Below are 56953 nucleotides of genomic sequence, written 5' to 3'. Positions count from 1 at the left end.
ACGGATCGACCGGCTCGCCGGGCCGGGCCTGCACATGCGCCGGAATCAGGACGAAGAGCAGAACCACACCGAAGCCGGCGACGAGCGCGCCGAGAAGCCGGTCGACTGTCATCACTGCTCGCCGGACAGCGATTCTTTGTAGAAGGCCGAGGCCTCCTCGAGCCAGTCGCGCGTTCCGTCCGGCCCCATGTTCATCGCCTCGGTCTCAAGCTTGGCCATGAACTCGCCGTAGGCCTCGGACGAGGTCGCCTCGGCGAGCGTCTCCGACAGGCAGGCATGGATGTCGTCCGGCGTGTCCTTCGGCAGCATGAAGAAGATGTGGCCCTCGATCGACACGTCGAGCCCCTCCTCCTTCAGCGTCGGGACGTCGGGCGCATAGACCGCGCGGGTATCGGTCAGCGTGGCGAGCTGGACCATCTTGCCGGCCTTGATCTGCGGGACGTGCTGCGTGCTCTGCACCGTGGCGTCGACATGGCCGCCCAGGGCCTCCTGCAGCGCCGCGGCAGAGCCCTTGCCGGGGATCGGGACCAGGTTGACGCCGAAATGGTCGGCAATCGCGCGCACCGCGATCTCGTGGCTCGCGGCGCCGACCGAGACCGTGCCGCGCCCCATTTCCTCGACCGCCGCGATGAACTCTTCCAGCGTGTCGTAGGGCTTGTCCTTCAGCGCCACCAGACCGTAATTCAAGAGCATCCCGGTGCCCATGTAGCGGAAGTCCTCGTAGGTATAGACCGTGTCGGGATTGTCCCACGGATTGATGGCGAGCGTCGTGTTGCTGGCCACGCCGACGATGCTGCCGTCCGCGTCCTCGCGCATCAGCTCGGTCGCCATGACCCCGCCGCTGGCGCCGGGCCGGTTTTCCACCACGACGGTCCAGCCCGCCTGTTCCTCGATCAGCGAGGCGACCTTGCGGGCCACCGCATCGGTGCCGCCGCCGGCGCCATAGCCCACCCGGAAGGTGATCGGGCCGTCGGGATAGCCTTCGGGACACTCCGCCGCGACAGCGACGGTCGGCGTCAGCGCAACCATGCAGAGGCTGAACACGCACGTTTTCAGATTGGCCATTTGTCTCCTCCGTTGATTCAATAAATCAATAATACAGTCTTTTCGCTTTAATGCAACATCGCCGGCATCCCCGCGCCGTTGCACGGGGCCATGTCCGCGTGCAGACTGCGCATAAAACGCGGCTGTGCCGAAGAGATTTTTCGCCACCGCAATCGTCGCGCTCGCCCGCGACAGCCAGGGATCGACGCGTCGGGGAACCGCCGTGGCACACCCGGCGCAGCGCGGCATGGCCAGGGCGCGGGGCGTGATTCCCGGCGTTCGTGCGCGTCGCGGTGTCCGAATCGGCCCCAAAAGCTCTCAGCGGTCGCGCGCGGGCCGGGCGCGTGCACGCTGCCGGCTTACCGGTGCCGCCGCGCCCATTCTTCAATCGGATACGCTGCACCAGGCAAAGTAAAGCTATAAAATTGACTTTATATGCTTTGCGCCATAGCATATTCACGAGCGACTGGTCGGGACCGGCGGCGGCAGATCGCCGCCCGGCCGCTTGAAAACTGCAATCCCAGCCGACCGCAGATCGGATCCTGCAAATGACGCCCGCCCCCTCGCGGATACCAGCCGGAAAGGCCCTGAATGACCCGACAAGAAATGATCGCGCTGCCCGGCGGCCCGCGTCTGACCGTCCGGATCGACGGCCCGGAGGACGCGCCCTGGGTCGTGCTGTCGAACTCGGTGATGACCGACTTCACGCTCTGGGACGGGCAGATCCCGGCCCTCGCGGACCGCTACCGCGTCCTGCGCTACGACCAGCGCGGGCACGGTGGCTCGGACGTGCCGGACGGCCCGATGCGCTTCGACGACTACGGCGCCGACGTGATCGCGCTGCTTGACGCCCTCGACGTGTCGCGCTGCACCTTCGTCGGCCTCTCGATGGGCACGCCGACCGGCCTTGCCGCCTATGCGGCCGCGCCGGACCGCTTCGCGGGCTTCGTCGCCGTCGACGGCGTCGCCCGCAGCGCGCCGGGCCGCGAAGCCTTCTGGACCGAGCGGCGGGAGCTTGCACGCTCGCACGGCATGGCCGCACTCGCCGACGGCACCGCCGCGCGCTGGATGCCCGGCGCGTCGGAGAACGACCCCGCCGTCGCCGCGCTGGTCGAGATGATCGCCCGCACGCCGTCCGAGGGCTTCGCCGCCGCGACCCATGCGCTGCAGAGCTACGACTACACGGATGTCGTCCCCCGCCTCGACGTCCCGGTGCTCAGCATCGCCGGCGCGCAGGACGGCGCGCTGCCCGACACCATCCGCAGCCAGTTCGGCGCGGTCCCGGGCGCAGGCTTCGCCACGATCCCGGGGGCGGGACACCTGCCCAACTACCAGTGCCCCGACGCCTTCAATACCGCGCTGACGGCCTTCCTCGACGCGCACACGCCCCAGACGACCAAGGAGACCGACTGATGCCGGGTCCGCTATCCCATATCCGCGTTCTTGACCTCAGCCGCATCATGGCCGGTCCGTGGAGCGGCCAGGTCTTTGCCGATCTCGGCGCCGACGTGATCAAGGTCGAGCGCGCCGGCGAAGGCGACGACACCCGCCGCTGGGGGCCGCCGTTCCTGCAGGACAGCGACGGCGAGCCGACCGCGCAGGCGGGCTATTACCTCTGCGCCAACCGCGGCAAGCGGTCGGTCGAGCTCGACCTGAAGACCGAGCGGGGCCGCGACGCGATCCGCGCGCTGGCCATGGAATCCGATATCCTTCTGGAGAACTTCAAGACCGGAACGCTCGACCGGATGGATCTCGGCTACGCGGCGCTGAGCAAGCTGAACCCGCGGCTGATCTTCTGCTCGCTCACCGGGTTCGGGCTCACCGGACCGCTGGCCCAGGATGCCGCCTACGATTTCATGATCCAGGGCATGGGCGGGCTGATGAGCGTGACCGGCGCCCCCGACGACGCCCCGGGCGGCGGGCCGCAGAAGGTCGGCGTGCCGATCGTCGACATCATGACCGGCATGTACGCCACGATCGGGGCGCTCGCGGCGCTCGCCAACCGCGACCAGACCGGCAAGGGCGACCATATCGACCTTGCCATGCTCGACGTCTCCGTCGCGATGCTCGCCAACCAGGCGATGAACTACCTGATCTCCGGCACGCCGCCGGTGCGGCGCGGCAACCGGCACCCGAACATCCAGCCGCAGAACGTCTTTCCGGTGAAGGACGGCTATATCGTGCTCGCCGTCGGCAATGACGGGCAGTTCCGGCGGTTCGCCGAGGTGATCGGCAGGCCGGAGCTGGCCGACGACCCGACCTTCGCCACCAACGCCGCACGGGTCGAGAACCTGCCCCGGCTGGAGGAGATCCTCGACGACGTGCTGGCGCACCGCACGATCACCGAATGGGTCGCAGCCTTCTCAGAGGCCGGCGTGCCGGCCGGGCCGATCAACACCGTGGACCGCGTGTTCGAGGAACCGCAGGTGATCCACCGCAGGATGGTCCGCGACATCCCGCACCCGCTCAGCGGTTCGGTCCGGCAGGTCGTCAGCCCGCTCAATTTCCGCAACGCGCCGCTGAGCTTCGACGCCGCGCCGCCGCTGCTGGGCCAGCATACGAAAGACGTGCTCGAAACACTCGGATTGTGGGAGACGAACTGATGGGCCGTGGGACCGATTCTCGAAGCGAAAACGGCCGCATCAGCTTTCCGGAGCCCGGCTCGATGACCGAGGAGCAGACGGCGGTCTACAACCAGATCGTCGCCGGCCCGCGCCAGACGCTTGTCGGCCCGCTGCGCGCGGCGCTGCACAACCCGGTTCTCGCCGACCGCTGGCAGCGCCTGGGCCAGGTGCTGCGGTTCGAGACATGCCTGCCCACCCGCCTCAACGAACTGGCGATCCTGGTCACCGCGAAACGCTGGAACAGCCCGCTGGAATGGGCCATCCACAAGGCCGATGCGCTGCGCGTCGGGCTCGACCCCGCCATCGCCGAGGCGATCCGGGTCGGCGAGCTGCCGGAGTTCGGCGACGACGATGCCGCGCGCGAGATCTACGAGTTCGCACGGCAGCTGGTGAAGACGGCGGATGTCGACTCCGCGACCTACGCCGCGATCGTCGAGCGGTGGGGCGAGGTCGGCGCCGTCGAGCTGACCGCGGTGGTCGGCTACTACTCGATGGTCGCGATGACGCTGAACGTCCACCGCGTCCCGCTGCCCGACGGGGTCGAGGACAATCTGCCCGGCGCGAACAGCGCATTGCCCGAGATCCCGGCCACCAAGCCGGTGTCCGGCTGATTTCGCGGCCGCACGGCCCGTCCCGCATGGTCCAGGATCCCCGAAGCCTTGATCAGACCCCCCGCCGCAGATTTCGCAGATCCCTGAGAGCCCGCAGACAGGAGACCGCGCCATGAGCGCCCATGACAGCCTCTCGCTCGACGTGACCGATTTCGTCGCGACGATCACCATCGACCGCCCGCCGGTGAACGCCCAGAACAACCGGTTCCGCGAAGAGCTGGCAGGCATCGTGGACGAGCTCGGCGACCGCGCGGACGTCCGCGCCATCGTGCTGACCGGCGCGGGCAAGGCGTTCTCGGCCGGGGCCGACCTCGCCGAGCGGCCCGGCCACGAGCCGGGCCACTACACCGCGCATAACCGCCGGGTGCGCGCCAGCTTCGACTGTCTGCTGGAATGCCCCAAGCCGATCGTCGCCGCGGTCAACGGCGCGGCCATCGGCGCCGGATGCGTCACGGCGCTCTGCTGCGACATCATCGTGGTCTCCGAGGCCGGCTTTTTCCAGATGTCGGAGGTGACGGTGGGGCTGGCCGGCGGCGTAGCGCATGTGCGGCGCCATTTCGGCGAATCCGACGCGCGCCTGCTGATCTACACGGCCCGTCGCGTCTACGGGCCGGAGCTCTGCCGCATGAACGTCGCCTCGGCCTGCACCGCCCCGGACGATCTGCTGCCCACCGCGCAGGGGATCGCGGCGGAGATCGCAAAGGCGAGCCCCTCGGCCGTCCGCGCGGCGAAGACGTCGTTCCAGGTGACCGAGGGCATGTCGATCTACGACGCCTACCGTTTCGAGCAGAGGCAGACCAAGGCACTGTCGACCTCGGAGGACACGGCCGAGGCGATGGCGGCCTTCCGCGAAAAGCGCGCGCCCGACTTCAAGGGCTGAACCCGCCCGCGCCGGGACCGGTGCCGCCTATCGCAGCTTGACCTCGATCTTCATCATGTCGCCGCGATAGATCCCGCGGGCGAGCATCATGATGTCGCCATGCTGGTCCACCGCGATCCGCTGCACCTTCGCCACGGGATCGCCGATCGACACGTTCAGCTCGGTCGCCGTGTCCAGATCCGCGGAACTGATGGTGACGATCTGGTTCGCCTCGGTCACGGTATGGCCCGGGATCTCCGAGACCAGCCGCATCGCCGTCACGGTGGTATAGTCGCTCTCGGCGATCTCCGAGCAGAGCCGCTCGTCCACATAGACATCCGCGAGCAGGAACGCCACGCCGTCGCGGCTGTGGCGGCGGCGCAGATGGCGATAGGCCGGGGCGGGAGTGCCGATCATGTCCTCGCAGCGCGGCAGCGCGACCTCCCGCTCGTCGCCGAGGATCTCGATCCTGGCGTTCTCGCGGGCGATCAGAAGGCCCGACCAATCGGTCTGTACCTCGCACCAGAGGTCGCGGTTGGGCCGCTCGATCACGAAGGTGCCCTTCGCGCGATACCGCTCGATCAGGCCCTCGTTTTCGAGAATATCCAGCGATTGCCGGATCGTCATGGTCGCCACGCCGCATTGATCGGCGAGCTCTTTCACCGTCGGGATCTTGGCACCGACCTCCCACTCGCCCGACTCGATCCGCTTGCGGAACAGGCTCGCGAGCTGGATATAGCGCGAGACGTTGCTCTTCTTCAGGGCCTTGGCCGTGGTGTTCTCGGTATTACCGACAGGCATCCGTGTCCTCTTGTTGCTGCTCAATCAAAGATAGACACGGGCGACGGCCCTATCAATCACAAAACCTATATCTTTGGCTCTTCGGCCATCGGCGCGGTCACGGTCCGAATGTCAGCTGCCCGGCCGTCACCGCGTCCGGACCCGCGCCATCGCCCGCGACGGCGGTGGCCTTGACCGACTCCCAGGCCGCCCAGACCGCCTCGGCCCGGGCCAGCTGCGGGAAGTGCGCGCGCCAGGCGCAGTCGGGCCAGCGGAAGTCGAGCTGCCCGAGGGCGCAGATCACCGCCACCTGGCCGATGCCGGACGGCCCCGCGGCCAGCGCATCCGCCTCCGCTTCGAGCCGCGCCATCGCGGCGCGCACCTTGGCGCGCCAGCCATCGGTCACCGCCGTCCACGGCCCGGCCTCGCGCGTGAGTTCGGTGCGCCACAACAGCAGGATATCGGTCAGCCCGTCGCCCAGCGCCTGCCAGCGAAGCTGGTCGATCCGCGCCTCGGTCTGCGCCGGGAACAGGCCGGTCCCCGACCGCAGGTCGAGATATTCGCAGATCACGCGGCTGTCGAACAGGACCGTGCCGCCCTCCGTCACCAGCGCCGGGATCTTGCCGAGCGGGTTGGCCGCCAGAACCTCCGGGTCCGGCGGAAGATGGAGCGCGACGGTGTTGGGCACCAGCTCCACCTCGGGCAGCTGGCCGGTTTCGTGCAGCACGATCATCACCTTGCGCACGAAGGGCGACCGCGGGGACCAGTGCAGCTTCATCGCGCCATCCTCTCCTGCGTCACACTGCCTCCAGGCCGATGGCGATCCCCTGACCGACACCGATGCACATCGTGGCAAGCGCCCGGCGGCCCGCCCCCCGCGCCAGCGCCCGCGCCGCGGTGCCGGTGATCCGGGCGCCGGACATCCCCAGCGGATGCCCCAGCGCGATGGCCCCGCCGTTCGGGTTCACATGGTCGGCATCGTCGGGAAGCCCCAGCCACCGCAGCACCGCGAGCGCCTGGCTCGCGAAGGCCTCGTTGAGCTCGACCACGTCGAAATCCGCGACCGACAGCCCCTGCTGCGCGCAGAGCTTCAGCGTGGCGGGCGCGGGGCCGATGCCCATGGTCCTGGGCGGCACCCCGGCCGTCGCACCGCCGACAATCCGCGCCAGCGGCGTCAGACCGTGCCGCGCGGCGCCCTCGGCGGTGGCCAGGATCAGGCCCGCCGCGCCGTCGTTCACGCCCGACGCATTGCCCGCCGTGACCGAGCCGCCGTCGCGGAACGGCGCAGGAAGCGCGCCGAGCTTGTCGAGCGAGGTCTGCCGCGGGTGTTCGTCGGTGTCGACCGTCACCGGATCGCCCTTGCGCTGCGGGACGCGCACGGGGACAATCTCCTCGCCCAGGACGCCGGACGCGATCGCCGCGGCCGCCCGCACCTGCGAGCGCAGCGCGAAGGCGTCCTGGTCCTCGCGCGCGATGCCGAAATCCTCGGCCACGTTCTCCGCGGTCTCCGGCATCGACTCCGTGCCGTACATCTTGTGCATCAGCGGATTGACAAACCGCCAACCGATGGTCGTGTCCTCGACGCTGGACTGGCGCGAGAAGGCGGCGGTCGCCTTGGGCATCACGAAGGGCGCGCGGCTCATGCTTTCCACGCCCCCCGCGATGGCAAGCTCTCCCTCGCCCAGCGCCAGCCGGCGCCACGCCGTCAGCACCGCGTCCATCCCCGAGCCGCAGAGCCGGTTGATCGTGGTGCCGGACAGCGTCTCGGGCAGCCCGGCCAGCAACAGCGCCATCCGCGCGACGCAGCGGTTGTCCTCGCCCGCCTGGTTGACGCAGCCGAAGGTCACGTCGACCACGGCGTCCCAGTCCAGACCGGGATGCCGCTCCTGCAGCGCGCGCAAGGGCAGCGCGGCCAGGTCGTCGGCGCGGATCGCCGACAGGCTGCCGCCGTAGCGGCCGATCGGCGTGCGGATATAGTCGCAGATGAACACGTCCTGCATGGCCTCAGCCCTCCTGTTCGGCCCCGAGTACGACCCCGAGTTCGGCCCCGAGCCGGTCGAGGACAGGCCCGACCGGTCCGGCACGGTGCCCGTGCCCCACCGCCTCCGCCAGCGCCACGAGATCGGCCTCGATTGCCGCGCGGTCCTGGCGCGACGCCCAATAGAGCGGCCCGCCGCGCCAGCGCGGGAAGCCGTAGCCGTGGACCAGCGCGACATCGACGTCCGACGGCCGCTCGGCGATCCCGTCCTCCAGAAGACACGCCGCCTCGTTGACGATCGCGGCGAGGAGCTGGCGGCGGATCGTCTCGGCATCGTAATCGGCCGGCGTCACACCGGCCGCGGCGCGGGCGGCGTCGATGATCGTGTCCACCTCCGGATCGGGCCGCGGCGTGCCGCCGGAATGGTCGTACCAGCCCTTGCCCGCCTTGCGGCCGAGCCGCCCCGCCTCGCAGAGCCTGTCAGGGATCGTGACATAGCGCGCCTTCGGATCGCGGTCGGGCGCCTGCCGCTTGCGCATCGCCCAGGCGATGTCCAGGCCGGACATGTCGGCCACGGCGAAGGGCCCCATGGCAAAGCCGAACCCGACGATGGCCTCGTCCACCTGCTGCGGTGACGCCCCGTCCAGCACCAGAAGCTCCGCCCGCCGCCGGTAGGCGGCGAAGACGCGATTGCCGATGAACCCCTCGGCCACGCGCGCGACGACCGGCTGCTTGCCGAGCGTCCGGGCGAATCCGAGCGCGGTGGCCAGCACCGCGTCGGAGGTCGCTTCGGCGCGGACGATTTCCAGCAGCGTCATCACGTCGGCCGGGCTGAAGAAATGAAGCCCGACGACCCGGTCGCGATGCGCCAGGCCGGCCGACATCGCGTCGATGTCGAGATAGGAGGTATTGGTGGCCAGGGCGGCGCCGGGCGCCAGCACGCGGTCGAGCCGGGCCAGCACGTCCGTCTTGACCGCCATGTCCTCGAACACCGCCTCGATGACCAGATCGCAGCCCGACAGCGTCTCGTAATCCACCGCCCCCGTCAGGGCGGCCCGGCGCATGTCGGCCGCGTCCCGCGTCAGCCGGCCCTTCGAGACCGATGCGTCCAGCCGGCCGGCCACGGCCGACAGCGCCCGGTCGAGCGCATCGTCGTCGCGCTCGATCAGCGTCACCGACAGCCCGGCCGCAAGGCAGGCCAGCGCGATCCCCTGCCCCATCGTCCCGCCGCCGACGACGCCGACCGTGGCCACGTCGCGGGCCAGCGCCTTGTCGAGCCCCGCGACGGTGGCGGCCCGCCGCTCGGCGAAGAACAGGTAGCGCAGCGCGACGGCGTCGTCGCTCGTCCGAAGCTCCTGGAACACCGCCCGCTCGTCTTTCAGCGCGGCCTCGGCATCCGCCCCCGCCGTCGCCTTCACCAGCCGGATCGCCTCGGCCACGTTCGGCCGCCCCTTGCCGCGCCGGAGCGCTTTCTCCGCCGCGGCGTCGATGTCGTCGTCGGCCTCGGCGGGCGGCTGCAGGCGGATCGCGCGCCGCTTGGGCCGCTCCTGGCCCGCCAGGAACGCCCGCGCGTCGTCCAGCAGATCGCCCTCGGCCACCGCGTCGATCAGGCCGATCTCGAACGCGCGCGCGGCCGGTATGCGCCGGGCCGCGCAGATCAACTCGATGGCGCGGCTCCAGCCGACCAGGCGCGGCACCCGCTGCGTGCCCCCGGCCCCCGGCACCAGACCCAGCGACACTTCCGGCAGACCCAGCATCGTCCCCGGCGCCGCGATCCGGTAGTCGCAGCCAAGCGCCAGCTCCAGCCCGCCGCCGAGCGCGACCCCGTGTGTCGCCGCGACGACCGGGAACGGCGCCGCCTCGATGGACCGGATCACGTCGGGCAGCTCGGGCGCGGCAATCGGCTTGCCGAATTCGCTCAGGTCCGACCCGGCAACGAAGCAGCGCCCGGCGCCCGTCAGCACCGCCCCGCGCGCGCCGTCCGCCGTCGCCCGGTCGATCGCGTCGACGATGCCGCTGCGCACCGCATGCGAGATCACGTTGACCGGAGGATTGTCGATCCTCAGCACCGCGATTCCGTCGCGCATCTCGTAGGTGACGCTGCTGTCGGCCGCCGCTGCGGATTGGGTATTCACGTGCGCTCCTCCTTGTGCCCCCGGGCGCAATCATACCCCGTCCGCAAGGCGGGCGCCCGTATCGCGCGCCCGTCATAAGATACGAAAAGCTATATGTATAGCTTGAATTGGCCGGCAGAGCCGCCGCCCCTACGCGGCCGCCCGGCTGCGGCAGTAGCAGGACGCGCGGATCGGGACGTCGGCCCGCGCCACGGCGCGCTCCAGCAGGCGCCCCACATGCAGCGCCTCGACCGTCTCGCCCCGCCGCGTCAGGCATTCGTGCAGCCCGTGCAGGCTCCAGACATTGGCGGGATGCTGGCAGGCCCGGGCGAGCGTGTCGTCGAGCCCCAGATCGGCGCGATAGACCGCCTCGGCCTCGTCGTACCGCCCGGCATCCAGCAGGAGCGCGCCCAGCGCATGGCGCGTCGGCTGCATCCAGCCCCAGGGCTCGTCGTAGGGAAGCGAGTCGTCCAGCTCGACCGACCGCCGCAAATGCGCGAAGGCGGCGTCTGCGTCGCCCTTTTTATACGCCAGTTCGCCGCGCATCATCGCCTCGGCCACCTTGAGGATGTCCTGGCAGGTGTTGTTGAACAGCATCCGGCTGTCCGGCACCGCCGCATGGGCGGCGTCGAAGTCCCGGGCCTCGGCCTCGGCGCTTTCGATCTCGCCCTTGTTGGCCAGGGCCACCGTGCGCGCATAGCGCATGAGCGCCGTCGTCATGGCGTAAAGCGCGGTGTCCTTTGGCAGGTCCGCGGCGAGGATCTCGTCCCACATGCCGAAGCGGACCAGGACATGCATCTTCATCGGCACGAAGGATTCGAACCAGTCGGCCATCTGGCGCAGCGTGTCCTCGCCCGGGAGCGTGGCGACCAGCTCTTCGGCGGCCTCCAGCGCCGGGGCGGGCTGTCCCAGGAACATCGCGCCGTAGATCGCGAAGTGATAGTCGTGGCAGCGGTAGACGGTGTAGAAATTGTCCGCCCCCTCCCGCTCCAGCCACTTGCGGTCGGCCTCGATCGCCTTGGCGTTGCGGGCCACGACATTCTGGTAGTCGCCGCAGAGCACGTCGATATGCGTCGCCATATGGATCAGGTGCCCCCCATCGGGCACCAGCGCGGTCAGCCGGTCGCCATGGCGCAGGGCCGCTTCCGGGGTCGGCGACATCTCCATGAGGTGGATGTAGAAATGCAGCAGGCCGGGATGGTCCCAGGCGCCGGGCACGCGATCGAACGCGCGCTCCAGCACGTCGCGGGCCTCGGCCGTGTCGGCGCCCTCGGCCGGCCGGCCGGTCGACAGGTCCCAGAGCTGCCATGGCGTGCGGTTCATCATCGCCTCGGCAAAGAGCGCCGTGACGTCCGGATCCCCGGGATGCGCCGCATACACCTCGCGCATCGCGTCGGCATAGGCGTCGAGCCAGGGGCCGATATCCTCGACGGGCGCATCCGGAAACCGCCGGGCGACCGCGTCGATCAGCGCCCGTTCGACCGGGGGCAGACCGCCGGTCAACGCCTGCGCCGCCACGACCGCCGCGCGCGCCGTGGCGACCGCCTCCTCCCGCTCCTCCGGCTCCATCTCGCCCCAGGGCTGGTTGTAGTTGGGCCCGGAGGCGGCCGCGATGCCCCAATGCGCCATCGCGCATCCGGGATCGGCCGCCAGGGCCTCACGAAAGCACGCAATCGCCGCCTCGTGATTGTAGCCGTAAAGCCAGATCAGTCCGCGGTCGAACCAGCGCTGCGCATCCTCCGAAGCCGTGGTGATCCTGCGGCTGTAGCGTCCAAGGTCGTAATAGGTCACGATGATGCTCCTTTCCCGTCGCCTTGCACCGGCTGCCAGGCCGCCCGCACATGGGCCTCGGCAAAGCCGCATTTCCGGATATTGGCGTAGGAATGCTGTGGATCGCCTTCCACCGCGACACCGGTGCAGGTGTAGATCCGCCTGCAGCCCATCTCCAGCGCCGCGCGCACCCGATGGGCGAGGTTGGCGGTCTGCGCGCCGCGGCCCCGGTAATCCGGCGCGGTGGCGCCGAAATCGGTGAAGGCCGCCCCGTCCGAGACGAACACCGCCCCGGCGCCGGCCGGCCGGTCGCCCGCCCAGGCGAGATAGGCGTGCCAGCCTTCGGCCGCCGGCAGCCGGGCGATCCAGGGGAGCGCCGCGTCGCCCAGGTCGAAGGCGTCGCAGACGATCCGGGCAAAGGCGTCGCCGTCGTCCGGCGCCGCCTTGCGGATGGTGAACTCGCATTCGACATCCGGCACCGGCGCGTCGCGGCCGCGCTCGAACTTCTGCCAGGCGCGGGCGCGCTCCAGGCCGGCGGCCCGGCAGAGCGGCGCGACGCGATCGTCCGACGTGGCGGGATCGGGCTGCAGGAAGAAACGCCGGACGCCGGCGCCGCGATACAAGTCCACGGCCGCCCGCACGTCGCCCACCTGCGGCGGGCGCGCGCGGCCCAGCCCCATCATCCGGTTGATCGTGATGGCAGAGGCGGGCAAGGCCCCGGCGACGGAGGCCACCCCGTCGGCCACCTCGACAAGCCGCAGCCCGAGCCGGTCGCGGAGCGGCCCGTCGGCCGCCCCGTGCAGCGCGGAAAGCGCTGCAAGCTCGATTGTCTCGGCGTCGCGCATATGGTCCTGGTGTGTCATGGCATGGCTCACATCGACGGGATGTCGAACCGGACCTTAACACCGCCATGCGCGTGGAAGCCCAGAAAAGTCTGCTCGATCACCGCGTCATCGCCATAGGCGCCGGTCGCGCCGGTGATCGGGCGGGGCTTCGCCTCGCCCACGACATTGTATTCCGGCCCCTGGCTGACGATCACCGCGTCGCTGTCCTCGAAATGATAGACCTGCCGGCTGACGAGCCAGGCCCCGGCCTCGGTATGCGCGCCCTCGCCCACGAACCAGCCGCTGCAGGTCCAGGTGCCGAGGACCTTGTCGGGATGGGTCGGTGCGCCGTCCTCGGTGACGCCCGGCCCGTCGTCCAGCGTGCCGGCGGGGTAGATATAGCCCTGGGTGACGAAGGCCGTGCCATGCGCCGGCATGCCGTCATCATGCACCGGCGCCTCGTCGAAGACGAAGCGGGTGTGATCCTCGGCCACGTCGAATTCGGTGATCCTGTCGGCGGGGCCGGCCGCGGCCGCGGTCAGCCCGGGGCCGAGGATCAGGGCGGCCGGTCCAAACCCCTTTCGGATGGATGTGGTCAGTCCGCAGGTCATGGTCTCCTCCTTTCGTTTGCGGGCTTTCGGTGCGGGCTTTCGGTGCGGGTGCGCCGTTGGGCCTGCACCCTTTCCGGTTGTGCCAATAATGCCGGACCCGCTATCCTGAACCAGATGCGGAAAGGCCGGAAACAGGTCGATCGTGCCATGCCGGAGCCAGATCAGCTGACCATCGCGGTCGTGGTGACGCCCGAGGTCACCGCCTCGACCGTATTCGGGATCTACGACATGTTCGCCTCGGCCGGGCGCGACTGGGCCTTTCTGACCCGGGGCGAGGCGGGACCGCGGCGGGCCCGGACGATCCTGGTGGCGCGCCGTGCCCGGCCCGTGCAGGTCGCCAACGGCGTCTGGCTGCGGCCCGAGGCGAGCTTTCGCAACTGCCCGCTGCCCGACATCGTCTATGTGCCGGAGCTCTTCGTGCCCGCCGAGGCGCCGCCCGGCGGCCGGTTCGGGCCCGAGCGGCGCTGGCTCCGGCACTGCCACGCGCGGGGCGCGACGCTGACTTCGGCCTGTTCCGGCACGCTGATGCTGGCCGAGGCCGGGCTCCTCGACGGGCAGGCCGCCACGACGCATTGGGCCTATTGCGACGGCCTGGCCGCGCGGCATCCGGAGATCGACGTACAGCCCAACCGCTTTCTCGTGGCCTCCGGCGAAGGCCAGCGGATCATCACCGCGGGCGGCGTGACGTCGTATCTCGACCTGGGCCTGTTCCTGATCGCCCGGTTCTTCGGTGCCGAAGAGGCGATGCGGGTGGCGCGCAGCTGGCTGATCGACTGGCACAGCGAGGGGCAGCTGCCCTTCGCCTCGCTGGCCCGCGCCGCGCAGACGCGCGACGGGCAGATCGCCGAGATGCAGGACTGGATCGCCGAGCACTACGCGGACCCCGCACCCGTGGCGCAGATGGTCGGGCGGAGCGGGTTGTCCGAGCGCACCTTCAAGCGCCGGTTCAAGCAGGCGACGGGCCTGCCGCCGCTGGACTACGTCCACTCGATCCGGCTGGAGGAAGCCAAGCAGATGCTCGAAACCACGGGCCAGTCGGTGGAGGAGATCGCCGTCGCGGTCGGATACGAGGATGACAGCTTCTTCCGCCGGCTGTTTCGCCGCAAGGTCGGCCTGACCCCGCGCGCCTATCGCCAGCGGTTCCAGTCGGTCCGCGTGGCGCTGCTCGCGGCGGAGAACGGGGGGCGCTGAGCGGTCCCCGGCCGCGAGGGACGGCCGGACTCGGGCGCCGCGTCGCGCGCCGCCGGCGCCCTGTCAGAACCGGCCGATCCGTCGGCCCACCCGCATCGCCTTTTTCGCGCGGCGCGCGGTGTCGCGGCCGGCCTTGCTCTGCTCTCTGGCGGCGTCGGGATCCTCCGGCGCGCCCTTTCGGCTTCGCGACATCCGGTCCATCCCGGCGTCGATGCCGCGGCTCAGCACCTTCCGGAAGAACAGCCGCATCACCATGTTGACGATCTGGTTGGCGTTCATCGCTGCGCCTCCCCTTTCCTATTCGAACATCTCGCCCTGATCCGTCTCGGGCACGCCCTCGTCGTCGTCCGCGTCGCCGCCCTGCCCGCCGGCCAGCGGCCCCATCGGCGGGCGGCTTTCCAGAAGCCCCGCCTCGCGCAGTTCCTTCAGCCCCGGCAGATCGCGCGCGCTTTCCAGCCCGAAGTGGTCGAGGAACGTGTCGGTGACAACATAGGTGACGGGCCGGCCCGGCGTCATCCGGCGGCGGCCGAACCGTATCCATTCCAGCTCCAATAGCTGGTCGACGGTGCCTCTGGACACGGAGACGCCACGGATCTCCTCGATTTCGGCCCGCGTGACGGGCTGGTGATAAGCGACGATGGCCAGCGTCTCGATCGCGGCGCGCGAGAGCTTGCGGGTCTCGACGGTCTCCTTCTGCATCAGGAATCCGAGATCGGGCGCGGTGCGCAGCGCCCAGGCGTCGCCCACCCGCACGAGCTGGACGCCCCGGCCCTCGTAGCGTTTCTTCAGGTAGACCAGCGCCTCGGCCGCGTCGGCGCCGTGGGGCATGCGGGAATTCAGCTCGGCCACGGTCACCGGGTCGGCGGAGGCGAACAGGATCGCCTCGACCATGCGCTCCTGCTCGGCCATGGGCGGCGCCTCGAACAGGCTCTGTTCCTCGTCGTGCTCGGTCTCGTCAGTCATCTCGGCGCTCCCGGCGGCGCAGCTGCAGGGGGGCGTAGGTGTCGGACTGCCGGATCTCGGCATGCCCTTCCTTCACCAATTGCAGCGAGGCGGCGAAGGTCGCGGCGGTGGCCGAGCGGCGCAGGCCCGGGTCGCTCTCCCAGCCCTCGGGGAGGTAGCTGGACAGGTCCGTCCACTCGCCCGCGAAGCCGATCAGCGGGCGCATCCGGTCGAGCGCCTGTTCCAGCGTCAGGATGCGGTCGCGGTCCATCGTGTAGGGGCGGAACTCGTCCTTGGTGCGGATGCGGGCATAGGCCTGCATCAGGTCGAGAAGCGTCGCGGTGTAGTGGACGCGGCGCACCCGCTCCATCGTCTCGGGCACGCCGCGGGGGAAGAAATCGCGGCCCTTCTGGTCGCGGCCCATCAGGCGCGCGGCGGCGTCGCGCATCGCCTCCAGCCGTTCGAGCTGAAACGCGAGATGGGCGGCGAGGTCCTCGCCCGTCGGCCCCTCCTCCTCGGGGTCGGGGGGCAGCAGCAGGCGGGATTTCAGGAAGGCGAGCCAGGCGGCCATCACGAGGTAGTCGGCGGCCAGTTCGATGCGCAGCTCGCGCGCCTTCTGGATGAAGCCCAGGTATTGTTCGGCCAGTTGCAGGATCGAGACCTTACGCAGGTCGACCTTCTGGGTGCGCGACAGCGTCAGCAGCAGGTCGAGCGGGCCCTCGAACCCGTCCACGTCGACGATCAGCGCCTCGGCCGCGCGGCGGGCCTCGACGCTGGTCACGTTCTCGAAATCGTGGTCCTCACCCATGCACCCGGCCGTTCAGAAGCGCCTCAAGCTCCGCCTCCGCCGCCGCGATGTCAATGGGGGCGGGCGCCGAGCGGACCGCCAGCGCCGCCTCTGCGCGGAGCATCGCCGTGCCGGAGAGCCGGCCGGCGGCGCCCACGACCCGTTCCATCTCGTCGAGATGCCCGGTGCAGTGCAGCACCAGGTCGCAGCCGGCCTTCAGCGCCGCGGCGCTGCGCGTGGCGAGGTCGCCCGACAGCGCCTCCATCGAGATGTCGTCGGTCATCAAAAGGCCGGAGAAGCCCAGCTCCTCGCGGATCAGGCGCAGGACCGTCGGAGAGGCGGTGGCGGGGCGGTCGGGGTCGAGCGCGGTGTAGACGATATGCGCCGTCATCGCCATCGGCAGGTCGGCAAGCGCGGCGAAGGGGGCGAAGTCGTGGGCGCGCAGGGTCTCGGCGGCGGCGGTGACGACCGGTAGCGACAGGTGGCTGTCCACGAGCGCGCGGCCATGGCCCGGCATGTGCTTGAGAACCGGCAGCACGCCGCCGGCGCGCAGCCCCTTCGCCACGGCGCGGGCGGCGGCGGTCACCGTGTCGGGGTCGGTGCCATAGCAGCGGTTGCGCAGGACCGGGTGGGTGTCCGGCTCCGCCAGGTCGCAGCAGGGGGCGCAGTTCACGTCGATGCCGACGGCGCGCAACTCCTCGGCGATCAGGCGATAGCGCAGCTCCATCGCGCGCGGCGCGTCGTCGCCGGCGCGCGCCATCTGGTCGAGGGGCGGCAGCCACTGGCGCCAGTGCGGCGGACCCATCCGCTGGACCCGGCCGCCTTCCTGGTCGATCAGCACCGGCGCGTCGCGGCCCACCGCGTCGCGCAGGGCCGAGGTCAGCCGCCGCACCTGGTCGGGGGTCTGCAGGTTGCGCGCGAAGAGGATGAAGCCCCAGGGCTGCGCCTCGGCGAAGAAGGCGCGCTCGCGCGGGGTCAGCCGCGGGCCGTCGCAGCCCAGGATGGCTGCGGACAGCCCGGCCATCAGCGTGCCACGACCGGGATGCAGGGCTGGCTTTGCGCCACGAAGGCCGAACAGAAGCGCCGCGCGTCGGAGATGTCGGCAAAGCCCATCGCCCGCAGGCGGTAGAAGGTCTTGCCGCCGGAGACCGCCTTTTCGATGACGCGCTTCTTGTCGGTCAGGAAATCGGTGAAGCGCTCGTCCATCCGGCCCCAGGCCGCGCGCGCCTCGTCGGCGCTGGCATAGGCGCCGAACTGCACCAGCCGGGTGCCGGAGGTGACTTCGGCGGGGTCGACCTCGACCGGCGTCGCGTTGACCGATCCCGCGACGCTCTCGGCCACGGCCTCGGCCGTCGCGTCCAGCCGCGCGGGGCGCGGGCGCGGGATGACCGAGCGGGCCACGCCGGGCACGCTCTCGGGGATGGTCTGGATCGGCTCGTGCTCTTCGGCCATCTCCGGAGACTCGATCGGCGCCGACAGCGGCGTCACGCCCTCGGTCATCTCGTCGGCGAGCGCCAGCATGTCCGGCCCCTCGCCGGCGTCGTCCCCGGCGTCGTCCCCGGTGTCGTCCCCGGCGGCCGTGGCCGGCGACTGGTCTTCCTCTTCCAGGTCCAGCGGCGGCGGCGCCAGCACCAGCCGGTCGGCCGGCCCCTCGGCCACGCCCTCGGCGGCGACGTTGTTCACCGCGAGCCCCTGGTGGTCGGCCTGTTCGCCGCCCGGGTCGTCCGGCGTCACCCGCATCGGCCCCTCCAGCGCACGTACAACCGGCACGCCGGTCATGTCCCGCACCGCCAGTTGATAGCCCCAAAGGCCCAGCCCGCCGATCAATGCCACCGACATCAATGCGCCGCTCCAGGTCAGAACCGCCCCGATCAGCCCGCCACGGGATACGGGGTCCGGTTCTGCGCCTGCGCCCAGATACAAATCCGCCATGTCTGCCTCACTGCCCAGAGGCGCCGCGCCGGCGCCCTTGGTTCATTCTTGCCTGCGTTCGACCCTTGGCCGGCCGGGGCGCCTGTTTGTCAGCGCATTTCCTCGACCGGGGTCACGCCCAGAATACCAAGACCGGCCGAAATAACAACGCCGACGGCCCGTGGCAGGGCGATTTTTTCCGCAGAGGCAACCGGATCGCCCTCCTGCAGGAAGCGCAGGGCGGTGTTCTCGTTGCCCTTGTTCCAGAGCGTATGGAACTCGGAGGCGAGATCGTAGAGGTAGAAGGCGATGCGGTGGGGCTCGTGGCCGCGCGCGGCGATCTCGACGAGGCGCGGCCATTCGGCGAGCTTCTTGGCAACGGCCAGCTCCGCCTCGTCCTCCAGCTTCGGCCTGTCGGTCAGCGCGACCCCCTGCTCCGCCGCCTTGCGCAGCACCGAATGTACCCGGGCATGCGCGTATTGCACGTAGAAGACGGGGTTGTCCTTGGACTGCTCCAGCACCTTGTCGAAGTCGAAGTCCAGCGGCGCGTCGTTCTTGCGGGTCAGCATGACGAAGCGGGTGACGTCGGGGCCGACCTGATCGACCACGTCGCGCAGGGTCACGAAGTTGCCGGCGCGCTTGGACATCTTGAACGGCTCGCCGTTCTTGTAGAGCCGCACGAGCTGCGTCAGCTTGATGTCGAGCGGCACCTTCTGGTCCGACAGCGCGGCGACGGCGGCCTTCATCCGCTTGACATAGCCGCCATGGTCCGCACCGAACACGTCGATCAGCTGGTCGAAGCCGCGGCTGACCTTGTCGTAGTGATAGGCGATGTCGGGGGCGAAATAGGTCCAGGACTCGTCCGACTTGCGGATCGGCCGGTCGACATCGTCGCCGTAGTCGGTGGAGCGGAACAGCGTCTGCTCGCGCGGCTCCCAGTCCTCGGGCAGCTTGCCCTTGGGCGGCTCCAGCGTGCCGCGATAGATCAGGCCCTTGGCGTCGAGATCGTCGATCGCCGCCTCGATCCGGCCGGTGCCGTAGAGCGATTTTTCGGAGAAATAGACATCCATCGACACGCCCAGCGCGGCAAGGTCGGCGCGGATCATCTCCATCATCTTGTCGGTGGCGAAGTCGCGGACGTCGGCGAGCCACTCCGCCTCGCCCTTGTCCAGCAGGCTCTCGCCGTATGTCTCCTTCAGCGCCTCGCCCACGGGGATCAGGTATTCGCCGGGATAGAGCCCCTCGGCGATCTCGGGCGCCTGGCCGCAGGCCTCGCGATAGCGCTCGTAGGCCGAGCGCGCCAGCACGTCGACCTGCGCGCCGCCGTCGTTGATGTAGTATTCGCGGGTCACGGCATAGCCGGCATGGTCCAGCAGGCTCGCCAGCGCGTCGCCGAACACGGCGCCCCGGGTGTGGCCAACATGGAGCGGCCCGGTGGGGTTGGCCGAGACGTATTCCACGTTGACGGTTTCTCCCTGCCCCATGGTCGAGCGGCCATAGGCCTCGCCGTCGGCCAGCACGCCCTCGACGAGCCCGGCCCAGACGCCCTGCGCCAGCCGCAGGTTCAGAAAGCCGGGGCCGGCGACCTCGGCCGTGGCGATCCGGTCGTCGTCGCCCAGCGCCGCGGCCAGGGCCTCGGCGATGTCGCGCGGTTTCATCCCCGCCGGCTTGGCCAGCACCATCGCGGCGTTGGTCGCCATGTCGCCATGCGCGGGATCGCGCGGCGGCTCGACGGCCACGTTCGCCAGATCCAGCCCGCCGGGCAGAGCGCCCGACTCGGCCAGCCCCGCCAGCCGGTCCAGGACAAGGTCGCGAATGTCGGAAAACAAGTTCATATGCGCCCCCGGGATTAAAGCCCGGCTGCTGTAGCAGAGGCAGAGGGCAGGTCAAGCGCGCGAATGTGGCAAAAATGCTCCGCAAGGCCGGCGAAGACATTCAGACGGGCGTTGTGATTTGTGTCTCAAAAGCCACGGGCGCAAACTGCATTTACGAAAGGTCAACCTTTCTAAGAATGGAGAACAAAATGCTACGGAACTTCTGTGCGGCGCTGGCGGTCGTTTCAGGAACCGCCGCTTGGGGCGGCAATCTTATCGTGGTCCCCGACGATCCGCATCCCCCGGCGCCGCCCGCGGTCACTATAACGGACTGGTCCGGGGTGTATGCGGGGGTCGGACTAAGCTACGACATGATGACCGTCGAAGACCTCTCCTTCGGAACCGGCGAGTTCGACGCCAACGGGGCCGGCCTATTCGGGTTCGTCGGCTATAACTTCCAGGCCGGCCGTTGGGTGTTCGGCCCGGAGTTGCGCGCGACTGCGTCCTGGATCGAAGGGACCGATATCTTCATGGATCCCTTCAAGAACGAATGGTCTGCCGAGGCGCGCGGTCGGCTCGGGTACACCGTGGGCAAAACGCTGCCTTTCTTCTCTGCCGGCTATATAGCGTCAGGTTTCAGCGCCGATCATGACGGAGGCGGCGTCAACCTGGCAAATGACACGTTCTCGGGCTTTACTCTCGGTGTTGGGATCGACGTGATGCTCGGCAACAACACGTTCCTGCGCGCTGAGTACCAGCACATCGAATACGACGATGACCAGTTGGTGTTCTTCGGCGGCACCGACCCACACGACACCACTGCTTCAAGCGACCGCATCTCCGTGGGCTTCGCGAAGAAATTCTGAACGAATTCAGGTGCCACAGCAGTAAGAAATCCTGCTGTGGCACTTGGCTCGGCATATCTCTTAGCTCCGGTCGAACGAGAGGCTCTCGAGCCGCTCCCATTCCTGCAGCGCGAAGCGGTCGGTCATCCCCGAGATATAGTCGGACACGATCCGCGCCAGCGCCGTCTCGTCGCGCGCCTCGGCCACTTCCTTGCGCCACTGCTTCGGCAGTTCCTCGGGATGCGCCATGAAGAACGGGAACAGCCCCTCGACCGTCTTCGTCACCCTGCTGCGCATCTTCACCACGTCCGGGGCGCGGTACATCCGGTGATAGAGGAATTTCCGCGTGACCTGGAGCTGCTCCCAGATCTCGTCGGAGAACCGCACCATCGGCCGGCCGGCCCGGCGGATGTCGTCGGGCGTGACCGGTTGCAGCTCCTTGAGCCGCCCCTTGGCCTGGGTCACGACATCGTCCACCAGCGTGCCGAAGAACCGCCGCAGCGCCACATGCCGGCGCCGGTAGAGGTTCAGCCCGGGATACTTCGCGTCCACCGCGGCGAAACAGCCGTCCAGGAGCGGCAGTTCGGCCAGCTCGTCGGTCGAGAACAGCTCGGCCCTGAGCCCGTCATGCAGGTCGTGGCTGTTATAGGCCACGTCGTCGGCCAGCGCGGCGACCTGCGCCTCGGCGCTGGCATGGGTGTGAAGCTCCAGGTCGTGGCGGGCGTTGTACTCGGCCAGCGCATAGGGCACCGGCCCCGCCACCGGACCGTTGTGTTTGGCAATGCCTTCAAGGGTTTCCCAGGTGAGGTTCAACCCGTCGAAATCGGCATAGTGCCGCTCCAGCGACGTGACGATCCGAATCGCCTGCGCGTTGTGGTCGAAGCCGCCATAGGGCGCCATCAGCTTTTGCAGCGCATCCTCGCCGGTATGGCCGAAGGGCGGGTGGCCCAGGTCATGTGCCAGCGCAACGGCTTCCGTCAGGTCGATGTTCAGCCCCAGCGCGGCGGCGATGGTGCGGGCGACCTGCCCGACCTCGATGGAATGGGTCAGGCGGGTGCGGAAATAGTCGCCCTCGTGCTCGATGAAGACCTGGGTCTTGTGCTTCAGCCGGCGGAACGCCGACGAATGGATGATCCGGTCGCGGTCGCGCTGGTAGCAGTCGCGAAACCGGCTGGGTTCCTCGTCGAAAAGCCGCCCGCGCGAGGTTTCCTCCCGCGCCGCGTATGGCTGAAGCATCTGCCCGTCCTTGTCGCACTGTCCCGGCGCTCATATATTCGGTTCAGCGTCAGAATGATACCGCCGGAGTGTGACATGCTGGTACCGCCCAAGGTGACCGACCGCGCCTATGCCCGCCTCGCCGAGATCGGCGCCGCGTCGCAGGGGAAAGCCCTGCGCGTCGCCGTCGAGGGCGGCGGCTGTTCCGGCTTCCAGTACGATATCTCGCTGGACGAGCCGGACGAGGAGGATCTGGTGCTGGAGAACGCCGGCCAGAAGGTCATCGTCGACAGCGTGTCCCTGCCGTTTCTTGCGGATGCGGTGATCGACTTCACCGAGGAACTGATCGGCGCGCGCTTCGTGATCGAGAACCCGAACGCCACGTCCTCCTGCGGCTGCGGGACGTCGTTCTCGATCTGAGCGGGGGCGAGACGCGCGCTTGACAGAGCCACCGGCTGCGCCATCCGGGGGTCGATGACGCGAAACGCGCGTACGGCCCCTCCCGCCATTCGCCTTCGATCCGTTCCCCGGCCGCGGAATAGAGATGCCTGTGCCTGGCGCACAGCACCAGGTCGGTCCGGTCGGACATGTCCCCCAGGATCGCGCCCCTCCCCCGGCCGACAAGCCCTTGCACCGCGCGCCGACCTTCGGCACAGGACGCGCGATGCACCACCCCACGATCATCCTCGGCGCCGGCGCGGCCGGTCTGATGGCGGCGGCCCATGCCGGACCGGGCACGCTGGTGATCGACCACGCGAAGGCGCCGGGCGAGAAGATCCGGATTTCCGGCGGCGGGCGGTGCAATTTCACCAACCTCTATGCGGGGCCGGAAAATTTCCTCTCCGAAAACCCGCATTTCTGCAAGTCGGCGCTGGCGCGCTACACCCAGTGGGATTTCATCGACCTCGTCGGCCGGCACGGCATCCCGTGGCACGAGAAGGTGCTTGGGCAGCTGTTCTGCGATACCTCCGCCAAGGACGTCATCGCGATGCTGCTGGCGGAGATGCGCCGCGCCGGGGCGGAGATGCGCCTGCAGGCCGAGGTACAGGAGGTCGCGCACGGGCCGGAGGGGTTCACGCTGACCACCGGGGCCGGCGTTCTGACCTGCGACAGCCTCGTGATCGCCACCGGCGGCAAGTCGATCCCGAAGATGGGGGCCAGCGGCTTCGCCTACCGCGTGGCCGAGCAGTTCGGGCATAGGGTGACCGAGACGCGGCCGGCGCTGGTGCCGCTCACCTTCGGGCCGGACGTGCTTTCGCTGACGAAACCGCTGGCGGGCGTGTCGCTGCCGGCGCGGGTGGCGTGCGGGGCCACTTCCTTCGAGGAGGCGCTGCTGTTTACGCATCGCGGGCTGTCGGGGCCGGCGATCCTGCAGATCTCGTCCTACTGGCGGGAGACGAAGCCGATCTCGGTCGATCTTCTGCCCGGCACCGATGCCCTCGCCGCCCTGAAAGAGGCGCGCAGGGCGAACGGCCGCCGCGCCGTGGGCACCGCGCTGGCGGAGCTGCTTCCGACGCGGCTGGCGGCGGGCTGGGCCGAGGCGCAGGGCCTGACCGGGCAACTGGCGAACACGCCCGACGCGCGGCTGGCGGAGGTCGCCAGGGGTCTGCAGGACTGGCAGCTGACGCCCGCGGGCACCGAGGGCTATCGCACGGCCGAGGTCACGCTGGGCGGCGTGGCGACGGACGGACTCGACTCGCGGACGATGGAGTCGAAGCGCGTGCCGGGCCTCTATTTCATCGGCGAAGGCGTGGACGTGACCGGCTGGCTGGGCGGCTACAACTTCCAGTGGGCCTGGTCGTCGGGCTGGGCCGCGGGCACCGCCATCGCGGCGAAGCGGGCGTGACAAGCCGCGCGGGCTGTGGTCAATCTGACGCGAACAGCGGAGGCCCCCATGAAGATCGCCACCTTCAACATCAACGGCATCAAGGCGCGCGCGCAGGCGCTTCTGGATTGGCTGGACGAGGCCGAAGCGGATGTCGTGCTCTTGCAGGAGATCAAGTCGGTCGACGAGAATTTCCCGCGCGAGATGATCGAGGACAAGGGCTACAACGTCGAAACCCACGGGCAGAAGGGGTTCAACGGCGTGGCGATCCTGTCGAAGCTGCCGCTGGAGGACGTGTCGCGCGGGCTGCCGGGCGACGACGATGACGAACAGGCCAGGTGGATCGAGGCGACGGTGGTCGGGGACCGGGCGGTCAGGGTCTGCGGGCTGTACCTGCCCAACGGCAACCCGGCGCCGGGGCCGAAATACGACTACAAGCTCGCATGGATGGAGCGGCTGAAGGCCCGGGCCGCGGACCTTCTGGCGGCGGAGGAACCGGCGCTGATGGCGGGCGACTACAACGTCATCCCGCAGCCCGAGGACGCGAAACACCCCGACCGCTGGACCGAGGACGCGCTGTTCCTGCCGGAGACGCGCGCGGCGTTCCGCCGGATCCTGAACCTCGGATATACCGAAGCCTTCCGGGCACGGGTGCAGTCGCCCGGCCACTACTCGTTCTGGGACTACCAGGCCGGGGCGTGGCAGAACGACGACGGGATTCGCATCGACCACCTGCTGCTGACGCCGCAGGCGGCGGACCTGATGACCGGCTGCGGCATCGACAAGCATGTGCGCGACCGCGAGAAGCCCTCGGATCACGTGCCGGTCTGGATCACGCTGGAGGCGTGAAGTAGCAGGATTTTCTAGAAAATCCTGCGGTATCAAAATCTTCTAGAAGATTTTGCGCGACGCGATCTTCTAGAAGATCGTGACGCCTCAGGTCACCACGTCCGGCGTCGTCCGGTCCAGATGCGCCGCGATCCCCGCGATCTCGTCCGCCGCGCGGATCACCGGGCCCAGCGCGTCCTGCGGATCGCGGTCGAGTCCGTCCGGCCCGGGCATGTAGCGCTCCAGGTAGAGGCGCAGCGTGGCGCCGGAGGTGCCCGTCCCCGAAAGCCGCATCACGATGCGCGAGCCGTCGAGGAAGATGATCCGAAATCCCTGACCCTCGGCCACCGAGCCGTCCACGGGATCGGTATAGGCGAAGATGTCGGCCGTGGTGACCTCCAGCCCCTCGAACTCCTTGCCCGGCAGATCCTCCAGCTTGGCCGCCAGCTTGCCCAGCATCGCCTCGGCCTTCTCGACCTCCAGCCCCTCGAAATCGTGGCGGGAGTAGTAGTTGCGGCCGTACTGCGCGAAGTGGCTGGCCAGCACCTCGGCCACGCCCTGCCCCCGCGCGGCGAGGATGTTCAGCCACATCAGCACGGCCCAGAGCCCGTCCTTCTCGCGCACATGGTCGGAGCCGGTGCCGAAGCTCTCCTCGCCGCAGAGCGACACGCGGCCGGCATCCATCAGGTTGCCGAAAAACTTCCAGCCGGTCGGCGTCTCGAAGCATTCCAGCCCCTTCGCCTGTGCCACCCGGTCCACGGCGCCGGAGGTGGGCATCGAGCGCGCGACGCCCTTCAGCCCCGCGGCATAGCCCGGGGCGAGATGCGCGTTGGCGGCGATGACGGCGAGCGAGTCCGAGGGCGAGACATAGGTCTCGCGGCCCAGGATCATGTTGCGGTCGCCGTCGCCGTCGCTGGCGGCACCGAAATCGGGGGCGTTGGCGCCCCACATCTCGTCCATCAGCATCTTTGCCCAGACCGGGTTCGGATCGGGATGCATCCCGCCGAAATCCGGCAGCGGCTGGCGGTTGACCACCGTGCCGCCGGGCGCGCCGAGACGGTTTTCCAGGATTTCCACGGCATAGGGGCCGGTGACCGCGCACATCGCGTCGAAGCGGATGCGGAAGCCGCCCGAGATCATCGCGCGGATCGCGTCGAAGTCGAACAGCGTCTCCATCAGGTCGGCATAGTCGGCGACCGGGTCCACGACCTCGACCGCCATGTCGCCCACCTGCGCCGGGCCGGCCCTGGACAGGTCGACATCGTGGTCCTCCAGGATGCGGTATTCGCGCATCTCGTTCGCGGCCGCGTGCATCTTCGAGGTCACGGACTCGGGCGCGGGCCCGCCATTGGGCGTGTTGAACTTGATGCCGAAATCCTCGTCCGGCCCGCCGGGGTTGTGGCTGGCCGACAGGATGATGCCGCCATCGGTGCCGTTCCGCCGGATCAGGTGGCTGGCCGCCGGCGTCGACAGGATCCCCCCCTGCCCCACGAAGCATTTCGCCGCGCCGTTCGCCGCCGCCATCCGCAGGATCACCTGGCAGGCGCGGTCGTTGAAATAGCGCCCGTCGCCGCCCACCACGAAGGTCTTGCCGCCCGCGCCGCCGATCGCGTCGAAGATCGCCTGCACGAAGTTCTCCAGGTAATGCCGCTGCATGAAGACATGGGTCTTCTTGCGCAGCCCGGACGTGCCGGGTTTCTGGCCGGGGATCGGCTCGGTCGTCACCGTGGTCATGTCGCCTCCTCCTTCGTGGGCACCCGCTCCAGCGCCAGGACGCTGTGCGCCGGGGCCATGATCTTCGACCCGATGGGATTGTGTGGACCGGCGTCGGGCTCCGTCGTGTCGAGGATGACTTCCCACACGCTCCCCTCGGGGCATGGCGGCAGCGCCACCTCGGTCTCGCCGCCGGCGTTGAACACCGCGAAGACCACGTCGTCCGAGGCCGCGTAATCCGGCGTGAAGGACGAGGTGCGGAGTTCCACGCACAGCGTCGCCCAGTCGGGATCGTGCCAGTCCTCGCGCGTGGGCCGCTTGCCGTCGGGCATGCGCCAGAACAGGTCGGCCAGCCCGTCCAGCCGCCGGGGCCGCGAGTGCAGAAACAGCCGCTGCCGCAGCACCGGATGCGCGCGGCGCAGCGCCGTCAGCTTGGCGACGAACCCCGCGAGGTTCTCGTCGGCATTCGCCCAGTCGAGCCAACCGGTCTCGTTGTCCTGGGCATAGGCGTTGTTGTTGCCGCCCTGGGTATTGCCGATCTCGTCGCCGGCCAGCAGCATCGGCGTGCCCTGCGCCAGGAACATCGTCGCCAGGAAGTTGCGCTTGCGCTGTGCGCGCGCCGCGCGGATCGCCGGGTTGCTGGTCGGCCCCTCCAGCCCGAGATTGTCGGAGTAGTTCTCGTCCTTGCCGTCGCGGTCGCCCTCGCCGTTGGCCAGGTTGCGCTTGACGGTGTAGCTGACCAGGTCCTGCAGGGTGAAGCCGTCATGCGCGGTGACGAAGTTGACCGACGACGTCGCGGCGCGGCCGGAATGGTCGAACTTGTCGGCCGAGCCCACCAGGCGGCTGGCGAAATCCGCGGTCTGCAGCCCGTCGCCCCGCCAGAACCGCCGCGTGGTGTCGCGAAAGGTGTCGTTCCACTCCAGGAAGGGATGCGGGAAGGCCCCCAGCTGATAGCCGCCGGGGCCGACATCCCACGGCTCGGCGATCAGCTTGACCTTGTTCAGCACCGGATCCTGCCGGATCGCGTCGAGAAAGCCGCCATGCGGGTCGAAGCCGTTGTCGCCCTCGCGCCCCAGCGTGGAGGCCAGGTCGAAGCGGAAGCCGTCGACATGCATGACCTCGACCCAGTAGCGCAGGCTGTCCATCACCATGCGCAGCACCGCCGGGTGCGAGACGTTCAGCGTGTTCCCGGTGCCGGTGTCGTTGATATAGTAGCGCCCGCCATCGGCCAGCCGGTAATAGCTGGCATTGTCCAGCCCGCGGAAGGACAGCGTCGGCCCCAGCTCGTTCGCCTCGGCCGTGTGGTTGTAGACCACGTCGAGGATCACCTCGAACCCGGCATGGTGCAGCCGGCGCACCATGGTCTGGAATTCCCACAGCTCGCCATGCGCCATGTAACGCGGCTCGGGCGCGAAGAAGCCGATCGACTGATAGCCCCAGTAGTTGCGCAGCCGCTTCTGCACCAGGAACCGGTCATCGAGGAAGGCATGGACCGGCAGCAGTTCCACCGTCGTCACGCCCAGCTTCGCCATGTGCTCCAGCATCGGCTCGCTGGCGACGCCGCGATAGGTGCCGGCGATATGCGGCTCGACCTCCGGGTGGGTCTGGGTCAGGCCCTTGACGTGGGCCTCGTAGATCACGGTCTCCGACCGGCGCACGCGCGGCGGCTTGTCGTCGCCCCACTGAAAGCTGGGATCGGCCACCACCGATTTCGGCACGAAGGGCGCGCTGTCGCGGGCGTCGAAGGACAAATCCGCCTTGGGCGCGTTCAGGATATAGCCGTAGACCGCGTCGTTCCACTGCAGCTTGCCCGTGTGCTTCTTGGCATAGGGGTCCAGGAGCAGCTTGTTCGGGTTGAAGCGGTGGCCGTCTTCGGGCTTGTAGGGTCCGTGGACGCGGTAGCCATAGGGCGTGCCGGGCCCCAGCCCCGCGACATGCACGTGCCACACGTCGCCGTCCCGCTCGCGCAAGGGGATGCGGGCCAGCTCGGTGCTGCCGTCGGCCGCGAACAGGCACAGCTCCACCAGCTCGGCATGGGCCGAGAACAGGGCGAAGTTGACGCCCTCGCCGTCGAAGGTGGCGCCCAGCGGGTCGGGCTGGCCGGCCGACAGGGAATGCCCCGCGAGCTTGGCGGGCAGCCGCTCTTTCATGACGTTCATTCGAAGAGACCTTCGTAAAGGCCCGCATATGCCGCCGATGCGCGCGACCAGTCAAGCTGTGCCTTCATTCCGTTGCGTTGCATCTGCCGCCAGGTGCGGCTGTCGGAATGAAGCGTCACCAGCCGGCGCAGCGCCTGTTCCAGCGCCAGCCGGTCGGTGGGATGGAACACGACGCCCGTGGCCACGCCGGCATCCAGCGCGGCCGGGTTCGCGTCGATCACCGTGTCGTTCAGCCCGCCGGTCGCGGCCACCAGCGGCACGGTGCCGTAGCGCAGCCCGTACATCTGGGTCAGCCCGCAGGGCTCGAACCGCGAGGGCACCAGCACCGCGTCGCCGCCCGCGAACATCCGGTGCGACAGCGCCTCGTCATAGCCGATGCGGACGGCCACGCGGGGGGGGTTGAGGGTCGCCTCGTGCCGGAAGGCCATCTCGATCTGCGGGTCGCCCGAGCCCAGCACGATCAGCCCGCCGCCGCGCCAGGTGAACTCGCTCAGGCAGGACGGGATCAGGTCCAGCCCCTTCTGCGTGGTCAGGCGGCTGACGACGATGGCCAGCGGACCGGGCACCTCGCCCAGCCCGAACTCCTTCAGGAGCGCGGCGCGGTTCTTCGCCTTCTCCCCCAGCGCACGGCTGGTATAGGGGTGGATCGCCGGGTCGGCCTCGGGCGACCAGACCTGAACGTCGACGCCGTCCAGGATGCCGTGCAGGTCGCTGGCGCGGGCGGCGATCACGCCTTCCAGCCCCAGCCCGTAGGCGCCGCGCATCAACTCGTTGGCGTAGGTCGGGCTGACGGTGGTGATCGCGTCGGCGGTGACCAGCCCGGCCTTGAGGCTGGACAGGTTGCCCCAGTATTCCAGCCCGTCCTGGGTGAACTCCTCCTCCGGCAGGCGCAGCGCCGCCATCCGGTCGCGCGGGGCGTGGCCCTGGAAGGCGATGTTGTGGATCGTCAGGACGGAGCGGACATCGGCAATGCCGGCGTAGCGGATATAGGCCGGGGCGAAGCCCGCCTGCCAGTCGTGGCAATGCACGACCTCGGGGCGCCAGCCGTCCGACAGCCCGTCCTTCGCGATCTCGGCCGCCACCCAGCTGAGCGCGGCGAAGCGTTCGGGATTGTCGGGGAAGTCGCCGCTGTCGTCCGAATACGGCCCGCCCTTGCGGTCGTAGAGATGCGGCGCGTCCAGCAGCAGCACCTCGATCCCCGACACGGCTCCGGCCAGCACGCGCGCCGGGCCGCCGAACAGATCCTCGGCCGACCAGAGCGTCTTGGCCTTGCCCAGCGTCTTCGTCAGCCCCGGATAGGCCGGCATCAGCACCCGCATGTGCCAGCCCTGTTCGGCCATCGCCCGGGGCAGCGCGCCGACCACATCGGCCAGCCCGCCGGTCTTCAACAGCGGCACGCATTCGGACGCGACGGACAGGACGGGCCGCACCATGCCGTCAGCCCAGCTTCGCCGCCCGGGCGTCCAGCATGTCCTGGGTGATCAGGACGATGCCGCCGTCGGTGCGGCGGAACCACTTCGCGTCCTCCTCCGGGTCCTCGCCCACGATCAGCCCCTCGGGAATCCGCACGCCCCGGTCCAGCACGCATTTCTTCAGCTCGGCCTTCTCGCCGACGTCGCAATGCGGCAGCGCCACGACCTCGTGCATCAGCGAGTAACTGTGGGCGTGGACGCCGGTGAACAGCAACGAGTTGCGGATCTCGGCGCCCGAGACGATGCAGCCGCCCGCCACCATCGAGGAGACGGCGCTGCCGCGGCGGTCGGTCTCGTCGTGGATGAACTTCGCGGGCGGGGTCAGCTCGGAATAGGTCCAGATCGGCCAGTCGGTGTCGTAGATGTCGAGCTCGGGGGTGAAATCGGTCAGGTCGATATTGGCGGCGTGGAAGGCGTCGATCGTGCCCACGTCGCGCCAGTACGGCGCCTTTTCAAGCCCGCTCATCACGCAGCTGTCGGCGAAGCGATGCGCCATCGCCTTGCCGTTCTTGACGATATGCGGGATCAGGTCGTGGCCGAAATCGTGGCTCGACTCGCGGTTCTCGGCGTCCTCCAGCAGGAGTTGGCGCAGGAAGGCCCAGTCGAACACGTAGATGCCCATCGAGGCCAGCGCATGTTTCGGGTCGCCGGGAATCGCGGGGGGATCGGACGGTTTCTCAAGGAAATCCGTGACCTGCATCTCGTCGTTCACGTGCATCACGCCGAAGGCACGGGCCTCCGTCCGGGGCACCGTGAGGCAGCCGATGGTGACGTCGGCGCCCGCCTCCACGTGCTGCGCGATCATCTTCTCGTAGTCCATCTTGTAAATGTGGTCGCCCGCGAGAACGACGATGTAGTCGATGTCATAGCTGTCGACGATGTCGATGTTCTGACGCACCGCGTCGGCCGTGCCGAGATACCACATGCTCTCGTCCACCCGCTGGCTGGCCGGCAGGATGTCGAGGTATTCGTTGCGCTCGGCGCGGAAGAAGTTCCAGCCGCGCTGGCAGTGGCGGATCAGGCTGTGGGCCTTGTACTGCGTCGCGACGGCCATCTTGCGGATGCCGGAATTCAGCGCGTTCGACAGGGCGAAGTCGATGATCCGGGTCTTGCCGCCGAAATAGACCGCCGGTTTCGCCCGCCTGTCCGTCAGTTCCTTGAGCCGCGACCCGCGGCCGCCGGCCAGGACGAAGGCCATGGCCCGGTTGGACAGTCTCACGTTGCGTTGCGGTCCCATGGATTGCTCTCCCCCTGGCTTTCGACGAATACGATGGCCGACAAGGGCGGCAGCGTCACCATCGCCGACTGTGCCTGCCCGTGCCACGGCACCGCCTCGGTCACGATGCCTCCGAAATTGCCGACATTGCCGCCGCCATAGACCTCCGCATCGGTGTTCAGCGCTTCGCGCCAGTACCCGCCCGCCGGAAAGCCCACGCGGAAGCCCGACCGCTCCACCGGCGCCATGTTCAGCGCCACGACGACGCGCGCGTCGCCCTCGCGTCCGCGGCGCATATAGGTGAAGACGGAATGTTCCGTATCGCCGCCGTCGAGCCAGCCGAACCCCTCGGGCCGCGTGTCGTTGACATGCAGCGCCGGCGTCTCGCGCATCAGCATGTTCAGATCGCGCACCAGGATCTGCAGGCCCCGGTGCGGGTACTCGGTGGCCAGGTGCCAGTCGAGCGAGCGGTCGTGGTCCCACTCGGCCCATTGCCCGAACTCGCAGCCCATGAACAGAAGCTTCTTGCCCGGATGGGTCCACATGAACCCGTAATAGGCCCGCAAATTTGCGAACTTTTCCGATTCGTTGCCGGGCATCTTACCGATCATCGAGCCCTTGCCGTGGACCACCTCGTCATGGCTGATCGGCAGGACGTAATTCTCGGAAAAGGCGTAGTCGATCCCGAAGGTCATCAGGTGATGATGATACGCCCGGTGCGCCGGCTCTTCGGCCATGTAGCGCAGCGTGTCGTTCATCCAGCCCATGTTCCACTTGAAGCCGAAGCCCAGCCCGTCGGTGTCGACGGGGCGCGACACGCCCGGATAGGCGGTGGATTCCTCGGCCACCGTGACGATCCCCGGCACCTCGCCGTAGCTCGTGATGTTCGTCTTCTGCAAAAGCGTGATGGCTTCCAGGTTCTCGCGCCCGCCGTACTTGTTGGGCACCCATTCGCCCTCTTTCCGGCTGTAGTCGCGGTACAGCATCGAGGCCACGGCATCGACGCGCAGCCCGTCGACATGGTATTCTTCCAGCCAGTAAAGCGCGTTGGAAATCAGGTAGTTGGCGACCTCTTTTCGACCGTAGTTGTAGATCAGGGTGTTCCAGTCCTGGTGGAACCCCTCCTTCGGGTCGGAATGCTCGTAAAGCGCGGTGCCGTCGAACCGGCCCAGCCCGTGCGGGTCGGTCGGGAAATGGCCGGGCACCCAGTCGAGGATCACGCCCAGCCCCTTCCGATGCGCCGCGTCGACCAGCGCGCGGAACTCGTCGGGCGTGCCGTGGCGGACCGTCGGCGCATAGAGCCCGATGGGCTGGTAGCCCCAGGAGCCGTCGAACGGAAACTCGCTGACCGGCATGCACTCGATATGGGTGAAGCCCATCCAATGCACGTAATCCACCAGGTCCTCGGCCAGTTCCAGGTAGCTCAGCCGCCGCGCGCCGTCCTCGGCGCGGCGCCAGCTGCCCAGATGCACCTCGTAGACCGAGATCGGCGCGTCGATGGTCTGCGCCGCGTGCCGCTCGGCCATCCACGCCGCATCGGACCAGTGCCGCCGGTCGATCCGGCGCACGACCGAGGCATTGGCCGGCGGATGCTCCGACCCGAACCCCACCGGGTCCGCCTTCAGCGGCAGCCGCTGGCCGTCGCGGCCCAGGATGTCGTATTTGTAGGCCGTCCCCTCGCCCAGCCCGGGGATGAAGATCTCCCACACGCCGGTGCCGCCGCGGATCCGCATCGGGTTGCGGCGGGCATCCCAGAGGTTGAACTCCCCCACGACCGACACGCGCAGCGCATTCGGCGCCCAGACCGCGAAATGCACGCCCTCGACCCCGTCATGGGTGACGACATGGGCGCCCAGCACCTGCCACAGGCGCTGATGCGTGCCCTCGCCCAAGAGGTATTCGTCGATCTCGCCCAGCACCGGGGCAAAGCGGTACGGGTCGTCCTGCATCCATTCGGCATCGGCGTTCGAGCAGCGCAAGCGATAGCTCTTGGCCCGCCCGAAGCGGCCCGCGAACAGGCCCGGGAAATCGGCGACCGGCGCGAGCTCGGTCTCGGTCTTCTTGCCGGACAGCGCGACCACCCGCTCCGCCCCCGGCACGAAGACGGTCAGGACGCGCTTGCCGTGCCGCTGATGCGGGCCCAGAACGCGGAACGGGTCGGCGTGCCGGCCCTCGACGATGGCGCGGGCATCCTCCGGGTCCACCAGTGGTCCGTCGTCCCCATCCGCCATGTCCGGCTCCCTTTCCTGCCCGTGGCCCGCTAACTCGCCGGCGTCACGTCCCAGATGTCGGCCATGTAACCACGGATCGTCCTGTCTGACGAGAAGTAGCCCACGCGGGCGGTGTTCAAGGCCGCCATCCGCTGCCACCCTGCAGGGTCGCGCCACGCCGAGTCCACCCTCGATTGCGCCGCGTCGAAGGCGTCGAAATCGGAGGCGACGAGGAAATAGTCGTGGTGCCACATGCGGTCGACGATGCCGTGATAGCGGTCCGGGTCGTCCGGGCTGAACCGGCCCTCGGCCACGATCTGCAACACGTCGCGCAGGGTCTGGCTGGCCTCGATCGCCAGCCGCGCGTGGTCGGGGATCCGGCGGCGGGCGACGACCTCGTCCGCCGTCATGCCGAACAGAAAGAAGTTCTCCGCCCCGACCCGCTCGCGGATTTCCACGTTCGCGCCGTCCAGCGTGCCGATGGTAGGCGTGCCGTTCAGGGCGAATTTCATGTTGCCAGTGCCGCTGGCCTCCTTGCCGGCGGTGCTGATCTGTTCGGACAGGTCCGCGGCGGGGATCAGGCGTTCGGCCATCGAGACGTTGTAGTTCGGCGGATAGACCACCTTCAGCAGCCCCTTCACCTGCGGGTCCGCGTTAATGACGGCCGCCACGTCGTTGATCAAATGGACGATTTCCTTGGCGACGGCATAGCCCGGCGCGGACTTGCCGCCAAAGATCTTCACCCGCGGCACCCAGTCGCCGTCGGGATCCTGCCGGATGCGGTGCCACAGCGCGACGGTCTGCAGGATGTTCATCAACTGCCGCTTGTACTCGTGGATCCGCTTGATCTGGATGTCGAAGATCGCGTCGGGGTCGGTGGCGATCCCCGTCGTCTCGCCGATCCAGTTGGACAGCGCCACCTTGTTGGCGCGCTTCGCCGCGCCGAAGGCCGTGGCAAAGCCGTTGTCGCCGATATGCGGCTCCAGCTCCTGCAACCGGTCCAGATCGGCCTCCCACCCCTCGCCGATGGTGTCGGTGATCAGCGTCGCCAGCGCCGGGTTGGCCAGCTTCAGCCAGCGGCGCGGCGTGACGCCGTTGGTCTGGTTCACGATCCGCCCGGGATGCAGCGCGTGCAGGTCGGCAAAAACCGTCTCCTTGACCAGATCGGTGTGCAGCGCCGAGACGCCGTTCACCTTGTTGGCCATGATGAAGGCGAGGTTGCCCATATGCACCTCGTTGTTCTGCACGATGCCCACATGTTTCGGCCGGTCCGGATGCGCCTTGCGGTGGCGGTCGTCCAGCCGCTCGATCAGGTCCATGTGCTGCGGCAGCACGTTGCCCATCAGCCAGGTCGACCACCGCTCCAGCGCCTCGGGCAACAGCGTGTGGTTGGTGTAGTTCAGCACCCGCTCGGCCACGCCGGCGCCTTCCTCGAAGGTCAGGCCGCGCTTCATCAGAAGCCGGATCAGCTCGGGCCCGGCGATGGCGGGATGGGTGTCGTTCAGCTGGATCGCGACATGCTTATGAAGCTGCCGCGGGTCCGTCTGGGTCACGAAATACCTGCGAAGAATGTCCTGCAAGGCCGCGGAAACCATGAAGTATTCCTGCTTGAGCCGCAGCTCCTTGCCGGCATATGTGGTGTCGTCGGGGTACAGCACGCGGCTGATCGTGCGCGCCAGCGCCTCGGGCTCGGCGGCCGCCGTGTAGTCGCCCGCGTTGAACCGGTCGAGATCCAGCAGGTTGGTGGACTCGGCCGCCCAGAGCCGCAGGGTATTCGCCCATTTGCCCTGCCAGCCGACAATGGGCATGTCATGCGCCGTCGCCATGACGGATTCGCCCGGGCTCCAGCTGTCGCCATGCACGCTGCCCTTGAAGCCGATCTCATAGGCCACCTCGGGCCGTTCGAACTCCCAGGGGTGCTTCTGCTTCAGCCAGTCCTCGGGGGTTTCCACCTGCCGGCCGCCCTCGAACCGCTGGCGGAACAGCCCGTGTTCGTAGCGGATGCCGTAGCCATGCGCCGGCACGCCCAGCGTCGCCAGCGATTCCATGAAACAGGCCGCCAGCCGCCCCAGCCCGCCATTGCCGAGCGCCGCGTCGGGTTCGTCGGCGACCAGCTCGTCAAAGCGCGGGCCCAGCCCCTCCAACGCGCGTTCCGCCACGTCGCGCAGGCCCAGGTTGGTCGCCGCGTCGTTCAGCATCTTGCCGATCAGGAATTCCAGCGACAGGTAATAGACCCGCTTGGCGCCGGTCTCGTAGGTCAGCCGAGTGGAGTCGAACCACGGTTCGACGATCCGGTCGCGCAGCGAAAACGACATCGCCATGCGCCAGTCGTAGAGGCTGGCGTGGCCCGGGTCCTTGCCCAGCGTGTAGGTGAGATGCCACAACACCGCATCGCGGAGTTCCTGAGGCGTGATGCCGTCCAAGGCCATTGTCCAATTCCTTTCGTCGCGCGACCGGCGTCAGATAGCGCCAGTCGGCCGCGCCTGAAAAGGCCACACCTCCCCGCAGACAGGCTTAGCGCATCGCGACCCTGCGTCAAATCGTTAGAAGTGCCGCGCGGGACGGCATGGCGGCCGGGCGGCCACCGTTTGGACCGAATCGAAACCCTCGCTTAACCGTGCGACGCCCGGGTTGGACCGTTTCGGTCGCGGGACGGCGCCGGGCGCCGTTCCGTCTTGGACCGGGTCGCAGGGCCTCGTTGACCGCCCCGCGTCTCAGACATACCGGTTGATCAGGTTCTCCAGCCGCTCCTGCCGGCCCGAGCGCGGCTCCGGCTCCACGCCGCTGCGGATATAGGCGTCGAGGTCCTCCAGCGAGGTTTCCCTGGTCAGGAATTCCTTCGCCTTCTCGCCCTGCCATCCGGCATAGCGTTCCTCGCGCCGCCGCTCCAGCTCGCCGTCTTCCAGCATCGCCGCCGCCGCCTTCAGCCCGCGCGCGCAGACGTCCATCGCGCCGACATGCGCGAGGATCAGGTCTTCCGGGTCCAGCGACTGCCGCCGCAGCTTGGCGTCGAAATTGGTGCCGCCGGTGGTGAAGCCGCCCATCTTCAGGATCTCGTAATAGGCCAGCGCCACCTCGGGCACGTTGTTCGGGAACTGGTCGGTGTCCCAGCCCGACTGGTAATCGTTGCGGTTCATGTCGATCGAGCCCAGCATCCCGAGGCTCGCCGCCAGCGCCAGCTCGTGCTCGAAGCTGTGCCCGGCCAGGATCGCGTGGCCCTGCTCGATGTTCAGCTTCACCTCGTCTTCCAGCCCGTAGCGCTTCAGGAAGCCGTAGATCGTGCCGACATCGTAGTCGTACTGGTGCTTCGACGGCTCCTGCGGCTTCGGCTCGATCAGGATCGTGCCCTCGAAGCCGATCTTGTGCTTGTAGTCTACGACCTTCGACAGCATCGCCGCGTACTGGTCCGCCTCGCGGCCCAGGTCGGTGTTGAGGAGCGTCTCGTAACCCTCTCTGCCGCCCCACAAAACATAGTTCTCTCCGCCCAGCTTGTGGGTCGCGTCGATCGCCGCCTTCAGCGTCGCGCCGGCATAGGCGAAGACGTCCGGGTCGGGGTTGGTCGAGGCGCCGCTCATGAACCGCCGATGCGTGAACATGTTGGCCGTGCCCCAGAGCAGCCGTGTGCCCGTCTCGGCCATCTTCTTCCGGAAGTAGTCGGTGATCTCTTCGAGGTTCCGCGCGCTCTCGGCAAAACTCTCGCCTTCCGGCCGCACGTCGAGGTCGTGGAAGCAGAAGAACGGCTGGCCCAGGATCTGGAACATCTCGAAGGCCACGTCGGCCTTGAGCCTGGCCTTCTCCATCCCGTCGCCGAACCACGGCCGGTCGAAGGTGCGCCCGCCGAACGGGTCCTGGCCCTCCCAGGCGAAGCTGTGCCAGTAGGCGACCGAGAACCGCAGGTGATCCTCCATCCGCCGGCCGGCGACCTGTTCGTCCGGGTCGTAATGGCGGAAGGCATATTCATTATCCGAATCAGGGCCTTCATAGGCGATGTTCGGAATGTCCTTGAAGAAGTCGGTCATGTCAGCCCCTGTATCGCTGTTTGTGCCGCGCGGTAGCGGGCGTGGCCCTCGTCGAAGGCCGCCGTCAGCCCGGCCTCGGGCTCGATCGTCCGCGCGATCTCCGGGGGCGGCGCAAGCTCCGCGCCCCCGCCCGTCGCCGCCATCATCGCCAGCCGCGCCGCGCCGAATGCTCCGCCGAAGTCGCCCGCCACCGGCAGGTCCACCGAGGTGTCCAGCGCGGTGGCCACGGCGCTCAGCCAGTAGTCCGACCGCGAGCCGCCGCCCACCGCCAGCAGGCTGTGAATCTCGGTCCCCGTCGCCGCCAGCGCGTCGCGGCAGTCGCGGATCGCGAAGGTCACGCCCTCCAGCACGGCGCGCGTCGCCGCGGCCCAGTCGGTCGCGTGCTCCAGCCCGATGAACGCGCCGCGGATGGCTGCGTCGTTCAGCGGTGTCCGCTCGCCGCCCAGATACGGCAGGAACCGCGCGCTGCCGGGCGCCTGCAGCGGCCCCAGCCCGATGGTCAGCGCCGCCGCATCCTGCCCCACGAGCCCCGCGAACCAGTTCAGCGCGTCCGTCGCCGCCAGGATCACGCCCATCTGGTGCCAGGTTCCCGGCAGCGCGTGGCAGAAGGTGTGGACCGCCGTCTCCGGGTCCGGCCGATACCCCTCGTTCGCCGCGAACAGCACGCCCGAGGTGCCCAGCGAGACGAAGGCCTGCCCGGCCTGCACCACGCCCACGCCGATGGCCGAGGCCGCGTTGTCACCGCCGCCGCCGGCCACGACGACCTCCGCGCGCAGCCCCCAGCGCTCCGCCAACTCGGCGCGCAGCGTCCCGGAGACCTCCGAGCCCTCGACCAGCCGCGGCATGTGGTCCCGGCCAAGCTCCGTCCGCGCCAGCAGGTCGTCGGACCAATCCCGCGCGCCGGTGTCGAGCCAGCTGGTGCCGGCCGCGTCCGACATTTCCGCCACATGGTCGCCGGTCAGCCACAGTCGAAGATAATCCTTCGGCAACAGAACCTTGGCGACCTTCTTGAATGTGTCCGGCTCGTGGCTCTTCACCCAGGCGAGCTTTGGCGCCGTGAAGCCAGGAAACACGATGTTGCCGGTCACCCGACGCCAGGCCGGCACGGCATCCATCTCCGCCGCCTCGCGATAGCTGCGGGTGTCGTTCCACAGGATGCACGGCCGCAGCACCCGGTCCGCCGCATCGAGCAGCGTCGCGCCATGCATCTGCCCCGACAGCCCGATCGCCGCCACCGCGCCCAGATCGTGCGCCTGCGACAGCGCGTCGAACACCGCCTCCGCCGCCGCGATCCAGTCCGCCGGATCCTGCTCCGACCAGCCGCCCTGCGGCCGCGAGACCGTCAGCGGCGCCGTCGCCTCGGCCACGATCCGCTGCGCCTCGTCGAGCAGGATGCCTTTCAGCCCGGAAGTGCCGAGATCGAGTCCGATGAACATCTTGGAACGTTCCTTAAAGGCCGTTTCGGGTTACTTCGGCGCCATGCGGATGGCCCCGTCAAGCCGGATCACCTCGCCGTTCAGCATCGGGTTCTCGAGGATGTGGCGGGCCAGCGCGGCGAACTCGCCCACATCGCCCAGCCGCTTGGGGAACGGCACCTGCTGGCCCAGCGAATCCTGCACCTCCTGCGGCAATCCGGCCAGGAGCGGCGTCAGGAAGATGCCGGGGGCGATGGTCGCCACGCGGATGCCGAACTGGCTGAGATCCCGCGCCATCGGCAGGGTCATCCCCACGATGCCGCCCTTCGACGCGGAATAGGCCACCTGTCCGATCTGCCCGTCATAGGCGGCGACCGAGGCGGTATGCACGATGACGCCGCGCTCGCCGTCCTCGGTGACGGGGTCGTTTTCGCTCATCAGAACAGCGGCCTGGCTGGCGCAGTTGAAGCTGCCGACGAGGTTGATGTTGATCGCCTTGGCGAACAGCGCCGGATCGTGCGCGGCCCCGCGCGAGACCGTTTTCGCCGCCGGACCGATCCCGGCGCAGTTGACCAGCACCTGCAGCCCGCGGCCCGCCGCCCGCACCTCTGCGATGCCTGCGGCCACGCTTTCGGGGTCCGAGACGTCGACCTTGCAGAACGCGCCGCCCAGCTCCTGCGCCTTGGCCGCGCCCGCCTCTTCGTTCATGTCGAAAACGGTCACGTGGGCCCCGGCGCCCCCCAGCATTTCCGCCGTCGCCGCGCCCAGTCCCGACGCGCCCCCGGTCACGACAGCCGCCGTCGCCGCCGAAATTTCCATGTCGCTTGCCTCCCTCGCGTCGCTTGACCTATCGCTAGCGCCGCGCCGTCCGGGTCTCAAGCGATTTCGGCCACGGCCGCCTATCCGGCCGGAGCGGTCGGGGTCCGGCAGAGATGCGGAGCCGTCGGCGTCGCGGAGGCAGGCCGGAATTGCACTGATCCGACAAATCAGATTTCGAATATTGTCGTGATCCGACAATCCGGCATTCCGCATCGCGCGCCACAGACAGGCGCGGCACATCGAGGACCGCCGAAAAAGGACCGAGCGTGCGCGTCGTCCCGAGGGCGCCATGCATCGGCTTACACAATGGCGACATCTGCATCGCGTAATCCATTGTTCTGGTAAGCCACCGAATCCATTTTCCTACGGCTCGCACGTTTTGGCAGACTTCGATCCCATTCCCGGCGAATCGCAAAAATCCGTGCGCGGCCGTTCGCGATACACAGGTCGCCCCGACAAGCCTCACCAAACAAGCAATCCCAGTCCGACCTTTATCACATATCGAACAAACCGGTCAGCGCTGCTCGCCGACGAAACGCCCGGTCATCCGCACACCGGTCGGAATGCGGCTTTACACGGCGGCGAGAGGCTCTAAGGCTCCGGGGAAAACATGCGGAGGAGGCGGACCGCCACATGCAGGAGATCGTTCCCGGGCCCGATACCACGCGCGCCTTTCGCGACGCGCTGGGACGATTCGCGACCGGCGTGACCGTGGTCACGACCGACAGCGAGATCGGCCCGCTGGGGATCACGGCGAACAGCTTTGCCAGCGTGTCCCTGGACCCGCCTCTGGTGCTGTGGGCGCCCGCCAAGTTCTCGCGGCGGTACACGGCCTTTGCCGAGGCGGCGCATTTCGCCATCCACGTGATCGGCGCCGAACAGGAAGACATCGCCGCGAGGTTCTCGCGCGACGGCACCGCCTTCGACGGGCTCGACTGGGCGCTGAACGCCCATGACGTGCCGCTGATCCACGGCTGCCTTGCGCGGTTCGAATGCGACACGGTGGCCACGCATGACGGCGGCGATCACGGCATCGTCGTGGCTCATGTCAGCCGCGCCACGTGGCGCGAGGGGGCGCCCCTGGTGTTTTCCCAGGGCGAGATGGGCGACTTCGCGACGCGAGGCGGCCCGGACGACTGACGCATGACGCCGGCCGGTCAGCGCCCCTCGTAATGCGGCGGCCGCTTTTCGAGGAACGCCATCACGCCCTCCTGGAAATCGCGCGTCCGGCCGCAATCGCCCTGCAGCTGCGACTCCAGCGCCAGTTGCCCCGTCAGCCCGTTCTCGAAGCTGTCCCGGATCGCGCGCTTGGTGTTCGACAGCGCCACGGTCGGCCCGTTGGCGAGCTTCGCCGCCCGCTCCTGCCAGTGGGCGGCGAAATCGGCATCCGGCACCGCCTCCCAGATCATGCCCCAGTCGGCCGCCTGCCGCGCCGAGATCGGCTCGGCGAACAGGGCCGCGCCCATCGCCTTGGCAAAGCCCATCTGCCGCGGCAGCCAATAGGTCCCGCCCGCATCCGGCATCAGCCCGATCCGCGTGAAGGCCTGCAAGAAATTCGCCGACTCGGTGGCGATCACCACGTCGCAGGCCAGCGCCAGGTTGGCCCCGGCCCCCGCCGCCGTGCCGTTGACCGCCGCGATCGTCGGCACCGGGCAATCGTAGATCGCCCGCAGCATCGGCTCGTACTCGTCGCGCAGGGTCCGTTCGAGGTCGACATTCGCCGCGCTCACCCGGTCGCCCAGATCCTGCCCGGAACAAAAGGCGCGGTCGCCGGTGCCGGTCAGCACGACCACCCGCGACGTCTGCTCCGCCTCCTTGAAGGCGTGCAGCAGTTCCGCCCGCATCTGCGTGTTCAGGGCGTTCATCACCTCCGGCCGGTTCAGCGTGATGACCGTGGCGCCCTCGTCCGAGGCCAGCGTGATCGTCTCGTATTCCATGATGCGCACTCCTCCGGCAGATCGCGGGCGAGCATAACCGGGATCGGCCGGAGGAAAAGGGAGACGCGCCGTCAGCCCTTGAGAATCCGGTCGACCCGCGCCTGTTCCTCCGCCGACAGCGACTCTGCCGGCTCGGACGCGCGGCCGCGGCGGCGCAGGTAGACGAAGGCCACGCCGAGCGCGACGATCAGACCCACCGGCCCGGCGATCCACAGCACCAGGTTGGCGCCCCGCGTCGTGGGGTTCAGCAGCACGAACTCGCCGTAGCGGGCGACGATGAAATCGACGACCTCCTCGTCGGTGTCGCCGGCCACCAGCCGCTCGCGCACCAGAAGGCGCAGGTCGCGGGCCAGATCGGCGTTCGATTCGTCGATGCTCTCGTTGCGGCAGACCAGGCAGCGAAGATCCTCGGAAATCTCGCGCGCCCGCTCTTCCAGCGCCGGATCGTCGAGCATCTCGTCGGGCTGCACGGCGGCGGCCGGCACGGCCAGCATCGCCATGGCCAGCCCCAGCACGATCCCGCGAACGCTCCGCATCGCCCGCCTCATTCCGCCGGCACCGCGCCGGGCACCGCTTTGCGCGCCCCGCCGGCCACGCGATAGCGCCGGTCGGACAGCGACAGCCCGCCGCCCAGCGCCATGACGATGGCGCCGGCCCATATCCAGTTGGCGAAGGGCTTGATATAGGTGCGCACGGCCCAGCCGCCCTCGTCCTGCGCATCGCCGATCACCAGGTAGATGTCGCGGAAGATGCCGTTGTCGATCGCCGCCTCGGTCGTCGGCATCGCCGCCACCGGATAGGACCGCTTCTCGGGGCGCAGCACCGCCACCTCGCGCCCGTCGCGCGCGACCCGCATCACCGCCTGGATCGCGTTGTAGTTCGGGCCCTGCACCCGGTCGACGCTGGTCAGGGTGATCTCGTAGCCCGACACCTCGAACGGCTCGCCCACCGTGGCCACGCGGATATCCTCGGATTCCCAGGCCATCAGCGCGGCGATGCCGAAGATGGTGATGCCCAGGCCGGAATGCGCCGTGGCGCGGCCCCAGTCGGCCCGCGGCAGGTTGCGCAGCCGGCGCAGCCGCGACGCCCAGTCGCCGCGCCCGGTGCGCGAGGCGATATCCATCGCCGCCCCGCCGAGCACCCAGACGAACAGGACCATGCCGATGGGCGCCAGCGCCGAGCGGCCGGTCTGCATCGCCCAGGTCAGCGCCCCCGCCGCGATGGCCAGCGCCAAGACGCCCCAGAGCGGCTGCATCACCCGTGGCAGCCGCGCCCGTTTCCAGGGCATCAGCACGCCCACGGGCAGGATGATCGCCAGCGCCACGAAGAACGGGGTGAAGGCCGCCTCGAAGAAGGGCGGGCCAACCGACAGCTTGCGGTCGAACGCCATCTCGGCGATCAGCGGCCAGACCGTGCCGATGAACACGACGAAGGCCGCCACCGCCAGCAGGATGTTGTTCATGACCAGCGCGGTTTCCCGGCTGACCATGCTGAACACGCCCTTCGCCTCCATCGCCGCGGCCCGCGCGGCATAGAGCGTCAGCGCGCCGCCCACGAAGACCGCCAGGATCGCCAGGATGAACACGCCGCGTTCGGGGTCGTTGGCGAAGGCGTGGACCGAGGTGATCACGCCCGAGCGCACGATGAACGTGCCGATCAGCGAGAAGCCGAAGGCCAGGATCGCCAGCAGGATCGTCCAGGACTTCAGCGCCTCGCGCTTTTCCACCACGATCGCCGAGTGCAACAGCGCCGCCGCGATCAGCCAGGGCATGAAGGAGGCGTTCTCCACCGGATCCCAGAACCAGAAGCCGCCCCAGCCCAGCTCGTAATAGGCCCACCAGGAGCCGAGCGCGATGCCGATGGTCAGAAACAGCCAGGCCGCCAGCGTCCAGGGCCGGACCCAGCGGGCCCAGGCGGCGTCGACCCGCCCCTCGATCAGCGCGGCGACGGCGAAGGAAAACGCCATGCTCAGCCCGACATAGCCGAGGTACAGAAACGGCGGGTGGAACGCCAGCCCGGGATCTTGCAACAGCGGGTTCAGGTCCTCGCCGTTCATCGGCGGCGTCTGCAGCCGGGTGAACGGGTTCGAGGTGAACAGGATGAAGGCGAAAAACGCCGTGCCGATGGCCGACTGCACGCCCAGCACGCGCGCCCGCAGCGTCGGCGGCAGCCCCTGCCCGAACCAGGCCGCGCAGGCGCCGAACAGCGTCAGGATCAGCACCCAGAGCAGCATCGAGCCCTCGTGGTTCCCCCAGACGCCGCTGATCTTGTAGAGCATCGGCTTGTCGGTGTGCGAGTTCGCCACCACCAGCCGCAGCGAGAAGTCCGAGGTCACGAAGGCATAGGTCAGCGCCAGAAACGACAGCGCGACCAGGAAGAACTGCGCGCTGGCGGCCGGCTCGGCCACGGCCATCCAGCCGCGCCAGCCCCTGTGGGCGCCGATCATGGGAACGATCGCCTGCACCATGGACACGGCGAAGGCGAGGATGAGGGCGAAGTGGCCAAGCTCTACGATCATGGCCCCGTGTATAGACCCGCACCGCGCCCGCGCCAATTCCCTGCGCGCGCATGTCGCGCAGGGTTTACCGGGTTTTTCGGATCACAGGATCACGCTTTTCCGGGCAGCGCGACGCCCCCGGCGATCAGATAGGCGATGGCCCCCGTCACCAGCGCGCCGAGGATCACCTGGACGAGCCATTTCAGCGCCTCCTCGATCCCCGACAGCCGGTCCTCGACGTTCAGCCGGTGCACCTCGTCCACCGCGTCGCGCAGCTCCAGGCTTTGCAGGCGCTTCTCGATGCTTCTGCGCCATTCCTCGGTCATTCCGCCTGCCTCCAGTCCTCCAGCGCCGGATTCGGGCCCGCGCCCTTCGGAGGCGCCTCCGGCCCCGTCTCGCCCGCGCCGGAATTCAGCGCCATCAGCGCCCCGATATTCTGCCGCACCTCGGGCGCCCGCATCAGGGTCTCGGTGATGGAACGCTGGAAATCCTGGTTCTTCGTCTGGTGCCGCGCCCCGAAGTAGAAGCTCACGATCGCGCCCAGCAGCCACCACAGCGGCTCGGGGACCAGCGCGATGCCCTGCATCCGGCTGGCGAACCAGATCGGGTCGACCATGGCCGAGACGAACAGCCCCAGCGTGCCCATCGCCAGCGCCGGGCGCGGCACCCGGTTCAGCCCGTCCATCGCCCGGTCGAAGATCCCCTTCCGGGGCACCAGGAACTCTTTGGCGAACTGCTCCAATGTCGCGGCGCGCAGATCGGCTTCGCGTTGACCGGATTTTTCCGCGTTCTCGCGGAACACCTCCACGGTCTCCTTCACCACGTTGCGGCCGCCTCCGAACAAAAAACTGAAAAGCCCCTCGATCAGTCCCATTGCGCGACCCTCCGGCGATGCTCGGCCTCGGTCAGGTGGTAGCGGGGCGAGACGAACTCTTCCGCCCGGCGAATCCAGCCGCCCTTGCCCCCGTCGCGGCGCGTCGCGAACTTGCGGCTCGACGGGCGGCGGTCGGCGATGGAATAGTAGAAATTGCGCCGCGCGATCCCGTAGGCATCCGCGAGGTGCCTGGGCGCCGCGTGCCAGGCCGCCTCGGCCGCGGCGACCGTCTCGGGCCCGATCGCGCCGTCGACCTGGACGCCATGGCCCATGTCGTTGAGCAGCCGCTGCAAAATCCGCACGGCATTCGCACCGGAATTGACATACATGTCGAAGACGCTGGCCTGGATCGCCTCCGGCAGCGCGCCGATGCGCGGCCGGTGGAAGTAGTCGCGCACGAAGATGTCGCGCGCCTGCTCGCGGCTCAGCAGCTTCACGTCGTCGGCATCCGTGTCGCCGTCGCCGTCATTGTCGATCCGCAGCGCCTTCAGCGTGCCGATCGTGACCCCGAATTTCGTCGCGCCCCCGGGATCGTCGGGGTCGTTCACATAGCCGCCCTCACGGGCAATGATCTCGTCCGCGATCTGTTCAACCGATTTCATGAAAGGAAAACCCCGCCCATTGGTAAATGCGCGGGGAAGTCTGGTGAAAAACGGTTAAGAAGCGCGTACCTAGCCGTTCGGGTCCTGGTAAACGCCCTGGTCCTTCAGCGCGTCCGTGACCTCTTTCGGCATATAGGTCTCGTCGTGTTTCGCAAGGATTTCAGAGGCTTCGAAGACACCGTTCACGTATCGACCGGTGCCGATCATGCCTTGGCCCTCCTCGAACAGGTCCGGCAGCACGCCCGCGTAGCTGACGGGAATCGATGCGCCCCCGTCGGTCACCTTGAAGGTGATCACCTCGCCCTGTCCGCGCACCAGCGTGCCCGTCTCGACCAGCCCGCCCAGCCGGAACACCTCGTTCGGCGCGGGCGGCTCCTCGGCCACCTGTGTCGGCGCGCGGAAGAAGTTGATGCCGTCCCGCATCGCGTAGCCGATCATCGCCGTCGACAGGGCCAGCGCCACCGCCGCCACCAGGATCACCTGCACCCGCCGGCGTTTCTTCAGGTTCTTCAGTCCTGCCATCGCATCCTCCAGGTTCGCGCCGGACCATATCACAGGTCCGGAGCGTTCGCGCATTGATACAGCGCAAACGCATCAAGGGAAGACGGGTGCGCCCATCAGTCCCGCCGTTTCCGGCTCACCCAGCATCAAATTCGCGTTTTGCACCGCCTGTCCCGACGATCCCTTCGTCAGGTTGTCCAGCGTCGCCACCACGATCGCCCGCCCCGGCCGCCGGTCCGCCGCCACGCCGATATGGCAGAAGTTCGAGCCGCGCACGTCCTTCATCGACGGCGCCTTGCCCATCGGCAGCACCTCGATGAACGTCTCCTCGGCGTAAGCCTTGGCCAGCGCGCCATGCACCGCGTCCGCCTCGCCTTTCACGTAAGCCGTCACCAGAATGCCCCGCGTCGCCGGGATCAGGTGCGGGGTGAACTGGATCTCCACCTTGCGCCCGGCGATCTTCGAGAATTCCTGGTCGAACTCGCCCAGGTGCCGGTGCGTGCCGCCGAGCGCATAGCCCATCACGTTCTCGAACAGCTCCGAGAACAGCAGATGCTCCTTCAGCGACCGCCCGGCGCCGGAGGCCGCCGCCTTCAGGTCCACGATGATGTCGTCGAGGTCCACGACCCCCGCCGCGATCAGCGGTCGCAGCGCGAACTGCCCCGTCGCCGCGTTGCAGCCGGTGCCGGCCACCAGCCGCGCGCCCCGGATCTCGTCGCGGTAAAACTCGGTCAGGCCGTAGACGGCTTCCTTCTGCAAATCCGGCGCGGCATGCGGCTGGCCGTACCACTTCTGGTACTCCGCCGGGTCGCGCAGCCGGAAGTCGGCGCTCAGGTCGACCACTTTAATATCGCGCGGCAACTCCTTGATAACGGCCTGCGACGTGGCATGCGGCAGCGCGCAGAACACGAGGTCGATGCCGGCGAAGTCGATCTCCTCGATCGTCACAAGCCTCGGCAGGTCCAGGTGCCGCAGATGCGGATAGACCTCGGCCATCTCCATCCCCGCCTTGCGGTCGGCCGACAGCGCGGCGATCCGCATCGTCGGGTGGGTGGCGATCAGCCGGACAAGCTCGGCGCCGGTATAGCCGGACGCACCGAGGATGGCGATATTGTGGGTCATGGGTCGGAACCCTCCGAATTTCCGGGATTATCTAGGGTCGAACGCGGCCGCCCGCAATTCACGCGGGCACGAATCCGATCTTTCGTCGCAGAAACCGCGTCGCCTGGTTCGACACCTTCAGCGGATCGCCCGTCGTCAGGAACAGCGATTCGCCGCCCGCGCCGGCGATGTCCGGGTGCCGCTTGAGATAATCCGCCAGGCTCGCCGCCACCAGGTTGGGCTGCGAATAGACGTCCACCCGCGGCCCCAGCGCGTCGCGGAACACGTCCTCGACCAGCGGATAATGGGTACAGCCCAGCACCGCCGCATCCGGGTCGGGCATCTTGCGCAACAGCGCCTCGACATGCGACCGCACCAGCGCCTCGGCCAGGATCATGTCGCCTTCCTCTATGGCGTCCACCAGCCCGCCGCAGGACTGCGCCTCGACGTCGACGCCGATGGCGCGGAAGGCCAGTTCCCGCTGGAACGCGCGGCTGCGCACCGTGGTCGGCGTGGCGAACAGCGCGACGTGGTTCACCTTCACCTCGCGCGGGGGGCTGTTGTCGCCCCAGTGCCGTTCCGTCAGCGATTCGATCAGCGGCACGAAGACGCCCAGCACCCGCTTGTCCCGCGGCACCCAGCCCTCCTGCATCCGCCGCAGCGCCGCCGCGCTCGCCGTGTTGCAGGCCAGGATCACCAGGTCGCAGCCGGCATCGAACAGCCGCTGAACCCCGCGCGTGGTCAGGTCATAGATGTCCGCGCTCTCGCGCACGCCATAGGGCGTATGCGCGTTGTCGCCATAATAGACGAAGGCCACGTCGGGCAGCGCCCGCGTGACGGCGTCCAGAACGGTCAGCCCGCCCAGACCGGAATCGAAGATGCCGACGGCCATTTATGCCCTGTATTTCTCCTCGAACTCGAACCCGTAGCCGGATTTGAGCGGTTTCGGAGACAGGGCATATGTCTGCCGGCGGAGAAAATCCATCATGGATTTCGTGTCGCCGCGGTGCCGGTCCAGGTCGTCCTGCGGGATCGGCGTGCCGACGGCGATCTTCACCGGCTCGTCCACCCGCATCCGGAACTCCTTGATCAGCAGTGCCATGCGCAGCGTGTAGTGCAAATGGCTGGCGATCTGGAACAGCCGCGAGTTGTGCCCGTCGAAGAAGACCGGCACCACGGCGGCATCCGATTTTGCGATCATTTTTGCGGTGAAATTGCGCCAGACCGGGTCCGCCGGCTGCGCGAAGGGCTTCGGCGCGGTGGACACGGTGCCGCCCGGAAACACCCCGATGGCGCCGCCGTTGGCCAGGTAGTCCAGCGCCGTCTTCCGCGTCTCGACGTTCTGGCGCAGCGCCTCTTTCGTCTCGTCGAAGGAGATCGGCAGGACGATCCGGTTCAGCTCCTCCGCCTTGCGGAACACCCGATGCGCCAGGATCCGGAAATCGCCCCGCGTCAGGCTCAGGATATGCCCCATCATCAGCCCGTCGAGGATGCCGTAGGGATGATTCGAGATCAGGATCAGCGGCTGGTCGCGCGGGATGTCGTCGAGGCTGCCGGCCACCACGTCCAGGCTCAGCCCGTAGCGGTCGATCATCACCTGCCAGAAGTCGCGCCCGTCCGCGACCTCCAGGTCATAGCCGTTCGCCCGCCGGATCAGATGCAGCCGGCCGGTCGCGTTTTCCAGCAGGCGGATGATGGCCCGGCCGCTCTTGGACTGTGCCGAGCTGGCATAGCTGATGTCCCGTGCGATGTGGCGCTTGAATGCCATCCGCGTTGCCTCCAGGCCTGCGCCGCCGCAGGATACCACGACTCGGGTTCCGTGCCGCGCAGTATGTAACGCGCCTGCAACGATTCCGTGACGCGAGACCGCCGGCTATTCGGCCGCCCGGCTCAGCGGCGCGTCGCCGGATTTCAGGGCGGCCAGCAGCTCCTCGCGCCGCTTCTCCGCCGTCGCCGCATTGGCCTCCTTCACCGGGCCGAAGCCCCTGATCTGCAACGGCAATTCCGCGAGCGCCACGGCCGCGTCCGGGTTCCGGTCGCCGTGGGCGAGCAGCGTCTCCATGTCGGCCTCGTACTGCCGGATCAGGGCGCGTTCCATCTTGCGTTCGGGCAGCCGCGCGAAGGGGTCGAACGGCGTCCCGCGCAGCCATTTCAGCCGCGCCAGCAGCCGGAACGCCCGCGCCATGCCGGGGCCATAGCGCTTCTTCATCGGGCGCCCGTCCGGCCCCGTCTTCGCCAGGACCGGCGGCGACAGGTGGTAGTTCATCCGGAAGTCGCCCTCGAACTCCGCCCGCGCCTTCTCTTCGGTCGACAGGAGCAGTCGCGCGACCTCGTACTCGTCCTTGTAGGCCAGCACGTTGTGATAGCCCTTCGCCACCGCCTCGCGCAGCCTGGGATCCTCGAACCGCTCGACGGCCTTGCGATACTTCTTCGCCAGCCGCTTCGACTGATAGTCGACAAGGCGCTCGGCCCGATAGGCGATCTTTTCGTCCAGCGTCTTCGGTCTCTCCACCACCTCCGACGCGGCCAACCGGTCGGCCTTCTCCGGGTTCAGCACCGCCCAGCGCCCGATCTCGAAGGCGCGCTTGTTCGCCTCCACCGCCGCGCCGTTCAGCTCCAGCGCCCGCAGGATCGCGTCCTCGGCGATCGGCACCAGCCCCTTCTGCCAGGCCGCGCCGAAGATGATCATGTTGGAATAGATCGTGTCGCCCATCGCCGCCTTCGCCAGCTCCGAGGCGTCGAACAGCGTCAGCCGGTCCTTCATCCGCGCTTCAAGAGACAGCGCCAAGCGCTCGGACGGCAAGCGGAATTCGGTGTTGCGGGTGAACTCGCCGGTGATGATCTCGTGGCTGTTCACCACCGCGCCGGTCCGCCCCGGCCGGGTCAGCCCCAGCGTCTTCGCCCCGGCGCTCACCACCAGGTCGCCGCCGATCAGCGCATCCGCCTCGCCGGTCGCCACGCGGATCGCCGAGATATCTTCGGGCCGCTCCGCCAGCCGGCAATGGATATGCACCGCGCCGCCCTTCTGGGCGAGGCCCGCCATCTCCATCATGCCCGCGCCCTTGCCGTCCAGATGCGCCGCCATCGCCATCACGGCGCCGATGGTCACCACGCCGGTGCCGCCGACCCCGGTGACCACCACGTTATGGGTGCCGTCGATCTTCGGCAGCTCCGGCGCGGGCAACGCGCCCACGTCCAGCTCCACCGTGGCGGCCTTCTTCAACGCACCGCCCTCGATGGTCACGAAGGACGGGCAGAACCCGTTCAGGCAGCTGAAATCCTTGTTGCACGACGACTGGTCGATGGCCCGTTTCCGCCCCAGTTCGGTCTCTTCCGGCACGATGGCGACGCAGTTCGACTGCACCCCGCAATCGCCGCAGCCCTCGCAGACATCGGTATTGATGAACACTCGGCTGTCGGGATCGGGGAACTTGCCCCGCTTGCGCCGCCGCCGCTTCTCGGCCGCACAGGTCTGGATGTAGACGATGGCCGACACGCCCTTGTAGTTCGAGAACCTCTCCTGGATCTCCGGCATCTCGGCGCGCTCATGCGTGGGCACGCCCTTCGGGAAGACCGACAGGTCGATCTCCTCCTTCTCGTCGTAGACGACGGCCACGTTGCGCACGCCCATCGCCTGCAACTCGCGCACGATCTGGTCGGCCGTCAGCCCGCCGTCGTTGCCCTGCCCGCCGGTCATCGCGACCGCGTCGTTGTAGAGGATCTTGTAGGTGATGTTCGTCCCGGCCATCAGCGCGAAGCGGATCGCCTGGACGCCCGAATGGTTGTAGGTGCCGTCGCCCAGGTTCTGGAACACGTGCTCGCGCTTGGAGAACGGCGCCTCGCCGACCCAGTTCGCGCCCTCGGCGCCCATATGGGTGAAGCCCGTCGTCTCGCGGTCCATCCACTGCACCATGAAGTGACAGCCGATCCCGGCATAGGCGCGGCTGCCCTCGGGCACCTTGGTCGAGGTGTTGTGCGGACAGCCGGCGCAGTAATATGGCAGCCGCGCCGCCAGATCCTCGGCGTTGTCGGATGTCTTCGCCTCGGCAATGCTTTGCAGCCCGGCCTTTACGCGGTCGGTGCCGCGGCCTTCCTCGACCAGGATGTCGCCGATCCGCTCGGCGATCATCACCGGGTCCAGCGCGTAATGCGTCGGGAACAGCTCGTCTCGATGCATGTTGCCCGCGCCGCCCTTGTACCAGCCATAGACCCGCCGGCCGCGGCGGTCGTCGAAGATCGCCTCCTTGATCTGCACCTCGATCAGCTTGCGCTTCTCTTCCACGACGACGATCAGCTCCAGCCCCTCGGCCCAGTCGTGGAAGCCGACCATGTCCATCGGCCAGGTCTGGCCGACCTTGTAGGTGGTGATCCCCAGTCGCTCGGCCTCGGCCGCGTCGATACCCAGGAGCGACAGCGCATGGCTGAGGTCCAGCCAGTTCTTGCCGGCCGCGACGAAGCCGATCTTCGCGCCCGGCTTGCCCCAGACCCGCTTGTCGATTCCGTTCGCGTTCGCAAAGGCTTCGGCGGCGAACCTCTTGTAGCGGATCATCCGCTCTTCCTGCGGGATCCAGTGGTCGCCCAGCCGGATGTTCAGCCCGTCCTCGGGCAGCTTGAAGTCGGGCGTGACGAACCGCATCCGGTCCGGCCGCCCGTCGACCACGGCGGTCACCTCCACCGTGTCCTTCATCAGCTTCAGCCCGCACCACAGCCCGGAAAACCGGCTGAGCGCATAGCCGTAGAGCCCGTAATCGAGAATTTCCTGCACGCCGGCCGGCGACAGCACCGGCATGTAGGTATCCACCATCGCCCAGTCGGACTGATGGCAGACGGTCGAGCTTTCGCCGGTGTGGTCGTCGCCCATCGCCATGATGACGCCGCCGTTCCGCGAAGAGCCGGCCATGTTGGCGTGCCGCATCACGTCGCCGGAGCGGTCGACGCCCGGCCCCTTGCCGTACCAAAGCCCGAAGACGCCGTCATGCGTGCCCTCGCCGCGCAGCTCGGCCTGCTGCGTGCCCCACAGCGCGGTGGCGGCGAGATCCTCGTTCAGCCCGGGCTGAAAGGTCACCTCCGCGGCCTCCAGCACGTCGCGCGCGCGGGCCATGGTGATGTCGACCCCGCCCAGCGGCGAGCCGCGATAGCCCGTGACATAGCCGGCGGTGTTCAGCCCCGCCGCGCGGTCCCGCGCCTTCTGCATCAGCATCAGTCGCACCAGCGCCTGCGTCCCGTTCAGAAGAACCGGGGATTTGTCCAGATCGAACCGATCCTGAAGCGTCACGTCGTGCCGCATTGTCGCTCGCCTCCCGCGCTTCTTCGTATATAGTCGCATTATAGGTCACAAAAACTGACCTACAAAATGATTTTACCGGTTGCCCCGAGGGGCAGGTTAAGCCTAACCGGTCCGTAACAATCGGACGGTATACAATTCACGAGCATGCATTCGGCGGGACTATGGACTGGGACAAGCTAAGAATCTTTCACGCGGTGGCCGATGCCGGCTCTCTCACCCATGCGGGCGAGGCGCTGCATCTCAGCCAGTCGGCGGTCTCCCGCCAGATCCGCGCGCTCGAGGACAGCCTGAATGCCGTCCTGTTCCACCGCCATGCGCGCGGCCTGATTCTCACCGAACAGGGCGAGCTTCTGTTCGACGCGACCTCCGCCATGGTTCGCCGCCTGGACACCGCCGAGGCGCGGATTCGCGACAGCAAGGAAGAGGTGTTCGGCGAGCTGCGCGTCACCTCCACCACCGGCTTCGGCACGCTCTGGCTGGCGCCGCGTCTCACGGCGCTCTATTCCAAATACCCCGATCTCAAGATCGACCTGATGCTGGAGGAGCGCGTGCTCGACCTGCCGATGCGCGAGGCCGACGTCGCCATCCGCATGAAAGAGCCCAGCCAGGCCGACCTGATCCGCCGCCGGCTGATGAGCGTGCGGATGCGCCTTTACGCCTCGCGCGCCTATCTCGACTCCGCCGGCACCCCGCGCACGCTGGCCGATATCGGCAATCACCGCCTGATCTGTCAAAGCCCGACGGCGCACCAGGTCTCCGCCGGGGCGGCGATGATCGAAGAGCTGATGACCCACGACATCCGCTCGCTGCTGACCGTGAACAACTACTTCGGGGTGCTGCAGGGCGTGCTCAACAACCTCGGGATCGGGCTGCTGCCCGATTACCTGCTGCAGGATTTCCCGGACATGGTGCGCGTGCTGCCGGACGTGGAGTCGAACGAGGTGCCGGTGTTCCTCGCCTACCCGGAAGAGTTGAGGAATTCCAAGCGCATAGCCGCATTCCGCGACTTCGTGACCGAAGAAATCATCGCGTATCGCAAGTCCAAGACGGACGAAACCGCCGCATAAGTTGTGTCAGCCATGCAACTGTGGCATAGCGGCAATGCAGCGCAGCGTTCTCATTTTGCTTGAATAGGAAGCATCACGGGCATATCTGCCCACTGAAGACGCGGCGGCATTATCATTTCGCCGTCGGGTCTTTACCTCCCTGTTGGACTTGGCCGGGCGTCTTGCCCGGCCTTTTTTTTCGCGCCGCTCCCGGCGACCGCACCGACTCGCGCAGCTCCTCCCGTCAAGCCCGTCCGCGGGTTTCCGCTGGACCGGCCGGGCGCACCAAGCGCGATCCCGCTGTCTGCGCTCGGACCCATTGAACGCAATGTCACGTGTGGCAGTTGGGGCCCCGCAAGACGGTCCGCCGCGCTGCGGGCCGGACATATCCCAACCACGATCCAATCACGGAGGGAACGATGAAATACGGCAAGACGATCCTTTGCAGCACCGCGCTGGCGACTCTTCTGGCGGGCTCCGCGCTCGCGCAGCAAGTGGGCGAAACCATGCAGGAAACCGGCGAGACCGCGACCGGCGTGATGACCCAGACCGGCGAGATGGCCGATGGCGCGATGGAGGGCACCTCCGCCGAGGCCAATGTCGTGATGTCCGCCGATGCCCAGGCGATCGGCACCGTCGACGAGGTCCAGACCCTGTCCAACGGCGAAACCGCCCTGGTCATCGCGCTGAACGACAGCCTCGGCCTGCCGGTCGAGCGCGTGCGCATCCGGGCCGATGCCGACGCCGAGGGCAGCTACGAGCTCGCCATGTCGCGCGCCGAGTTCGTGAGCGCGATCAACGCGCAGATCGAGGCCCAGGCGAACTGAAGCCGCGCCGTGCGGCCCGCACGGAACCGCAGTACCGCCATGTCCCGCACCGCGCGGGGCATGGCACAACCGCAACGCGAAACGAGGCACACGGCATGACCGCAAGACACCTGTTGCAGGGCGCCGCCCTCTCGACGCTCTTCGCCGGCGCGGCGATGGCCGTCGAATCCGGCTGGACCGCCGGCAAGGTCGCGGGCGTCGAGGCGCTCCTGCCCAGCCCGCAGGACGAGGCCGCAGCCGGCTCCCGGGCAACCGCCGGCACTGCCGAGATCGACGGCGCCGAGATCATGGACAAGGTGACCGAGGCCGCCCTGGTCGCGCCGCAGCGGCCGCAGAACGGCCCCGGCCCGACCGACTGAGACGCGCGCTCCGGCCGCGCCCCCCGAAGCCGCCCGGCCCTGTGCCGCGGCGGCTTTCGTTTTGCGTCGGACTGCCCTAAAAGCCCCGCGACGGGCGCAGAGGGACACAGATGCAAGAGCCGGAGATCACCGAAGACCTGATCGCAGCCCACGGGCTGACCCCCGACGAATACCAGCGGATCGTGCAGATCATCGGCCGCGCGCCGAACTTCACCGAGCTCGGGATCTTCTCGGCGATGTGGAACGAGCACTGTTCCTACAAATCGTCCAAGAAATGGCTCCGCACCCTGCCCACCGACGGCCCGCAGGTCATCTGCGGCCCCGGCGAGAACGCGGGCGTGGTCGATATCGGCGACGGCCAGGCGGTCGTCTTCAAGATGGAAAGCCACAACCACCCCTCCTATATCGAACCCTACCAGGGCGCCGCCACCGGCGTCGGCGGCATCCTGCGCGACGTCTTCACCATGGGCGCCCGCCCGATCGCCGCGATGAACTCGCTGAGCTTCGGCGAAAAGGACCACCCCAAGACCCGGCAGCTGGTGCATGGCGTGGTCGAGGGCATCGGCGGCTACGGCAACTGCTTCGGCGTGCCCACCGTGGGCGGCGAGACCCGGTTTCACGCGGCCTATAACGGCAACTGCCTGGTCAACGCCTTCGCCGCCGGCCTCGCCGATGCGGACGCGATCTTCTACTCGGCCGCCTCCGGCGTCGGCATGCCCGTCGTCTATCTCGGCGCCAAGACCGGCCGCGACGGCGTCGGCGGCGCCACCATGGCCTCGGCCGAATTCGACGAGACCATCGAGGAGAAACGCCCCACGGTCCAGGTCGGCGACCCGTTCACCGAAAAGCGCCTGCTGGAAGCCTGCCTCGAACTCATGGCCTCCGGCGCGGTGATCTCGATCCAGGACATGGGCGCGGCCGGCCTCACCTGTTCCGCCGTCGAGATGGGCGACAAGGGCGGCCTCGGCATCCGCCTCAACCTCGACGCGGTGCCGCAGCGCGAAGACGCGATGACCGCCTACGAGATGATGCTGTCGGAATCCCAGGAACGGATGCTGATGGTGCTGAAGCCCGAGAAGGAGGACGCGGCGCGCGCCATCTTCGAGAAATGGGATCTCGACTTCGCCGTCGTGGGCGAGACCATCGCCGAGGACCGCTTCCTGATCGTCCAGGGCAACGAGACCCGCGCCGACCTGCCCCTGTCGGAGCTGTCCTCGGCCGCCCCGGAATACGACCGCCCGTGGGCAGAGACGCCGCCGGCCGAGCCCCTCGCCGACGTCCCCCAGATCGACCCCATCGACGCGCTGAAGGCCCTGATCGGCAGCCCGAACTACGCCGCCAAGCAATGGGTCTACGAACAATACGACAGCATGGTGATGGCCGACACCGTCCGCGGCCCCGGCCGCGGCGCCGGAATCGTGCGGGTCCACGACACCGGCAAGATGCTCGCCTTCACCTCCGACGTGACGCCGCGCTATGTCCGCGCCAACCCCAAGGAAGGCGGCAAGCAGGCCGTCGCCGAGGCCTACCGCAACCTCACCGCCGTCGGCGCCAAGCCGCTCGCCGCGACCGACAACCTCAACTTCGGCAATCCCGAAAAGCCCGAGATCATGGGCCAGCTCGTCGGCGCCATCAAGGGCATCGGCGCCGCCTGCGCGGCCCTCGACATGCCCATCGTGTCGGGCAACGTGTCGCTCTACAACGAAACCGACGGCGTCGCGATCCTGCCCACCCCGACGATCGGCGCCGTGGGCCTGATCCCCGACGAGGACGCGCTGATCGACGGCCAGGTCCGCGAGGGCCACGTCGCCCTCGTCGTCGGCGAAACCGCGGGCCACCTGGGCCAGTCGGCGCTCCTGGCCGAGGTCTTCAACCGCGCCGACGGCGACGCGCCGCCCGTCGACCTCGACGCCGAACGCCGCAACGGCGACTTCATCCGCGCCCGCCGCGACTGGATCACCGCCTGCACCGACCTCTCCGACGGCGGCCTGGCGCTCGCGGCCTTCGAGCTGGCCGAGGCCGCCGGAGTCGGCGTCGTCCTGCACAGCGCCGAGACGCACGAGCTCTTCGGCGAGGACCAGGGCCGCTACCTCGTCGCCTGCAACTTCGACCAGGCCGAGGCGCTGATGGTCGCCGCCGGCCGGGCCGGCGTGCATATCGAGACGGTCGGCCGCTTCGGCGGCCAGGACGTCAACTACGGCGGCGTCTCCGCCCCGCTCGAAGAGCTCTCCGCCCTCTATCGCACCCGCTTTCAAGACATGTTCGGCTGACCCATGACCCGCGCGATCCCCCGCCCCTTCTTCTCGTTGGAAATACGCCAGGGGGG

50 protein-coding genes (1 of these 50 cut by a window edge) are annotated in these 56953 nt (G+C 68.5%); 14 read left to right on the top strand and 36 right to left on the bottom strand.

All coding sequences use genetic code 11. The annotated features are described in order from the left end of the window. Both P1J78_RS11600 and P1J78_RS11595 read right to left on the bottom strand, forming a co-directional pair. Window positions 1–112: the beginning of a tripartite tricarboxylate transporter TctB family protein gene (locus P1J78_RS11600; protein WP_275567522.1), read on the bottom strand. It extends 311 nt beyond the left edge of the window; the window shows 112 of its 423 coding nt (coding positions 1–112); it begins with the start codon at window positions 110–112; its stop codon lies beyond the left edge, outside the window. Beyond that, a complete protein-coding gene (locus tag P1J78_RS11595; RefSeq protein WP_275567521.1) occupies window positions 112–1065 on the bottom strand; it encodes a tripartite tricarboxylate transporter substrate binding protein in 954 nt (317 codons plus the stop codon). The genes P1J78_RS11600 and P1J78_RS11595 overlap by 1 nt, the downstream gene beginning before the upstream one ends. A gap of 570 nt (window positions 1066–1635) precedes the next feature. Between P1J78_RS11595 and P1J78_RS11590 the strand changes: the two genes are divergently transcribed. From P1J78_RS11590 to P1J78_RS11575, 4 genes are all read left to right on the top strand, one after another. After that, complete coding sequence (locus P1J78_RS11590) at window positions 1636–2457, top strand: alpha/beta fold hydrolase (protein ID WP_275567520.1); 822 nt, start codon at window positions 1636–1638, stop codon at window positions 2455–2457. After that, window positions 2457–3647 (top strand): CaiB/BaiF CoA transferase family protein, encoded by a 1191-nt coding sequence (locus P1J78_RS11585; RefSeq protein ID WP_275567519.1) that lies wholly within the window; start codon window positions 2457–2459, stop codon window positions 3645–3647. The genes P1J78_RS11590 and P1J78_RS11585 overlap by 1 nt, the downstream gene beginning before the upstream one ends. Next, the gene (locus P1J78_RS11580) at window positions 3647–4279 is read left to right on the top strand and encodes a carboxymuconolactone decarboxylase family protein (RefSeq protein ID WP_275567518.1); all 633 of its coding nucleotides are present in this window, start codon (window positions 3647–3649) and stop codon (window positions 4277–4279) included. The genes P1J78_RS11585 and P1J78_RS11580 overlap by 1 nt, the downstream gene beginning before the upstream one ends. Before the next feature lie 112 nt (window positions 4280–4391). Then, the gene (locus tag P1J78_RS11575; RefSeq protein WP_275567517.1) at window positions 4392–5159 is read left to right on the top strand and encodes an enoyl-CoA hydratase/isomerase family protein; all 768 of its coding nucleotides are present in this window, start codon (window positions 4392–4394) and stop codon (window positions 5157–5159) included. Between the two features lie 27 nt (window positions 5160–5186). On the opposite strand, the gene P1J78_RS11570 is transcribed toward P1J78_RS11575, so the two are convergent. From P1J78_RS11570 to P1J78_RS11540, 7 genes are all read right to left on the bottom strand, one after another. Beyond that, the gene (locus P1J78_RS11570) at window positions 5187–5939 is read right to left on the bottom strand and encodes a GntR family transcriptional regulator (RefSeq protein WP_275567516.1); all 753 of its coding nucleotides are present in this window, start codon (window positions 5937–5939) and stop codon (window positions 5187–5189) included. 97 nt (window positions 5940–6036) lie between these two features. Then, window positions 6037–6696, bottom strand: a complete 660-nt coding sequence (locus P1J78_RS11565) for a glutathione S-transferase N-terminal domain-containing protein (protein WP_275567515.1) — start codon at window positions 6694–6696, stop codon at window positions 6037–6039. A gap of 19 nt (window positions 6697–6715) precedes the next feature. Beyond that, window positions 6716–7918: a 3-oxoadipyl-CoA thiolase gene (pcaF, locus tag P1J78_RS11560; protein WP_275567514.1), complete on the bottom strand. Its 1203-nt coding sequence runs from the start codon at window positions 7916–7918 to the stop codon at window positions 6716–6718. Between the two features lie 4 nt (window positions 7919–7922). Continuing rightward, window positions 7923–10031, bottom strand: a complete 2109-nt coding sequence (locus P1J78_RS11555; RefSeq protein WP_275567513.1) for a 3-hydroxyacyl-CoA dehydrogenase NAD-binding domain-containing protein — start codon at window positions 10029–10031, stop codon at window positions 7923–7925. 129 nt (window positions 10032–10160) lie between these two features. Further along, the gene (locus P1J78_RS11550; protein WP_275567512.1) at window positions 10161–11801 is read right to left on the bottom strand and encodes a tetratricopeptide repeat protein; all 1641 of its coding nucleotides are present in this window, start codon (window positions 11799–11801) and stop codon (window positions 10161–10163) included. Then, entirely contained in the window at window positions 11798–12643 is an 846-nt protein-coding gene (locus P1J78_RS11545) for a GNAT family N-acetyltransferase (protein ID WP_275567511.1), read from the bottom strand. The genes P1J78_RS11550 and P1J78_RS11545 overlap by 4 nt, the downstream gene beginning before the upstream one ends. An 8-nt stretch (window positions 12644–12651) precedes the next feature. Next, complete coding sequence (locus P1J78_RS11540; RefSeq protein WP_275567510.1) at window positions 12652–13215, bottom strand: hypothetical protein; 564 nt, start codon at window positions 13213–13215, stop codon at window positions 12652–12654. A gap of 147 nt (window positions 13216–13362) precedes the next feature. On the opposite strand from P1J78_RS11540, the gene P1J78_RS11535 reads away from it, so the two are divergent. Next, the gene (locus P1J78_RS11535; RefSeq protein ID WP_275567509.1) at window positions 13363–14406 is read left to right on the top strand and encodes a GlxA family transcriptional regulator; all 1044 of its coding nucleotides are present in this window, start codon (window positions 13363–13365) and stop codon (window positions 14404–14406) included. Window positions 14407–14469: 63 nt separating this feature from the next. Here the strand turns inward: P1J78_RS11535 and P1J78_RS11530 are convergent, their stop codons facing one another. From P1J78_RS11530 to argS, 6 genes are all read right to left on the bottom strand, one after another. Next, a complete protein-coding gene (locus P1J78_RS11530; RefSeq protein WP_275567508.1) occupies window positions 14470–14685 on the bottom strand; it encodes a hypothetical protein in 216 nt (71 codons plus the stop codon). 18 nt (window positions 14686–14703) lie between these two features. Beyond that, on the bottom strand, window positions 14704–15369 hold the full coding sequence (scpB, locus tag P1J78_RS11525; RefSeq protein ID WP_275567507.1) for an SMC-Scp complex subunit ScpB: 666 nt from the start codon (window positions 15367–15369) through the stop codon (window positions 14704–14706). Then, window positions 15362–16156 (bottom strand): segregation and condensation protein A, encoded by a 795-nt coding sequence (locus P1J78_RS11520; protein ID WP_275567506.1) that lies wholly within the window; start codon window positions 16154–16156, stop codon window positions 15362–15364. Before P1J78_RS11520 ends, scpB begins: the two co-directional genes overlap by 8 nt. Next, a complete protein-coding gene (gene nagZ, locus P1J78_RS11515) occupies window positions 16149–17159 on the bottom strand; it encodes a beta-N-acetylhexosaminidase (protein ID WP_275567505.1) in 1011 nt (336 codons plus the stop codon). Before nagZ ends, P1J78_RS11520 begins: the two co-directional genes overlap by 8 nt. After that, complete coding sequence (locus tag P1J78_RS11510) at window positions 17159–18067, bottom strand: SPOR domain-containing protein (protein ID WP_275567504.1); 909 nt, start codon at window positions 18065–18067, stop codon at window positions 17159–17161. Before P1J78_RS11510 ends, nagZ begins: the two co-directional genes overlap by 1 nt. An 89-nt stretch (window positions 18068–18156) precedes the next feature. After that, window positions 18157–19881, bottom strand: coding sequence for an arginine--tRNA ligase (argS, locus tag P1J78_RS11505; protein WP_275567503.1), 1725 nt, complete (start codon window positions 19879–19881; stop codon window positions 18157–18159). A gap of 188 nt (window positions 19882–20069) precedes the next feature. Between argS and P1J78_RS11500 the strand changes: the two genes are divergently transcribed. Continuing rightward, window positions 20070–20726: an outer membrane protein gene (locus P1J78_RS11500; protein ID WP_275567502.1), complete on the top strand. Its 657-nt coding sequence runs from the start codon at window positions 20070–20072 to the stop codon at window positions 20724–20726. A 60-nt stretch (window positions 20727–20786) separates the two neighbouring features. On the opposite strand, the gene P1J78_RS11495 is transcribed toward P1J78_RS11500, so the two are convergent. Continuing rightward, window positions 20787–21941, bottom strand: a complete 1155-nt coding sequence (locus P1J78_RS11495; protein ID WP_275567501.1) for a deoxyguanosinetriphosphate triphosphohydrolase — start codon at window positions 21939–21941, stop codon at window positions 20787–20789. A gap of 75 nt (window positions 21942–22016) precedes the next feature. Here P1J78_RS11495 and P1J78_RS11490 point away from each other — a divergent pair, with 75 nt between their 5' ends. From P1J78_RS11490 to xth, 3 genes are all read left to right on the top strand, one after another. Continuing rightward, the gene (locus P1J78_RS11490) at window positions 22017–22340 is read left to right on the top strand and encodes a HesB/IscA family protein (RefSeq protein ID WP_275567500.1); all 324 of its coding nucleotides are present in this window, start codon (window positions 22017–22019) and stop codon (window positions 22338–22340) included. Between the two features lie 244 nt (window positions 22341–22584). Then, a complete protein-coding gene (locus P1J78_RS11485; RefSeq protein ID WP_275567499.1) occupies window positions 22585–23766 on the top strand; it encodes a BaiN/RdsA family NAD(P)/FAD-dependent oxidoreductase in 1182 nt (393 codons plus the stop codon). A 48-nt stretch (window positions 23767–23814) separates the two neighbouring features. Then, the gene (xth, locus tag P1J78_RS11480; RefSeq protein WP_275567498.1) at window positions 23815–24594 is read left to right on the top strand and encodes an exodeoxyribonuclease III; all 780 of its coding nucleotides are present in this window, start codon (window positions 23815–23817) and stop codon (window positions 24592–24594) included. An 87-nt stretch (window positions 24595–24681) separates the two neighbouring features. Here the strand turns inward: xth and P1J78_RS11475 are convergent, their stop codons facing one another. From P1J78_RS11475 to P1J78_RS11435, 9 genes are all read right to left on the bottom strand, one after another. Continuing rightward, window positions 24682–26307 (bottom strand): alpha-D-glucose phosphate-specific phosphoglucomutase, encoded by a 1626-nt coding sequence (locus P1J78_RS11475; RefSeq protein WP_275567497.1) that lies wholly within the window; start codon window positions 26305–26307, stop codon window positions 24682–24684. Next, window positions 26304–28445: a glycogen debranching protein GlgX gene (gene glgX / locus P1J78_RS11470; protein ID WP_275567496.1), complete on the bottom strand. Its 2142-nt coding sequence runs from the start codon at window positions 28443–28445 to the stop codon at window positions 26304–26306. The genes P1J78_RS11475 and glgX overlap by 4 nt, the downstream gene beginning before the upstream one ends. After that, a complete protein-coding gene (gene glgA, locus P1J78_RS11465; RefSeq protein WP_275567495.1) occupies window positions 28442–29878 on the bottom strand; it encodes a glycogen synthase GlgA in 1437 nt (478 codons plus the stop codon). The genes glgX and glgA overlap by 4 nt, the downstream gene beginning before the upstream one ends. 4 nt (window positions 29879–29882) lie before the next feature. Further along, a complete protein-coding gene (glgC, locus tag P1J78_RS11460; protein WP_275567494.1) occupies window positions 29883–31154 on the bottom strand; it encodes a glucose-1-phosphate adenylyltransferase in 1272 nt (423 codons plus the stop codon). Then, entirely contained in the window at window positions 31133–33364 is a 2232-nt protein-coding gene (glgB, locus tag P1J78_RS11455; RefSeq protein WP_275567493.1) for a 1,4-alpha-glucan branching protein GlgB, read from the bottom strand. Before glgB ends, glgC begins: the two co-directional genes overlap by 22 nt. A 29-nt stretch (window positions 33365–33393) precedes the next feature. Then, a complete protein-coding gene (locus P1J78_RS11450) occupies window positions 33394–35772 on the bottom strand; it encodes a glycogen/starch/alpha-glucan phosphorylase (RefSeq protein WP_275567492.1) in 2379 nt (792 codons plus the stop codon). 285 nt (window positions 35773–36057) lie between these two features. Beyond that, entirely contained in the window at window positions 36058–37362 is a 1305-nt protein-coding gene (gene xylA, locus P1J78_RS11445) for a xylose isomerase (RefSeq protein ID WP_275567491.1), read from the bottom strand. Then, on the bottom strand, window positions 37359–38798 hold the full coding sequence (gene xylB, locus P1J78_RS11440) for a xylulokinase (protein WP_275567490.1): 1440 nt from the start codon (window positions 38796–38798) through the stop codon (window positions 37359–37361). Before xylB ends, xylA begins: the two co-directional genes overlap by 4 nt. A gap of 30 nt (window positions 38799–38828) precedes the next feature. Beyond that, window positions 38829–39596, bottom strand: coding sequence for an SDR family NAD(P)-dependent oxidoreductase (locus tag P1J78_RS11435; protein ID WP_275567489.1), 768 nt, complete (start codon window positions 39594–39596; stop codon window positions 38829–38831). 633 nt (window positions 39597–40229) lie between these two features. Between P1J78_RS11435 and P1J78_RS11430 the strand changes: the two genes are divergently transcribed. Then, complete coding sequence (locus P1J78_RS11430; RefSeq protein WP_275567488.1) at window positions 40230–40736, top strand: flavin reductase family protein; 507 nt, start codon at window positions 40230–40232, stop codon at window positions 40734–40736. Window positions 40737–40753: 17 nt separating this feature from the next. Here the strand turns inward: P1J78_RS11430 and P1J78_RS11425 are convergent, their stop codons facing one another. From P1J78_RS11425 to P1J78_RS11375, 11 genes are all read right to left on the bottom strand, one after another. Beyond that, entirely contained in the window at window positions 40754–41533 is a 780-nt protein-coding gene (locus tag P1J78_RS11425; protein ID WP_275567487.1) for an enoyl-CoA hydratase-related protein, read from the bottom strand. Between the two features lie 71 nt (window positions 41534–41604). Further along, window positions 41605–42069 carry a cytochrome c-type biogenesis protein gene (locus P1J78_RS11420; RefSeq protein WP_275567486.1) on the bottom strand — a complete coding sequence of 155 codons (465 nt, stop codon included), beginning with the start codon at window positions 42067–42069 and terminating at the stop codon, window positions 41605–41607. 8 nt (window positions 42070–42077) lie between these two features. Next, entirely contained in the window at window positions 42078–44051 is a 1974-nt protein-coding gene (locus tag P1J78_RS11415; protein ID WP_275567485.1) for a heme lyase CcmF/NrfE family subunit, read from the bottom strand. An 89-nt stretch (window positions 44052–44140) separates the two neighbouring features. Next, window positions 44141–44356: a pseudouridine synthase gene (locus tag P1J78_RS11410; protein WP_275567484.1), complete on the bottom strand. Its 216-nt coding sequence runs from the start codon at window positions 44354–44356 to the stop codon at window positions 44141–44143. After that, entirely contained in the window at window positions 44353–44904 is a 552-nt protein-coding gene (locus tag P1J78_RS11405; protein WP_275567483.1) for a holin family protein, read from the bottom strand. Before P1J78_RS11405 ends, P1J78_RS11410 begins: the two co-directional genes overlap by 4 nt. Further along, complete coding sequence (locus tag P1J78_RS11400; protein ID WP_275567482.1) at window positions 44895–45506, bottom strand: holin-associated N-acetylmuramidase; 612 nt, start codon at window positions 45504–45506, stop codon at window positions 44895–44897. The genes P1J78_RS11405 and P1J78_RS11400 overlap by 10 nt, the downstream gene beginning before the upstream one ends. A 69-nt stretch (window positions 45507–45575) precedes the next feature. After that, window positions 45576–46028 carry a cytochrome c maturation protein CcmE gene (gene ccmE, locus P1J78_RS11395; RefSeq protein ID WP_275567481.1) on the bottom strand — a complete coding sequence of 151 codons (453 nt, stop codon included), beginning with the start codon at window positions 46026–46028 and terminating at the stop codon, window positions 45576–45578. A gap of 72 nt (window positions 46029–46100) precedes the next feature. Further along, complete coding sequence (gene argC, locus P1J78_RS11390) at window positions 46101–47129, bottom strand: N-acetyl-gamma-glutamyl-phosphate reductase (protein WP_275567480.1); 1029 nt, start codon at window positions 47127–47129, stop codon at window positions 46101–46103. A 58-nt stretch (window positions 47130–47187) separates the two neighbouring features. After that, on the bottom strand, window positions 47188–48000 hold the full coding sequence (locus P1J78_RS11385) for a glutamate racemase (protein WP_275567479.1): 813 nt from the start codon (window positions 47998–48000) through the stop codon (window positions 47188–47190). Further along, complete coding sequence (locus tag P1J78_RS11380; protein WP_275567478.1) at window positions 48001–48876, bottom strand: lysophospholipid acyltransferase family protein; 876 nt, start codon at window positions 48874–48876, stop codon at window positions 48001–48003. A 105-nt stretch (window positions 48877–48981) separates the two neighbouring features. Next, window positions 48982–52395 carry an indolepyruvate ferredoxin oxidoreductase family protein gene (locus P1J78_RS11375; RefSeq protein WP_275567477.1) on the bottom strand — a complete coding sequence of 1138 codons (3414 nt, stop codon included), beginning with the start codon at window positions 52393–52395 and terminating at the stop codon, window positions 48982–48984. A 161-nt stretch (window positions 52396–52556) separates the two neighbouring features. On the opposite strand from P1J78_RS11375, the gene P1J78_RS11370 reads away from it, so the two are divergent. From P1J78_RS11370 to purL, 4 genes are all read left to right on the top strand, one after another. Next, on the top strand, window positions 52557–53462 hold the full coding sequence (locus P1J78_RS11370) for a LysR family transcriptional regulator (RefSeq protein ID WP_275567476.1): 906 nt from the start codon (window positions 52557–52559) through the stop codon (window positions 53460–53462). 398 nt (window positions 53463–53860) lie between these two features. Then, window positions 53861–54268 (top strand): hypothetical protein, encoded by a 408-nt coding sequence (locus tag P1J78_RS11365; RefSeq protein WP_275567475.1) that lies wholly within the window; start codon window positions 53861–53863, stop codon window positions 54266–54268. Between the two features lie 95 nt (window positions 54269–54363). After that, a complete protein-coding gene (locus P1J78_RS11360) occupies window positions 54364–54627 on the top strand; it encodes a hypothetical protein (RefSeq protein WP_275567474.1) in 264 nt (87 codons plus the stop codon). 110 nt (window positions 54628–54737) lie between these two features. Then, window positions 54738–56897 (top strand): phosphoribosylformylglycinamidine synthase subunit PurL, encoded by a 2160-nt coding sequence (gene purL, locus P1J78_RS11355; protein ID WP_275567473.1) that lies wholly within the window; start codon window positions 54738–54740, stop codon window positions 56895–56897. Window positions 56898–56953 lie beyond the last annotated feature (56 nt).

The sequence above is a fragment of the Psychromarinibacter sediminicola genome, assembly GCF_029168335.1.
Taxonomy (GTDB): domain Bacteria; phylum Pseudomonadota; class Alphaproteobacteria; order Rhodobacterales; family Rhodobacteraceae; genus Psychromarinibacter; species Psychromarinibacter sediminicola.
This window is presented reverse-complemented; position numbering and strand designations above follow the sequence as displayed.

Coding starts and splice junctions, on each gene's coding strand:
- P1J78_RS11595 (WP_275567521.1), bottom strand. CDS start 1,065: ATGGCCAATCTGAAAACGTGCGTGTTCAGCCTCTGCATGGTTGCGCTG.
- P1J78_RS11590 (WP_275567520.1), top strand. CDS start 1,636: ATGACCCGACAAGAAATGATCGCGCTGCCCGGCGGCCCGCGTCTGACC.
- P1J78_RS11585 (WP_275567519.1), top strand. CDS start 2,457: ATGCCGGGTCCGCTATCCCATATCCGCGTTCTTGACCTCAGCCGCATC.
- P1J78_RS11580 (WP_275567518.1), top strand. CDS start 3,647: ATGGGCCGTGGGACCGATTCTCGAAGCGAAAACGGCCGCATCAGCTTT.
- P1J78_RS11575 (WP_275567517.1), top strand. CDS start 4,392: ATGAGCGCCCATGACAGCCTCTCGCTCGACGTGACCGATTTCGTCGCG.
- P1J78_RS11570 (WP_275567516.1), bottom strand. CDS start 5,939: ATGCCTGTCGGTAATACCGAGAACACCACGGCCAAGGCCCTGAAGAAG.
- P1J78_RS11565 (WP_275567515.1), bottom strand. CDS start 6,696: ATGAAGCTGCACTGGTCCCCGCGGTCGCCCTTCGTGCGCAAGGTGATG.
- pcaF (WP_275567514.1), bottom strand. CDS start 7,918: ATGCAGGACGTGTTCATCTGCGACTATATCCGCACGCCGATCGGCCGC.
- P1J78_RS11545 (WP_275567511.1), bottom strand. CDS start 12,643: ATGACACACCAGGACCATATGCGCGACGCCGAGACAATCGAGCTTGCA.
- P1J78_RS11540 (WP_275567510.1), bottom strand. CDS start 13,215: ATGACCTGCGGACTGACCACATCCATCCGAAAGGGGTTTGGACCGGCC.
- P1J78_RS11535 (WP_275567509.1), top strand. CDS start 13,363: ATGCCGGAGCCAGATCAGCTGACCATCGCGGTCGTGGTGACGCCCGAG.
- P1J78_RS11530 (WP_275567508.1), bottom strand. CDS start 14,685: ATGAACGCCAACCAGATCGTCAACATGGTGATGCGGCTGTTCTTCCGG.
- scpB (WP_275567507.1), bottom strand. CDS start 15,369: ATGACTGACGAGACCGAGCACGACGAGGAACAGAGCCTGTTCGAGGCG.
- P1J78_RS11520 (WP_275567506.1), bottom strand. CDS start 16,156: ATGGGTGAGGACCACGATTTCGAGAACGTGACCAGCGTCGAGGCCCGC.
- nagZ (WP_275567505.1), bottom strand. CDS start 17,159: ATGGCCGGGCTGTCCGCAGCCATCCTGGGCTGCGACGGCCCGCGGCTG.
- P1J78_RS11510 (WP_275567504.1), bottom strand. CDS start 18,067: ATGGCGGATTTGTATCTGGGCGCAGGCGCAGAACCGGACCCCGTATCC.
- argS (WP_275567503.1), bottom strand. CDS start 19,881: ATGAACTTGTTTTCCGACATTCGCGACCTTGTCCTGGACCGGCTGGCG.
- P1J78_RS11500 (WP_275567502.1), top strand. CDS start 20,070: ATGCTACGGAACTTCTGTGCGGCGCTGGCGGTCGTTTCAGGAACCGCC.
- P1J78_RS11495 (WP_275567501.1), bottom strand. CDS start 21,941: ATGCTTCAGCCATACGCGGCGCGGGAGGAAACCTCGCGCGGGCGGCTT.
- P1J78_RS11490 (WP_275567500.1), top strand. CDS start 22,017: ATGCTGGTACCGCCCAAGGTGACCGACCGCGCCTATGCCCGCCTCGCC.
- P1J78_RS11485 (WP_275567499.1), top strand. CDS start 22,585: ATGCACCACCCCACGATCATCCTCGGCGCCGGCGCGGCCGGTCTGATG.
- xth (WP_275567498.1), top strand. CDS start 23,815: ATGAAGATCGCCACCTTCAACATCAACGGCATCAAGGCGCGCGCGCAG.
- P1J78_RS11475 (WP_275567497.1), bottom strand. CDS start 26,307: ATGACCACGGTGACGACCGAGCCGATCCCCGGCCAGAAACCCGGCACG.
- glgX (WP_275567496.1), bottom strand. CDS start 28,445: ATGAACGTCATGAAAGAGCGGCTGCCCGCCAAGCTCGCGGGGCATTCC.
- glgA (WP_275567495.1), bottom strand. CDS start 29,878: ATGGTGCGGCCCGTCCTGTCCGTCGCGTCCGAATGCGTGCCGCTGTTG.
- glgC (WP_275567494.1), bottom strand. CDS start 31,154: ATGGGACCGCAACGCAACGTGAGACTGTCCAACCGGGCCATGGCCTTC.
- glgB (WP_275567493.1), bottom strand. CDS start 33,364: ATGGCGGATGGGGACGACGGACCACTGGTGGACCCGGAGGATGCCCGC.
- P1J78_RS11450 (WP_275567492.1), bottom strand. CDS start 35,772: ATGGCCTTGGACGGCATCACGCCTCAGGAACTCCGCGATGCGGTGTTG.
- xylA (WP_275567491.1), bottom strand. CDS start 37,362: ATGACCGACTTCTTCAAGGACATTCCGAACATCGCCTATGAAGGCCCT.
- xylB (WP_275567490.1), bottom strand. CDS start 38,798: ATGTTCATCGGACTCGATCTCGGCACTTCCGGGCTGAAAGGCATCCTG.
- P1J78_RS11435 (WP_275567489.1), bottom strand. CDS start 39,596: ATGGAAATTTCGGCGGCGACGGCGGCTGTCGTGACCGGGGGCGCGTCG.
- P1J78_RS11430 (WP_275567488.1), top strand. CDS start 40,230: ATGCAGGAGATCGTTCCCGGGCCCGATACCACGCGCGCCTTTCGCGAC.
- P1J78_RS11425 (WP_275567487.1), bottom strand. CDS start 41,533: ATGGAATACGAGACGATCACGCTGGCCTCGGACGAGGGCGCCACGGTC.
- P1J78_RS11420 (WP_275567486.1), bottom strand. CDS start 42,069: ATGCGGAGCGTTCGCGGGATCGTGCTGGGGCTGGCCATGGCGATGCTG.
- P1J78_RS11415 (WP_275567485.1), bottom strand. CDS start 44,051: ATGATCGTAGAGCTTGGCCACTTCGCCCTCATCCTCGCCTTCGCCGTG.
- P1J78_RS11410 (WP_275567484.1), bottom strand. CDS start 44,356: ATGACCGAGGAATGGCGCAGAAGCATCGAGAAGCGCCTGCAAAGCCTG.
- P1J78_RS11405 (WP_275567483.1), bottom strand. CDS start 44,904: ATGGGACTGATCGAGGGGCTTTTCAGTTTTTTGTTCGGAGGCGGCCGC.
- P1J78_RS11400 (WP_275567482.1), bottom strand. CDS start 45,506: ATGAAATCGGTTGAACAGATCGCGGACGAGATCATTGCCCGTGAGGGC.
- ccmE (WP_275567481.1), bottom strand. CDS start 46,028: ATGGCAGGACTGAAGAACCTGAAGAAACGCCGGCGGGTGCAGGTGATC.
- argC (WP_275567480.1), bottom strand. CDS start 47,129: ATGACCCACAATATCGCCATCCTCGGTGCGTCCGGCTATACCGGCGCC.
- P1J78_RS11385 (WP_275567479.1), bottom strand. CDS start 48,000: ATGGCCGTCGGCATCTTCGATTCCGGTCTGGGCGGGCTGACCGTTCTG.
- P1J78_RS11380 (WP_275567478.1), bottom strand. CDS start 48,876: ATGGCATTCAAGCGCCACATCGCACGGGACATCAGCTATGCCAGCTCG.
- P1J78_RS11375 (WP_275567477.1), bottom strand. CDS start 52,395: ATGCGGCACGACGTGACGCTTCAGGATCGGTTCGATCTGGACAAATCC.
- P1J78_RS11370 (WP_275567476.1), top strand. CDS start 52,557: ATGGACTGGGACAAGCTAAGAATCTTTCACGCGGTGGCCGATGCCGGC.
- P1J78_RS11365 (WP_275567475.1), top strand. CDS start 53,861: ATGAAATACGGCAAGACGATCCTTTGCAGCACCGCGCTGGCGACTCTT.
- P1J78_RS11360 (WP_275567474.1), top strand. CDS start 54,364: ATGACCGCAAGACACCTGTTGCAGGGCGCCGCCCTCTCGACGCTCTTC.
- purL (WP_275567473.1), top strand. CDS start 54,738: ATGCAAGAGCCGGAGATCACCGAAGACCTGATCGCAGCCCACGGGCTG.